General features: G+C 64.6%; 53 protein-coding genes and 1 pseudogene (2 of these 54 running past the window's edge). 30 read left to right on the top strand and 24 right to left on the bottom strand.

The genetic code is table 11. The features are described 5' to 3' along the window. The 4 genes from LDZ21_RS19235 to LDZ21_RS19220 form a co-directional block, all read right to left on the bottom strand. Positions 1-190 carry the start of a 2Fe-2S iron-sulfur cluster-binding protein gene (locus LDZ21_RS19235; protein ID WP_244795358.1) on the bottom strand. 1,862 nt of this gene lie to the left of the window's left edge, so the window shows 190 of its 2,052 coding nt (coding positions 1-190); its start codon is at positions 188-190; the stop codon falls past the left edge of the window. 24 nt (positions 191-214) lie between these two features. After that, positions 215-835 (bottom strand): glutathione S-transferase family protein, encoded by a 621-nt coding sequence (locus tag LDZ21_RS19230; protein WP_244795357.1) that lies wholly within the window; start codon positions 833-835, stop codon positions 215-217. Between the two features lie 128 nt (positions 836-963). Then, the gene (locus LDZ21_RS19225) at positions 964-1,230 is read right to left on the bottom strand and encodes a hypothetical protein (protein ID WP_244795907.1); all 267 of its coding nucleotides are present in this window, start codon (positions 1,228-1,230) and stop codon (positions 964-966) included. A gap of 67 nt (positions 1,231-1,297) precedes the next feature. Beyond that, entirely contained in the window at positions 1,298-1,480 is a 183-nt protein-coding gene (locus tag LDZ21_RS19220) for a DUF1289 domain-containing protein (protein WP_035962875.1), read from the bottom strand. A gap of 166 nt (positions 1,481-1,646) precedes the next feature. On the opposite strand from LDZ21_RS19220, the gene LDZ21_RS19215 reads away from it, so the two are divergent. Then, positions 1,647-3,659 carry an AI-2E family transporter gene (locus LDZ21_RS19215; protein WP_244795355.1) on the top strand — a complete coding sequence of 671 codons (2,013 nt, stop codon included), beginning with the start codon at positions 1,647-1,649 and terminating at the stop codon, positions 3,657-3,659. An 85-nt stretch (positions 3,660-3,744) separates the two neighbouring features. Here LDZ21_RS19215 and LDZ21_RS19210 read toward each other — a convergent pair whose 3' ends face one another. The 4 genes from LDZ21_RS19210 to LDZ21_RS19195 all read right to left on the bottom strand — a co-directional run bounded on the left by LDZ21_RS19210 (position 3,745) and on the right by LDZ21_RS19195 (position 8,224). Beyond that, positions 3,745-3,978: a hypothetical protein gene (locus tag LDZ21_RS19210; RefSeq protein WP_040050611.1), complete on the bottom strand. Its 234-nt coding sequence runs from the start codon at positions 3,976-3,978 to the stop codon at positions 3,745-3,747. Between the two features lie 63 nt (positions 3,979-4,041). Continuing rightward, a complete protein-coding gene (locus LDZ21_RS19205) occupies positions 4,042-5,619 on the bottom strand; it encodes a methyl-accepting chemotaxis protein (protein ID WP_244795353.1) in 1,578 nt (525 codons plus the stop codon). 386 nt (positions 5,620-6,005) lie between these two features. Continuing rightward, positions 6,006-6,797, bottom strand: a complete 792-nt coding sequence (locus LDZ21_RS19200) for a 3-hydroxybutyrate dehydrogenase (RefSeq protein WP_244795351.1) — start codon at positions 6,795-6,797, stop codon at positions 6,006-6,008. Between the two features lie 26 nt (positions 6,798-6,823). After that, the gene (locus LDZ21_RS19195; protein ID WP_244795349.1) at positions 6,824-8,224 is read right to left on the bottom strand and encodes a GntP family permease; all 1,401 of its coding nucleotides are present in this window, start codon (positions 8,222-8,224) and stop codon (positions 6,824-6,826) included. A gap of 267 nt (positions 8,225-8,491) precedes the next feature. On the opposite strand from LDZ21_RS19195, the pseudogene LDZ21_RS19190 reads away from it, so the two are divergent. Beyond that, positions 8,492-9,933 (top strand): annotated as a pseudogene (locus tag LDZ21_RS19190) (sigma-54 interaction domain-containing protein). Positions 9,934-10,036: 103 nt separating this feature from the next. Then, entirely contained in the window at positions 10,037-10,291 is a 255-nt protein-coding gene (locus LDZ21_RS19185) for a hypothetical protein (protein ID WP_244795345.1), read from the top strand. 30 nt (positions 10,292-10,321) lie between these two features. Here LDZ21_RS19185 and LDZ21_RS19180 read toward each other — a convergent pair whose 3' ends face one another. Continuing rightward, positions 10,322-10,891, bottom strand: a complete 570-nt coding sequence (locus tag LDZ21_RS19180) for a lipocalin family protein (RefSeq protein ID WP_244795344.1) — start codon at positions 10,889-10,891, stop codon at positions 10,322-10,324. Positions 10,892-11,325: 434 nt separating this feature from the next. On the opposite strand from LDZ21_RS19180, the gene LDZ21_RS19175 reads away from it, so the two are divergent. The 3 genes from LDZ21_RS19175 to LDZ21_RS19165 all read left to right on the top strand — a co-directional run bounded on the left by LDZ21_RS19175 (position 11,326) and on the right by LDZ21_RS19165 (position 13,427). Next, positions 11,326-12,288 carry an AEC family transporter gene (locus LDZ21_RS19175; protein ID WP_244795342.1) on the top strand — a complete coding sequence of 321 codons (963 nt, stop codon included), beginning with the start codon at positions 11,326-11,328 and terminating at the stop codon, positions 12,286-12,288. Between the two features lie 128 nt (positions 12,289-12,416). Further along, the gene (locus LDZ21_RS19170; protein WP_244795340.1) at positions 12,417-12,554 is read left to right on the top strand and encodes a hypothetical protein; all 138 of its coding nucleotides are present in this window, start codon (positions 12,417-12,419) and stop codon (positions 12,552-12,554) included. Positions 12,555-12,872: 318 nt separating this feature from the next. Further along, a complete protein-coding gene (locus tag LDZ21_RS19165) occupies positions 12,873-13,427 on the top strand; it encodes an NADPH-dependent FMN reductase (protein ID WP_035962884.1) in 555 nt (184 codons plus the stop codon). Positions 13,428-13,483: 56 nt separating this feature from the next. Here the strand turns inward: LDZ21_RS19165 and LDZ21_RS19160 are convergent, their stop codons facing one another. Continuing rightward, the gene (locus tag LDZ21_RS19160; RefSeq protein WP_244795338.1) at positions 13,484-14,917 is read right to left on the bottom strand and encodes a general stress protein; all 1,434 of its coding nucleotides are present in this window, start codon (positions 14,915-14,917) and stop codon (positions 13,484-13,486) included. Positions 14,918-15,083: 166 nt separating this feature from the next. Then, positions 15,084-17,333, bottom strand: a complete 2,250-nt coding sequence (locus LDZ21_RS19155; protein ID WP_244795337.1) for a hybrid sensor histidine kinase/response regulator family protein — start codon at positions 17,331-17,333, stop codon at positions 15,084-15,086. A gap of 614 nt (positions 17,334-17,947) precedes the next feature. On the opposite strand from LDZ21_RS19155, the gene LDZ21_RS19150 reads away from it, so the two are divergent. The 8 genes from LDZ21_RS19150 (at position 17,948) to LDZ21_RS19115 (ending at position 24,884) form a co-directional block, all read left to right on the top strand. Continuing rightward, a complete protein-coding gene (locus LDZ21_RS19150; protein ID WP_035962887.1) occupies positions 17,948-18,316 on the top strand; it encodes a response regulator in 369 nt (122 codons plus the stop codon). Beyond that, positions 18,309-18,932, top strand: coding sequence for a chemotaxis protein CheC (locus LDZ21_RS19145; protein ID WP_244795335.1), 624 nt, complete (start codon positions 18,309-18,311; stop codon positions 18,930-18,932). The genes LDZ21_RS19150 and LDZ21_RS19145 overlap by 8 nt, the downstream gene beginning before the upstream one ends. Before the next feature lie 11 nt (positions 18,933-18,943). Beyond that, positions 18,944-19,885, top strand: a complete 942-nt coding sequence (locus tag LDZ21_RS19140) for a sensor domain-containing diguanylate cyclase (RefSeq protein WP_244795333.1) — start codon at positions 18,944-18,946, stop codon at positions 19,883-19,885. Positions 19,886-20,131: 246 nt separating this feature from the next. Further along, positions 20,132-20,980 carry a presqualene diphosphate synthase HpnD gene (gene hpnD, locus LDZ21_RS19135; RefSeq protein WP_035962893.1) on the top strand — a complete coding sequence of 283 codons (849 nt, stop codon included), beginning with the start codon at positions 20,132-20,134 and terminating at the stop codon, positions 20,978-20,980. Between the two features lie 17 nt (positions 20,981-20,997). Beyond that, the gene (locus LDZ21_RS19130) at positions 20,998-21,621 is read left to right on the top strand and encodes an FAD-dependent oxidoreductase (RefSeq protein ID WP_244795331.1); all 624 of its coding nucleotides are present in this window, start codon (positions 20,998-21,000) and stop codon (positions 21,619-21,621) included. Next, the gene (shc, locus tag LDZ21_RS19125; protein WP_244795329.1) at positions 21,621-23,600 is read left to right on the top strand and encodes a squalene--hopene cyclase; all 1,980 of its coding nucleotides are present in this window, start codon (positions 21,621-21,623) and stop codon (positions 23,598-23,600) included. Before LDZ21_RS19130 ends, shc begins: the two co-directional genes overlap by 1 nt. Positions 23,601-23,653: 53 nt before the next feature. Then, a complete protein-coding gene (locus LDZ21_RS19120) occupies positions 23,654-24,310 on the top strand; it encodes a phosphorylase (protein ID WP_244795906.1) in 657 nt (218 codons plus the stop codon). Positions 24,311-24,413: 103 nt separating this feature from the next. Beyond that, positions 24,414-24,884, top strand: coding sequence for an acyl-CoA thioesterase (locus tag LDZ21_RS19115; RefSeq protein WP_035962896.1), 471 nt, complete (start codon positions 24,414-24,416; stop codon positions 24,882-24,884). Between the two features lie 43 nt (positions 24,885-24,927). Here the strand turns inward: LDZ21_RS19115 and LDZ21_RS19110 are convergent, their stop codons facing one another. Both LDZ21_RS19110 and hpnN read right to left on the bottom strand, forming a co-directional pair. Then, the gene (locus LDZ21_RS19110; RefSeq protein ID WP_404980760.1) at positions 24,928-25,923 is read right to left on the bottom strand and encodes an MlaA family lipoprotein; all 996 of its coding nucleotides are present in this window, start codon (positions 25,921-25,923) and stop codon (positions 24,928-24,930) included. Continuing rightward, on the bottom strand, positions 25,920-28,580 hold the full coding sequence (hpnN, locus tag LDZ21_RS19105) for a hopanoid transporter HpnN (RefSeq protein ID WP_244795327.1): 2,661 nt from the start codon (positions 28,578-28,580) through the stop codon (positions 25,920-25,922). The genes LDZ21_RS19110 and hpnN overlap by 4 nt, the downstream gene beginning before the upstream one ends. 249 nt (positions 28,581-28,829) lie before the next feature. On the opposite strand from hpnN, the gene LDZ21_RS19100 reads away from it, so the two are divergent. Next, the gene (locus LDZ21_RS19100; RefSeq protein WP_244795325.1) at positions 28,830-29,447 is read left to right on the top strand and encodes an MlaC/ttg2D family ABC transporter substrate-binding protein; all 618 of its coding nucleotides are present in this window, start codon (positions 28,830-28,832) and stop codon (positions 29,445-29,447) included. A gap of 23 nt (positions 29,448-29,470) precedes the next feature. On the opposite strand, the gene LDZ21_RS19095 is transcribed toward LDZ21_RS19100, so the two are convergent. Both LDZ21_RS19095 and LDZ21_RS19090 read right to left on the bottom strand, forming a co-directional pair. Then, entirely contained in the window at positions 29,471-30,109 is a 639-nt protein-coding gene (locus LDZ21_RS19095; RefSeq protein WP_244795323.1) for a response regulator, read from the bottom strand. Then, positions 30,099-31,526 carry a cache domain-containing protein gene (locus LDZ21_RS19090; RefSeq protein WP_244795321.1) on the bottom strand — a complete coding sequence of 476 codons (1,428 nt, stop codon included), beginning with the start codon at positions 31,524-31,526 and terminating at the stop codon, positions 30,099-30,101. The genes LDZ21_RS19095 and LDZ21_RS19090 overlap by 11 nt, the downstream gene beginning before the upstream one ends. Before the next feature lie 163 nt (positions 31,527-31,689). Between LDZ21_RS19090 and LDZ21_RS19085 the strand changes: the two genes are divergently transcribed. From LDZ21_RS19085 to LDZ21_RS19070, 4 genes are all read left to right on the top strand, one after another. Further along, positions 31,690-33,774 carry a carbon starvation CstA family protein gene (locus LDZ21_RS19085; protein WP_035962903.1) on the top strand — a complete coding sequence of 695 codons (2,085 nt, stop codon included), beginning with the start codon at positions 31,690-31,692 and terminating at the stop codon, positions 33,772-33,774. Positions 33,775-33,798: 24 nt separating this feature from the next. Next, a complete protein-coding gene (locus LDZ21_RS19080; RefSeq protein ID WP_035962904.1) occupies positions 33,799-33,993 on the top strand; it encodes a YbdD/YjiX family protein in 195 nt (64 codons plus the stop codon). Positions 33,994-34,116: 123 nt separating this feature from the next. Beyond that, the gene (locus LDZ21_RS19075; RefSeq protein ID WP_404981064.1) at positions 34,117-34,356 is read left to right on the top strand and encodes a type II toxin-antitoxin system Phd/YefM family antitoxin; all 240 of its coding nucleotides are present in this window, start codon (positions 34,117-34,119) and stop codon (positions 34,354-34,356) included. Further along, positions 34,353-34,748, top strand: a complete 396-nt coding sequence (locus LDZ21_RS19070) for a type II toxin-antitoxin system VapC family toxin (protein ID WP_244795318.1) — start codon at positions 34,353-34,355, stop codon at positions 34,746-34,748. The genes LDZ21_RS19075 and LDZ21_RS19070 overlap by 4 nt, the downstream gene beginning before the upstream one ends. A gap of 70 nt (positions 34,749-34,818) precedes the next feature. On the opposite strand, the gene hpnH is transcribed toward LDZ21_RS19070, so the two are convergent. Next, the gene (gene hpnH / locus LDZ21_RS19065) at positions 34,819-35,976 is read right to left on the bottom strand and encodes an adenosyl-hopene transferase HpnH (RefSeq protein ID WP_244795316.1); all 1,158 of its coding nucleotides are present in this window, start codon (positions 35,974-35,976) and stop codon (positions 34,819-34,821) included. Between the two features lie 14 nt (positions 35,977-35,990). Then, the gene (gene ispH, locus LDZ21_RS19060) at positions 35,991-36,962 is read right to left on the bottom strand and encodes a 4-hydroxy-3-methylbut-2-enyl diphosphate reductase (protein WP_244795314.1); all 972 of its coding nucleotides are present in this window, start codon (positions 36,960-36,962) and stop codon (positions 35,991-35,993) included. Positions 36,963-37,383: 421 nt separating this feature from the next. Here ispH and LDZ21_RS19055 point away from each other — a divergent pair, with 421 nt between their 5' ends. Next, positions 37,384-38,586 carry a glycosyltransferase gene (locus LDZ21_RS19055; RefSeq protein WP_244795313.1) on the top strand — a complete coding sequence of 401 codons (1,203 nt, stop codon included), beginning with the start codon at positions 37,384-37,386 and terminating at the stop codon, positions 38,584-38,586. Between the two features lie 15 nt (positions 38,587-38,601). Here the strand turns inward: LDZ21_RS19055 and LDZ21_RS19050 are convergent, their stop codons facing one another. The 3 genes from LDZ21_RS19050 to hpnA all read right to left on the bottom strand — a co-directional run bounded on the left by LDZ21_RS19050 (position 38,602) and on the right by hpnA (position 42,876). Next, entirely contained in the window at positions 38,602-39,183 is a 582-nt protein-coding gene (locus tag LDZ21_RS19050) for a hypothetical protein (RefSeq protein ID WP_244795312.1), read from the bottom strand. Positions 39,184-39,424: 241 nt separating this feature from the next. Further along, positions 39,425-41,671, bottom strand: coding sequence for an NADP-dependent isocitrate dehydrogenase (locus tag LDZ21_RS19045; RefSeq protein ID WP_244795310.1), 2,247 nt, complete (start codon positions 41,669-41,671; stop codon positions 39,425-39,427). Positions 41,672-41,865: 194 nt separating this feature from the next. Further along, positions 41,866-42,876: a hopanoid-associated sugar epimerase gene (gene hpnA, locus LDZ21_RS19040; RefSeq protein WP_244795309.1), complete on the bottom strand. Its 1,011-nt coding sequence runs from the start codon at positions 42,874-42,876 to the stop codon at positions 41,866-41,868. A gap of 168 nt (positions 42,877-43,044) precedes the next feature. On the opposite strand from hpnA, the gene LDZ21_RS19035 reads away from it, so the two are divergent. From LDZ21_RS19035 to LDZ21_RS19015, 5 genes are all read left to right on the top strand, one after another. After that, positions 43,045-46,197: a hybrid sensor histidine kinase/response regulator gene (locus LDZ21_RS19035; RefSeq protein ID WP_244795307.1), complete on the top strand. Its 3,153-nt coding sequence runs from the start codon at positions 43,045-43,047 to the stop codon at positions 46,195-46,197. Positions 46,198-46,224: 27 nt separating this feature from the next. Beyond that, positions 46,225-47,061, top strand: coding sequence for a CheR family methyltransferase (locus tag LDZ21_RS19030; protein ID WP_035962916.1), 837 nt, complete (start codon positions 46,225-46,227; stop codon positions 47,059-47,061). A gap of 2 nt (positions 47,062-47,063) precedes the next feature. Continuing rightward, a complete protein-coding gene (locus LDZ21_RS19025; RefSeq protein WP_244795306.1) occupies positions 47,064-47,660 on the top strand; it encodes a chemotaxis protein CheB in 597 nt (198 codons plus the stop codon). Between the two features lie 41 nt (positions 47,661-47,701). Beyond that, positions 47,702-48,841, top strand: a complete 1,140-nt coding sequence (locus tag LDZ21_RS19020; protein WP_244795304.1) for a hybrid sensor histidine kinase/response regulator — start codon at positions 47,702-47,704, stop codon at positions 48,839-48,841. A gap of 69 nt (positions 48,842-48,910) precedes the next feature. Beyond that, positions 48,911-49,207 (top strand): acylphosphatase, encoded by a 297-nt coding sequence (locus LDZ21_RS19015; protein ID WP_244795303.1) that lies wholly within the window; start codon positions 48,911-48,913, stop codon positions 49,205-49,207. Positions 49,208-49,210: 3 nt separating this feature from the next. On the opposite strand, the gene egtD is transcribed toward LDZ21_RS19015, so the two are convergent. Then, positions 49,211-50,179 (bottom strand): L-histidine N(alpha)-methyltransferase, encoded by a 969-nt coding sequence (gene egtD, locus LDZ21_RS19010; RefSeq protein WP_244795302.1) that lies wholly within the window; start codon positions 50,177-50,179, stop codon positions 49,211-49,213. Between the two features lie 197 nt (positions 50,180-50,376). On the opposite strand from egtD, the gene rarD reads away from it, so the two are divergent. After that, positions 50,377-51,354 (top strand): EamA family transporter RarD, encoded by a 978-nt coding sequence (rarD, locus tag LDZ21_RS19005; protein ID WP_244795301.1) that lies wholly within the window; start codon positions 50,377-50,379, stop codon positions 51,352-51,354. A gap of 135 nt (positions 51,355-51,489) precedes the next feature. Here the strand turns inward: rarD and LDZ21_RS19000 are convergent, their stop codons facing one another. Beyond that, complete coding sequence (locus tag LDZ21_RS19000; protein WP_244795299.1) at positions 51,490-51,963, bottom strand: hypothetical protein; 474 nt, start codon at positions 51,961-51,963, stop codon at positions 51,490-51,492. Positions 51,964-52,321: 358 nt separating this feature from the next. Here LDZ21_RS19000 and LDZ21_RS18995 point away from each other — a divergent pair, with 358 nt between their 5' ends. Both LDZ21_RS18995 and LDZ21_RS18990 read left to right on the top strand, forming a co-directional pair. Beyond that, positions 52,322-52,687 carry a hypothetical protein gene (locus LDZ21_RS18995; RefSeq protein WP_244795297.1) on the top strand — a complete coding sequence of 122 codons (366 nt, stop codon included), beginning with the start codon at positions 52,322-52,324 and terminating at the stop codon, positions 52,685-52,687. A 94-nt stretch (positions 52,688-52,781) separates the two neighbouring features. Further along, entirely contained in the window at positions 52,782-53,201 is a 420-nt protein-coding gene (locus LDZ21_RS18990) for a hypothetical protein (RefSeq protein ID WP_244795296.1), read from the top strand. Positions 53,202-53,317: 116 nt separating this feature from the next. Here LDZ21_RS18990 and LDZ21_RS18985 read toward each other — a convergent pair whose 3' ends face one another. Together LDZ21_RS18985 and LDZ21_RS18980 are read right to left on the bottom strand one after the other, a co-directional pair. After that, positions 53,318-53,761, bottom strand: a complete 444-nt coding sequence (locus tag LDZ21_RS18985; RefSeq protein ID WP_404981066.1) for a transglycosylase SLT domain-containing protein — start codon at positions 53,759-53,761, stop codon at positions 53,318-53,320. 246 nt (positions 53,762-54,007) lie between these two features. Next, positions 54,008-55,417, bottom strand: coding sequence for an MFS transporter (locus tag LDZ21_RS18980; protein ID WP_244795294.1), 1,410 nt, complete (start codon positions 55,415-55,417; stop codon positions 54,008-54,010). A 163-nt stretch (positions 55,418-55,580) separates the two neighbouring features. Between LDZ21_RS18980 and LDZ21_RS18975 the strand changes: the two genes are divergently transcribed. Continuing rightward, positions 55,581-55,901, top strand: coding sequence for a hypothetical protein (locus tag LDZ21_RS18975; protein WP_244795293.1), 321 nt, complete (start codon positions 55,581-55,583; stop codon positions 55,899-55,901). A 70-nt stretch (positions 55,902-55,971) separates the two neighbouring features. Beyond that, a protein-coding gene (locus LDZ21_RS18970; protein WP_244795292.1) for a J domain-containing protein crosses the window boundary here: on the top strand, positions 55,972-56,208 show its 5' portion. 324 nt of this gene lie beyond the right edge of the window; only the first 237 of its 561 coding nucleotides appear in the window; it begins with the start codon at positions 55,972-55,974; the stop codon falls past the right edge of the window.

Genomic DNA, 56,208 nt, shown 5'->3' with positions numbered 1-56,208 from the left:
CGTGGTCATCGACCGTGCCGGCGACGACGAACGGCAATTGCGCGAAAAACTGCCGATGCTGCTCCGGCATGTAGTCGCGCACGACGCGCTGGCCGAGCGCGCGCATGCGGTCGTAGGCGCCCGCGGCCTTTTGCAGCGCGATCTCGCCGCGATGCCAGGGCGTCGCCGGGATCGAAGACGGTGTGGACATGATCTTGAGCTCCGGGCGCGGGTGTCAGGCGGCGAGACCGGCGGCCGTCTTCTGAAACGGCACGAAGCCGGGCAACGCTTCCATGCGCCGCAGCCACGCATTCACGTTGCGATAGCCGGACAGATCGACATTGCCTTCCGGCGCGCTCGAGATATAGCTGTAAAGCGCGACATCCGCGATGGTTGGATGCGCAGCGCCGATATCCGCGATCCACTCGCGATCCTGCAACTCGCCATCGATCACCTTGAGCACGGCATGCGCGCGGCCGATCACTTCGTTCGCGTCGAATTTGCTGCCGAACACGGTGATGAGCCGCGCCGCAGCGGGGCCGAACGCAATTTGCCCTGCCGCGACCGACAGCCAGCGCTGCACGGCGGCGGCGCCTTCGGGCGTGTCGGGGAGCCATTGCGTTGCGCCGGCGCGCTTGGCGAGATAGACGAGGATCGCGTTCGAATCGGCGATGGTGCGATCGCCGTCGACGAGCACCGGCACCTGACCAAAGCGATTAATGAGCAAAAACTCGGGCGACTTGTGCGCGCCCGCCGCGAGGTCGACCTGCTCCTCGTCATGCTCGATGTTCAACAGATGCAGAAAGAGGCGCGCGCGATGCGAATGCCCCGACAGCGGATGGTGATAGAGCTTCATGGCAATACCCCGGATACGGCCGGGAGACGTCCCGGCCTCTGGGAAGCAGTATCGGTTCTTGCCGTTTCGAGGTGAATACCAGCGAAATTCAAATGACTGTTCTCGTTGCGAGAACAGTGGCGTCGCGTTCAGTCGCCGCGCGGCGGCACGTTCGACTTGTCGCCCGCGAGCGGCGAACCATATCCGCCGCTGTTCGCGTTGTTCGGCAAGCCGTTGGACAACTGGGCGCGCGGATCGGCCGGATTCAGATTGAGCTCGCCGGCTTGCGCGTTGCCGTGCGTCGGATACTCGCTGCCAAGCGGAGCGCCGGGCATGAGACGCGTGCTGTTGTGCGGCGCGTTCATGTCCGTTTCGGGGCTCGGATGCAACTGCGCATGAGCGGGAGAGGCGGCCATGATCGACACGCCGCATAGAAAAGCCATTGCTCGCATCATCGACTCCTTCGAAGTCTTTCCCCGATGCCTATTTCTTGTGCTTCTTCAGCTTTGCCTTGCGCGCGGCACGATCGTCGATGATCCGCACGCGATGCTTGTCCTTCATTTTCTTCCATTTCCTGCACTCTTCCTTCGTGCGCAGGCAGCCGATGCAGAAGCCGGTCTTCTCATCGAACTTGCAGATGCTGATGCACGGTGAATCGACGCCCATACTTGTCTTGCCTCGGCTTTAACGAAGGACAACCACTTTCCCATGCGGATGCAAGCGCATCCAACTGATTGTGTCGATGACCGCGATAGATGCGGCACGCTCCCGGATAAACTCATCGGCACGAGCCTTGCTTCCACGCTTGACTACTTCGAAGAGCGCAATCGCCATGCCCCAGCTTCCCGGTCCGCGCCGGCATCCCGCCAAAGTCCTGCCGCCCGACGCGCCGGGCCTGCGCGCTCTGGCGTCGCTGCTGACGGGCGTCGTCGTCATATGCGCGCTTTACTTCGGGCGCGCGGTGATGATCCCGATCATCCTCGCCATCCTGTTGAGCTTTCTGCTTGCGCCGTTCGTCGATTTTCTGCGCCGGCTGCGCTTCGGGCAGGTGCCGTCGGTGATCGTCGCGGTCGTCGTCGCGTTGTCGGTGCTGACGGCGGTGGGGGCGCTGATCGGTGCGCAGGTTGCGCAACTCGCGGGTGATCTGCCGAAGTATCAGGTGGCCGTCGAACGCAAGGTCGACAACATCCAGCGCCTGACCGTGGGCCGCGCCGACGAGTTTCTCGGGCGCGCGTCGCGTGCGCTGAAGCGCGTGTCGCCCGCACGCGAGCAGGAGCCGCGCACCGACGAGAACAATCCGGCCGCGTCCCCGATCGACCAGCCGATGCCGGTCGAAGTTCACGAGCCGACGCCGACGCCGCTCGAACTCGCACAGCGTTTTCTGTCGCCGGTGATCAGCCCGCTGGAGACGACCGGCATCGTGCTCGTGGTCGCGGTGTTCATCCTGTTGCAGCGAGAGGATTTGCGCGACCGCCTGATTCGTCTTTTCGGCTCGCGCGACCTGCACCGCGCGACCACCGCGATGGACGAAGCCGCGCGCCGCCTCTCGCGTTATTTCCTCGCGCAACTGGGCATCAACGTGGGCGTCGGGATCGTCATTTCGATCGGGCTCGCGATCATCGGCGTGCCGGGCGCGCTGCTGTTCGGCGTAATGACGACGCTGCTGCGCTTCGTGCCTTACGTCGGCACGTGGATCGCCGCGATCGTCGCGGTGGTGTTCGCGGCGGCCGTCGGCCCCGGCTGGACGATGCTGATCTGGACCGTCGTGCTGTTCGCCATCACCGACATCACGGCGGGGCAAATCGTCGAGCCGCTGTTGTACGGGCATAGCACGGGGCTTTCGCCGTTCGCGGTGATCGTCGCGGCGATTTTCTGGAGCTGGATCTGGGGGCCGATCGGCCTCGTGCTGTCGACGCCGCTCACGCTCTGTCTCGTGATTCTCGGGCGTCACGTCGATCGGCTCGAATTTCTCGACGTTCTGTTCGGCGATCGACCCGCGCTCACGCCCGCTGAGAACTTCTATCAGCGGCTATTGGCAAACGATCCCGACGAGGCGCTCGTGCAGGCCGAATCGCTGCTGAAGGAGCGTTCGCTGATCGCCTATTACGACGAAGTCGCGCTCGAAGGGCTGCGCCTCGCCCACAACGACGTGCAGCGCGGCGTGGTGACGGCGGACCAGTTGAAGCGCATCAACGAATCGGCGCTCGACATCATCGAGGGGCTGGAGGACACGGAGGATACCGTGCCGTCCGGGCTGCGCAAGGAGGAGCCGCCCGCGAGCCCGATGTCGTCGGACGAGGCCGTGAAGATCACCTCCGAAACACCGCCCGAGCGCTTCGATGCGGCTGCGGAAGGACACACCGCGTCGGTGCTGTGCATCGCGGGTAGAAGCGAACTGGACGATCTCGCCGCGACCATCGCCGTGCAGCTGTTTCGCAAGCATGGGCTGGGCGCGGATCTGGCGGGCTACGAGGGATTCTCGCGTGGCCGCTTCGGCGAAGTGGACTTGTCCGGCGTGACGATCATCTGCGTCGTATCTTTCGATGCCGCCGAATCGCCGCCGTATCTGCGCAATCTTTTGCGCCGGCTGCATCAGCGCGCGCCGTCGGCGGAACTGATCGTCGGGCTAGTGTTTCCGGAGAGTCCGCTGCAAGGCGAAGTGCTCGTGCGAACCAGTTCGGCGGCGGTGTCGTTCAAGGAACTGGTCGATGCGTGCGTGGCCGCCGCGCGTCGGCAATCCACGGACGCGGTGTCGTGGACGGCGCCGGGCGCGTTGCCCGCCGAGCCCGCCGAGCCCGCGCAGAGTAACGTGCGGGCGGATGTCGCGGCGTTGCCCAATGCGTGAGCGGGAACGCTGACGCCCGTAACCGCCGTGACGGCCGTAGCTGGCGACGCGCCGCATTTGCGCGGGAAAGCGGGCGGTGACCCGCTCAGCGATTCCCGTCGAACAGATCGTTGAGCATGGTGTCGAACGCCGCTTGCGCGTCTTCGAGTTCCTGCAGCGCGGCGTCGAATGTTTGCAGCGCCATCTGCGATGGCCGGCCGTCGCCTTCGGGCGGAAACTGCTTCTGCAATCCGAGGAACGCGGTCTGCACCTGCTTCGTCGCATTGACGATACGTTCCATCGCTCGCGCTTCTTCCACGCGATTGTTCTCAGCGGTCATCGGGCACTCCTCGTTGGCAATGTCCTGATAGTACCAAGAGTGCCCGTTGCCGCGCCCGCGTGGCTACGCCGTGGTCCGCTCGCGCGCCGGCTCGACGGTGAAGAGACGCACCGCTTCGTCGAGCACGACGGCGCGTTCAGCGAGACGCTTCGCCGTGGCCGCAGCCTGCTCGACGAGCGCGGCGTTCTGCTGCGTCGAATCGTCCAGATGGGCGACTGCCTGATTCACCTGCGCGATGCCGTCGGCCTGTTCGCCGCTCGCCTTCGCGACTTCCATGATGATCGCCGATACGCGGTTGACCGCTTCGTCGATTGCGCGCATCTGGCTCGTCGTGCGCGACACGAGGTTCGTGCCTTCCGCGATCTGCGCGACGCTCGTCGCCACCACGTTCTCGATTTCCTTCGCCGATGCCGCGCATCGCTGGGCGAGCCCACGCACTTCGGTCGCGACGACCGCGAACGAGCGGCCCGCCTCGCCTGCGCGCGCCGCTTCGACGGCCGCGTTGAGCGCGAGGATGTTGGTCTGGAACGCGATGCCGTCGATCACATCGGTGATGTCCGCGATACGACGCGAGGCCGCGGTGATCCGCTCCATCGTCTGCTCGACCTGGCTCGCGATGCGCCCGCCGTCGTCCGCCGCGGCTTGCGCTTCCTTGACGACTTCGAGGGCGCGCACGGTGGCGTCCGCGTTGCCCTGAACGGTCGTGGTGAGCTGGTCCATCGTCGCGGCTGTCTGTTCGAGCGAAGCCGCCTGCAACTCGGTGCGACGAGAGAGATCCGTGTTGCCGCTGGAGATTTCGCGCGCGGCGTCGAGCACGCCGCCGATCTGGCCGCGCACGTCGAACACGATGGCGGCGAGATTCGCCTTGAGCTGGCCGAGCGCGCGCTGCACTTCGCCGAGATCGTCGTGGCGCGCGTCGGGGATGTCGGCGGTGAGGTCGCCGGCGGCCATGCGTGCGGCAAAGCCGGACATCGTGCGGACGGGGGTATCGAGTTGACGCGAGAGTGCGAGCCATCCCGCGATGCTGACCGCCGCGCCCGCGCCGAACGCGATCCAGAACGGCATCGGCGGAGCGCCGCGCCAGGCGGCCAGCGCCGCGATCAGCGTGACGGCCGGCATGGCGGCGAAGCCCATCGCGACGCGCGCGCTGACCGGCATGCGGGCGATGGCGGCGAGCTTGCCCGCGATGCCGCGTCGCACGAGCGCGCCGGCCACGAGCCGATGCTGCGAATTGCCGTTGCGCATGGTCGCGTAGAGGGCTTCGGCTTCGTTGATTTCAGCGCGGCTCGGCTTGACGCGCACGCTGAGGTAGCCGACGGCCTTGCCGTGCTCCATCACAGGCGTGACGTTGGCGCGGACCCAGTAGTGATCGCCGTTCTGGCGGCGATTCTTGACGAGCGCGGTCCAGGAGCGGCCGGCGCGGATGGTCGACCAGAGATCGGCGAACGCTTCGCGCGGCATGTCCGGATGGCGGATGGTGTTGTGCGGCTGGCCGATGAGTTCATCGCGCGAATAGCCCGAGACCGATACGAAGGCCGGGTTGCAGTACTGGATGTTGCCGGAGAGATCGGTCGCGGAGACGAGCATCTCCGAGGCGGGGTAGTCGAATTCGTGCTGGGTGACGGGCTGGTTGTTGCGCATGATGTCCTTTTGCTTTTTTGATATCGCGCGGTGACGCGCTTTCGCATTTCATGGACATAACGGCAGATTTCCCTACAAAGTTTAGGGGAATGCGGCGGAATGACTCAGGGTTCACGGTGCTGCTTGCGTATCGCCTGTTTTCTCTTTGCTGGCGCGCTGGAGGGAGGGGCCGACGTTCTCCATTCGAACTGGTATTGAGTTCGGCACGTTTGCGCTGTGGTGAATTCTATTCGCCTCGGTCTATTAGGCTGCCCCGCTCCGGGGAGGGGCCAGCAAATAGACCGATACGAATACAGGCTCAGCGACACATAAGACAACCGAAAGCAACCCGCAGGAAGCTTGCGCGGCAACATGCAAACAAACGCCGCGCGCCCCCAAGCGCAAAATCACTGTGCGCTCCACCCTCCATCGATCTGCAACGCAGAACCGCGCATCTCGCTCGCCGCATCGGAACACAGAAACACGGTCATATCGCCAATCTGCTCCGGCGTCACGAACTGCGCCGACGGCTGCTTCTCCCCGAGCAACTTCGCCCGCGCCGCATCCGCCGAAAGCGATTCCCGCGCTGCCAGATCATCAATCTGCTTCTGCACGAGGGGCGTCAGCACGAATCCCGGACAGATCGCATTGACCGTGACGCCAGTGCGCGCATTCTCCAGCGCCGCCACCTTCGTGAGTCCGAGAATGCCGTGCTTCGCCGCGACATACGCCGACTTGCCCGCCGATCCCACCAGTCCATGCACCGACGCAATGTTGATTACGCGTCCCCAGTTGCGCGCACGCATCGCGGGAAGCGCGACACGCATCGTATGGAACGCCGAACTCAGGTTGATTGCGATGATCGCGTCCCAGCGATCCACCGGAAACTCGTCGATCGTCGCGACATGCTGGATGCCCGCGTTGTTCACGAGCACGTCGACCGCGCCGAAGCGCTCGTTGGCGAAGGCGACCATCGCTTCGATTTCGTCAGGCTTCGTCATGTCGGCGGGATGGTGAACCGCCTGCGCGCCAGTCGCTTCGATTTGCGCGAGCGCGCCGCTCACGTCGCCGAAGCCGTTCAGCACGAGATTCGCGCCCGCGTGCGCGAGCGCCGTCGCAATGCCTAAGCCGATGCCGCTCGTCGAGCCGGTCACGAGCGCCGTCTTGCCGGCAAGCGTTTTAGATGCGGATTGAGTCATGAGCGCTTATCCTTTTATTTGGGTTATCAGACGATGCCGGTCGCGTAATACACGCCGATCACGAAGAACACAGCCAGCGTCTTGATGATCGTCACGGCGAAGATATCGCGATAAGACTCGCGATGCGTCAGCCCCGTCACCGCAAGCAGCGTGATCACCGCGCCGTTGTGCGGCAGCGTGTCCATGCCGCCGCTCGCCATCGCGACCACGCGGTGCAGCACTTCCAGCGGAATATGCGCCGCTTCCGCGCCCTTGATGAACACATCCGACATCGCCGCCAGCGCGATACTCATCCCGCCCGACGCCGATCCCGTGATACCCGCGAGCGAACTCACCGAAATCGCCGCATTGACGAGCGGATTCGGAATGCTCTTGAGGGCATCCGATACCACGAGGAAGCCCGGCAACGCCGCGATCACGCCGCCAAAGCCATACTCCGACGCAGTGTTCATCGCGGCGAGCAGCGCGCCCGCGACCGCCGCACGCGTGCCCGGCGCAAAGCGTTCCTTCACGCGCGGAAACGCCGTCACCAGCACGAGCAGAATGCCCAGCAGCAGCGCGCCTTCGACAGCCCAGATCGCGATGACCGGCTTGATGGCCGTCGTCACCGGCGTATGCACGCCCGGCAGCGCTTCAGGCGTCACGGTATAGCTCGCGCCGTACCACAGCGGAATCCAGCGCGTAAGCGCGAAGTTCGCGACGCCGACGAGCACCAGCGGCGCAATCGCCAGCAGCGGATTCGGCAGATTCGTCGACTCGACGCGCTCCGGCTCGTTCACGAGCGAGGTGCCATAGCCTTCGCCCTTGGCCATCGTCGAGCGGCGGCGCCATTCGAGAAAGCTCAGGCCCACGACGATGATGAACGCCGAACCGATTACGCCCAGCCACGGCGCGGCCCAGCCGGTCGTCTTGAAGAAGGTCGTCGGGATGATGTTCTGAATTTGCGGCGTGCCGGGGAGCGAATCCATCGTGAAGGAGAACGCGCCGAGCGCGATTGCGCCGGGCATCAGCCGCTTCGGGATATTGCTTTGCCGATACATCTCCGCCGCGAACGGATAGACCGCGAACACGACGACGAACAGCGACACGCCGCCGTAGGTGAGCAGCGCGCACACCGCGACGATCACCGCATTTACCCGCGACTTGCCGATGTAGCGAATTGCGGCCGCGACGATCGACTCGGAGAATCCCGACAGTTCGATCACCTTGCCGAACACCGCGCCGAGCAGGAACACGGGGAAGTAGAGCTTCACAAAGCCGACCATCTTCTCCATGAAGATGCCCGAGAACACCGGCGCGACGGCGGCGGGATCGGTGAGGAGGACGGCCGCGAGGGCGGCGATCGGCGCGAAAAGGATGACGCTGTATCCGCGATAAGCGGCCAGCATCAGAAACGCCAGGGCGGCGAGTACGATGAGGAACGACATTGAGTCTCCATAATGTTTGTTCTTTGCAATGTTTCCGGTGCGCCTTGTGACGGCGCTTTCGGCGGGGGGAAACTTGCAGATTCCGTGCCAACGTCCGCAGGGACTGGCTATGCGGGTATCGGCAGGCGCTTGAAGCGTCTCCGAAGGGCGAAAATGTCTACGAATCGAGACGACGTGCAGCGCCAAAGCCCGCCAACCCGCACTGCATACCGTCTCCAAAATGAGATACGCTGTCGCCAATACGAGAAAAAACGGAGACATGCGCTCATGCGCAACGACTGGATCAACGTGCCACGGACTATAGCGACGTCATGCGGCGCGCAATGGAATCGCTATTCAAGACCTTCGAAAATCTGAGCGAAGGCACTTTCATCGTCGATGCGGACTCCCGCGTCGTCTGGATCAACAAGCGGTATGCGGCGCGCTTCGGGTTCTCCGATCCGACGGACGCCATCGGCCTCGATTGCGAAGCCGTCATTCCGAACAGCCTCATGCGCGAAGTCGTCGCGACTGGCAAGCCGATTCTGCTCGACGTGCTCGAAACGGATCGCGAGCCGCTCGTCGTCACCCGGCTGCCGCTCAAGGACGATCAGGGCGCGACGGTCGGTGCGATCGGCTTCGCGCTCTTCGATGAGATGAAGGCGCTGACGCCGCTTTTCGCGCACTACTCGCGCGTTCAGCAGGAATTGATCGCGACTCGCCAGTCGCTCGCGCAGGCGCGGCGCGCGAAATACACGTTCGCAAGCTTCGTCGGCACGAGTCCGGCGAGTCTCGAAGTGAAGCGGCAGGCGCGGCGCGCGGCGCTCGTCGATTCGCCCGTGCTGCTGCTCGGCGAAACCGGCACGGGCAAGGAACTGCTCGCGCACGCGATCCACGGCGCATCGACGCGCGCCGCCAAGCCGCTCGTCACCGTGAACGTCGCGGCGATCCCGGACACGCTGCTGGAAGTCGAATTCTTCGGTGCGGCGCCGGGCGCGTACACCGGCGCGGAACGCAAGGGGCGCGTCGGCAAGTTCGAACTGGCGGACGGCGGCACGCTCTTTCTCGACGAAATCGGCGACATGCCGCTGCCCTTGCAGGGCAAGCTGCTGCGCGTGCTTCAGGACAAGGAATTCGAGCCGCTCGGGTCGAATCGCATTGTGCGCGCGGATGTGCGGATCATCGCGGCGACCTCGGCGGATTTGCCCGCGCTGGTCGCGGCGGGGCGGTTCCGCGCGGATTTGTTCTATCGCCTGAACGTGCTGACGATCCACGCGCCGCCTTTGCGCGAGCGTCTTGGCGACATCGAGGCGCTCGCTTACGCGATCCTCGAGGAGCTGTCGGGCGAAGCGCGCACCGGTCACATGAGCCAGTTCGTGCTGCACGACGACGCGCTGCGCCTGCTCACGGCCTGCGCATGGCCCGGCAACGTCCGCGAATTGCGCAATACGCTCGAGCGCGCGCTGATGCTGTCGGAAAGCGAGCATATCGATGCGCGGGCGCTCGCGCCTTTCATCGATTCAAAGCCCGCGCCGCTGCCCGCGCCCGATGACGGCGCGCCGCCCGCGCCGCCGATGCCCTACGCCGAAGCGATGAACGACTTCGAGCGGCGCTTCCTCTCAGATGCGTTGCGCGCAAGCGGCGGGCGTGTCGCGGATGCGGCGCAGCGCATCGGCATCGGGCGTGCGACGCTGTACAAGAAGATCGCGGCGCTCGGCATTGCGGTGTGACATCGGCGGCGCGCACGATCGAATGGATGCGAAAGCATCGCGTGGCATACTCGCGCAATCCATCGGGAACCAAGAATAACGACCGGAAAACAAGGGGTGCGGGATGAAGATCGGCAAAAGAATCGGCTCAATCGCGCTGCTCGCGGCGGGTGTGTCGGCGCTCGGCGGGTGCAGCAGTTCACCGCCGCTTTTTTCTGCCGATGGCCGGCCCACGCAACTCGTCACGTGCCCGGCCTATGGCGGCTGGCGTCTTTGCACGGATAACGCGAAGGTCGCGTGCCCGGGCGGTTACGACGTGCTCGAGCAGTCCAGCGAAAATAATCAGAACGCGCTGCTGCTGGCGTGCAAGGCCAACTGACGCGGGACGCTCGATGAACGGCGGCGCGCTTCAGTCGTGCTGCGTTTCCCGCAGCATCGTGACGTCGTAGCCCAGTGCGCTTGCGCGCGCGAGCAGGGTGCGGCGCAACTCCGCCGAAGGACGCGCCTCGCGCGTGAGAACCCAAAGGTAACGGCCCGTTGGCTCGCCGACGATCGACCACGTGTAGTCGTCGGCGTGATCGAGAATCCAGTAATCGCCGACATAGAACGGACCGAAGAACGACACCTTCAGCTTCGTACCGTTCGAGCCGGTCACGACTTTCGCGCGTCCTTCCGCTGCGCGATATTTCCCTGACAGTCCGCCCTCGCGGCACGCATTGACGACGGAGATCAGTCCGTCCTCACGACGCGCGTAGTTCGCGGTGACGGCCTCGCAGTTGCGCTCGAAGCGGTTCTCGTAACGCGCGAATTCGAACCAGTGGCCGAGATAGCGATCGAGATCGACCGCCTTCGACGGTTCCGGCACGTTGTCGTTACCGCTTCGCGTGGCGCCCTGCACTGCACACGCGGCCAGTGCGCCGATCCCCGCGATCACGACCAGCGCCGCTGCGCCGTACGTCCAAGGTTTTCTGAATTTCATTGCGGTTTGCGGATGAATGGGACATCGGAGGGAGCAAGGTCCGTTCCGGAACTCCTGAAAACCCTCACCTTTGCAGGGGCGAGGCGTCGCCTGAAACCGGATCGCGGTTCGTAACCCCTTGGTCTGCAAACATTTTTTTTCTGGGATGCACTTCGAGTCTGCGCGAACTGTGCGACTCCCGAATGTTCTCACCGCAAACCGGAACGACCAGTCGGCAGCGGTGCGGCGTCACTTCCGGCGAGACCGCGTGCACTTCAGCAAAGCCTTAAGTATCAGCGGCTTGCATTCCCTCTCGCGCCGCAGCGAGCCGGCAGAACGATCCATCCGTGAGCCACGCCGTGCGGACCGTCTCACCGTCGCGCGACTCCCGAACTCTCTCACCTTTGCGATCGCGGGTATGCTTTGGCTCCTTCCGCGTTCCGCAAACGCCTCACATGTCATCGCTGGTTTCCGGGCTGCCCGCGCTGCTCGCTCCGCTTTTCTCGATCATCCTGCCGGTTTTCGGCCTCGTCTTCGCCGGCTTTGCATGCCGCAGGCTCGACAAGCTCGGACCGGCCGCGGCATCGGAATTGAACCGGTTCGTCGTTTTTCTCGCCTTGCCCGCGCTGCTCTTCGACACGATGGCGAAAACGCCGCTCGCCATGCTCGATCAGCCCGCGTTCATTGCGGTGTTCGGGATCGGATCGGCGGCCGTGTTCGCGTTGACGCTCGGCGTGCGGCTGATGCAATCGCGGCCCCTCGCCGACGCCAGCATCGACGGGCTCAACGCGGCCTATCCGAACACGGGCTTCGTCGGCTTGCCGCTTTGCCTGCTGGCGTTCGGCAAGGAGAGCCTCGCGCCGGCCGTCATCGCGACGATCTTGACGGTGTGCGTGCTGTTCGGCGTGGCGATCGTCCTGATCGAACTGGGCTTGCAAACGCAGCGGCACATCGGCGCGACGCTGTGGCGCGTCGCGAAATCGCTCTGCAAGAATCCGTTGTTGATCGCACCGGTCGCGGGCGCGTTGTTCAACGCGTCGGGACTGGCCGTGCCGCAGGGCGGCGAGGCGCTCATCAAGCTGCTGGGCGGAGCGGCGAGTCCCTGCGCGCTGGTCGCGCTCGGGCTGTTTCTCGGCGGCAAGAGCGAAGCGCACAACGTCAGGACGACGGGCGTGCTCGTCGCCTTGAAGCTGATTGCGCAGCCGCTTCTGACCTGGTGGCTCGCCGTTCACGTGTTCAATCTGCCGGGGCTGTGGGCGAAGACGGCGGTGATACTGAGCGCGCTGCCGACCGGCACCGGCCCGTTCATGCTCGCGGAGTTTTATCGGCGAGATGGCAGCGTGACATCGGGCACGATACTGTTTTCGACCGTGCTGTCGCTCGTCACCGTCACGCTGTGTCTTGCGGTCATGCTCTGAGCGCGCGCCGATTATTACGTTGACGACAAGAATTACTTCAGGGGAATGCGCTTTTTCAGCAGCCGCCTCATGGATAAAGTTCGCTCATCGATCATGTCCGATCGGCAAACGAACTCCGGAGATGTCTCATGAAGCGCATTCTTTCTATCCTGGCTGCGTCCATCGCTCTTTTCACTGCCGCCGGCGCGGCGCAGGCAGCGGACGCGCAGCAGGCTTCGTCCTGCCAGGGGCCGGCGTCGCAATGTAATGTGTTTTTCGGGCAGTAAAGCCAGCGTTATGGCGGACAGGAGGCAATCTCCTAAGCAACAACGCCTCGCATTGTTTCATCCATGAATCGAAACCCGCCGTCCTGCCATCCAACTCCCCCAGTTATCCACAGAATCTGTGGATAAACTTGGGGATAGCTGAGCGCAAACCGTGTAGTGACGCGGCACGAACTGGACTGCGCGATTCATCACAAAAATTGGTTCAATCGCCACGCTGCGCCCACGCGTGACGGTTCCCCTTCGATCCGAATATGATGTGTCCTCGCGACCGGCGGAAGCCCGCCGGCTCACTCACTCTCATCGACGGGGGATCAGGTCATGGCCTACAAGATCGCGGTGGTCGTAGGAAGCCTGCGACGCGATTCGTTCAACAGACAACTCGCGCATGCACTCGAAACGCTCGCACCGGACGACTTCACGTTCGAGCACGTCGATATCGGCAGCCTGCCGCTCTACAGCCAGGAATACGACAGCGACTTTCCGGAGTCCGCGCGCACGCTCAAGCAAAAAATCTCGGAAGCCGATGGCCTGCTGTTCGTCACGCCCGAGTACAACCGCTCCATTCCGGGCGTCCTGAAAAACGCCCTCGACTGGGGCTCACGCCCGTGGGGACACAGCGCATGGGGCGGCAAGCCGGGCGCCGTCATCGGCACGTCGCCGGGGGCGATCGGCACGGCCATCGCACAGTCGCATCTGCGGGGCGTCTGCGCGTATCTCGATATCGCGTTGCTCGGCCAGCCGGAGATGTACATCAAGCACGACGAGAAGCGCATCGACGCGAACGGGAACATCGTCAGCGAAGATACGCGCAAGTATCTGCAGGGCTTCATGGACAAGTACGCCGCGTGGGTGCGCGACCACGCCGCCGCCTGACGCAATGAAAACGGCCCGCGCGAGCGGGCCGTGTGGTCAGGAAGTGATCACGCGCATCAGACGTGATGTTGCCCCGTCACGCGATCCCAGCCGTGACGGACCGCCGCCTTGAATCGATCCCACGTATCGCCTTCCGGATGCCGCGTCGCCCAGTCGCGGCGCATTTCATACTCCATCTGATCGTCCCATGCGCGGCTGCGGAAGCGATCGTCGTTGCCGAGCGTCGCGCCGTAGCGATACGCGCCCTGATAGTCCTCGTACGGCTCGCCGGTCGCGGCATACTTCGCGTCGTAATCGGCGCGGAAGTCTTCCTCGTACTCCATGTATTCGTTCGGCGTCGTGCGCGGCCCGAGCGGCACGGCCGCCTGCGACGCCGCCGACGTGCCGATGGGATCGCCAGACGCGCCCATCGCCGGCATCGACTGCGATTGCGCCTGATTCTGCATGTTCAACTGCTGCGGCTTCGCGGGCTCGTCGAGCGGGCTGAGCGGCTCGATGGTATCGATCGAACGCCAGTCCGTGTCCGGATCGACACGCACGCCGGGCAGCGGATCGCGGCTACTCGCACCGGGCAACTCGCCCGCGTCCGCGCCCACTTCGGCACCCGACGCCAGCGGATCGGCGGGCGTCCCGGCAAGCGGATCGATGCCCGTGGTCGCCAGCGGATCGCGTCCGGTCACCGGATCGCGGCCTGCCAGCGGGTCGCTGGCGGTGCGGACAGTCGTCTTCGTTTCGACCTGCTCGTACTGGACGCTCGACGGCTCCGCCCTGTCGCGCTGCGGCCGCGCGCCGGGCATCAGCGCATCGTCGGCGGGATCGCTCACGTAATCGCGCGAAGTGAGCGTCGCGGGATCGGTGCGGGCGGGAACATCGACGCGCGGCGCGCCGACGGGATCGACCAGCGGATCTGAAAGCGGCGCGACGGCCGGATCGCCGACATCCGCACGCGGATAGGCCCGCGCGCGCGGCGCGGTGTCGACACGCGGCTCGTTCACCGGCGCCTTGCCCGGCACGCCGCTGCCCAGTCCGAGACCGAGTTCGTCGAGGATCGAGTGATCGCGGCTGTCGCTTGCGGCGGGCGTCGTGCTTGCGCCATGCGAGAGCGTCGACCAGCTCGCCGCGCGTTCGTCGATGTCGATCGCGCCGCGATCCGACAGCGTCACGCGGGCGATTTCGGCCTGCTCATGGCTGACCGTATCGACGGCGACGAGCACCGCGCCGCGCCGCACGGCTTCTGAATAATGCGCGACTTCGGGCGGATGATCGCGCCCGCCGAAGAGCATGCTGAAGAAGCGCTCGATGTTGGCGAGCACGCCCGGCTCCGAGTGCGTCTGGGCGTCGGGCATGTCGGACGGCACCGCGGCGTCGTCGCGTTTCGGGTTCGCCTGCAACTCGATGTCGGTGCGCGCGAAGCCCGCGCTGATCAGCGCCGAGCGCGCATCTTCGGCCTGGTCGTAGGTATCGAATACTCCGATGACGGTGTGTCGCATGGTCGCCTCCTCGCTTCTCGCGGTGTTCCGGGGATCGGCAACGGTCGGTTGCCGCACGTGCGTGTGATGACGCAACTGCCGTGCCGGATCGCGAGGCGTGGTGCGCACGGCGCTGCGCTCGACGCGCGACGCCGCTGCTTTTACAAGGCCGGCTGCAAAACTGCGATCAGCGATCGACGGGGCGCGCGGCCTGTCCTTCGCGGATGCCGCGCAAAAGCGAATCGAGCAGGGCGATATCGAAGGGTTTCGACAGCACGCGCGCGTCGACCTGCCGTGCGCGGTCGAGTTCTTCCGCATAACCGGTGACGAGAATCACGGGGACGCGCGGCTCGAAGCGCTGCATGCGCTCCGCAAGGTCGATGCCGTTCAGTTGTCCCGGCATATGGATGTCGGACAGGATCACGTCGAACGGAAAGCCCGACGGCGAAGCGGCGTCGCGCGACGATTCGAGCAGCGTCATCGCGGTATCGGCGTTGAAGACGTAGGTGACCTGGTGGCCCATCATCGTCAAAAGCGCCTCGGTGCCTGCCGCGACTTCCTCGTTGTCTTCGACCAGCAGCACGCGCAGGCCATCCGCTTCCGGGACGGTCGCGGCGGCCGGGTCCGCGCTGCTCTCGGCTGTGCCGGCCGCGGCTGTGCGCGGCAAGTAGAGGCGCACGGCCGTGCCCGCGCCGACCGCGCTGTCGATGGTCGCCAGGCCGCCCGCCCGCTCGCAGAACGCGAAGACCTGCGGCAGGCCGAGGCCGGTGCCCATGCCTTTTGGCTTCGTCGTGAAAAGCGGCTCGAACGCGCGCCCGAGCACCTCCGGACGCATGCCGACGCCGGTGTCCTGCAGCGTGATCTGCACGAACTCGCCGGTCAGCGGAAAGCCGTCTTCGTGACGGAAGCGCACGTTGTCCGCGCGCACGGTGAAGGCGCCGCCGTTGGGCATCGCGTCGCGTGCATTGACCGCGACGTTGATGAGCGCGAGCTCGAGTTCGGCGGGATCGACCCGGATCGTCCCGACATCCGGCGATACTTCGACGTTCAGCGCGACCTTCGCGCCGAGCGACGCGCGCAGCAGCTCGCGCACCGCCGACACCCACTGACCGAACGCGATGACCTCGCTTCTCAACGGCTGCTTGCGGGCGACGCCGAGCAACTGGCGCGTCAAGGACTGACCGCTCTTCAGCGCGCGTTCCATCGCGGACAGTTCGCGGTCGAGGCCGACCGGGCCTCGCCGCCGCGCGATCTGCACATTGGTGGAGACGATCATCAGCAGGTTGTTGAAGTCGTGCGCGACGCTGCCGACCAGATTGCCGAGCGCTTCCATCTTGCGCGCCTGCCGGTATGCGGATTCGATCGAGCGGCGCATCGACGCTTCCGCCTGCCAGCGCTCCCACGCTTCCTCTTCGATCGCGAGCCGCCGCAGCGACTGCCCGATCACGCCCCACAGCACGACGCACGGCGCGAGTATCGACAGCGCGAGCACGCTCAGGTGCCGATACCACTGCTCCCAGATCGTCGAGATCGGATAGCCGCTCGACACATAGACCGGATACGCGCCGACTCGCCGGAACGCGACGATTTTCAGTTCGTTATCGAAGCCCGACACCATCTTGACGACGCCGCTGCGCGCGCCCGCCTTGTAGGCGGCCCGCAGCGGCGAGTTCGCGGTGAGCGCCGTGGGGGTCGATGGCCGGTCGGGAAACCACGCGAGCACTTCGCCGTCCGCGCGGGCGAGGCCGAGCGAGATGGTCGCACGGTCGCCGAGCAATTCGCGGTAGAACGCGTTGAAGTAGGGCGGCCGCAGCGCGATCGTCACCATTCCCCGGAAGCGGCCGTCGGTCGCGCGGCGCGCAATCGCCGTATTGAACACGCGCTCCTTCACGACGCTTCCGAGCATGACCCGCGAAATCTGCTCGGCGTCCCTGCTGTCGCGCAGGCCTTTGAAGTCCTCGCGATCGCCGACGGACACATCGGGCGTGGGCCAGCCGCGACTCGTCGCGAGCAGTTTGCCATCGGGCCCGAAAACGGATGCCGCGGCGACCTGGGGATAGCTGCCGATCATCTCCGCCAGCCGCTCGTGGATGATGACGTCCTGCTGATGGATCGCGTTGGCTTCGAGATCGTCGAGCAGATCGACGATGCGCTCGTTCAACGTCACGTTGAGATCGAAGACTTTGAGCGCGTGCTCTTCCGCCACGCGCGCATTGCGGGCGACGAGTTCCGATGCGCTGGCTTCGCGGGCGCGATAGTCGGAAATCGCGGTGATCGCCACGTACACGCACGGAAGCACGACGGCCGCGATGAGCAGCGCATAGAGCGTCAGGCGTTGCGCCGCGAAGTTTCGCTCGGGAACGACCGGAAAAGGCGGCTCTTCCTGCCTGTGCCCCGAGGCGAGCTCGGTGTCGGGTTCCTCACGTTGCAGCGTCATATTTGGCAGCGAAGTGGAAAACTTTACTTGTGAGGCGTGTCGTTCTTTCCTTGCGGCGGCGACGAAGGACGGCCGCACGGGGGTAAAGGTCGATTGCATGCACGAACCGTACCGACGCAGAGACCGCCGCAGCAGGAGACCGAACGGGCGTGCGTGCAGCGAGTTAGCGAGTTTATCGGAAGCGCAAACGTACACAGAAGGATGGAATACGACGGCGCTGAGATTCGCAAGTTAGGAAGTTCTTAAAAGCGGCGATTTTTAGCGGATTACACCCGACTTGGCGGCTGGTTGAGTTGCTTCCCTATCGTCTTAAGCCGACAATGGAATCCTCTGATTTATACGCCAGAAGAGCGTCTTGCCGAGATGACTCGATGCGCGAGGGTTTTAGAGACTCCGCGCCACGGACGATGGCGGGACAGGCCGGTTGCGCACCTGCACGAAGCAAATGACAGACGACGCGTGATTCCTTGCGCGGCGCGCGGCGCCGGGCCGTCTGGTTGGCGATGAAACCGCGCAACCCTAAAGATCATTGCGGCGGCGCCGTAAATACATGCGAGAGCATGCCGTGTCTGTCATGACGGCTCTCGGCCCGAAGCTCATTGACCCGACCGACCATGCCTTTGCCGATTGTCATTGCCGATGATTCCCTGCTCGCCCGCAAGGTGCTGACGCGCGCGCTGCCCGAGGACTGGAACGTCGACATTTCCTACGCGACGAACGGGCGCGAGGCGCTCGAGTTGTATCGCGCAGGCCGCGCCTCTGTGATGTTCCTCGACCTGACGATGCCCGACATGACCGGCTATCAGGTGCTCGACGCCCTGCAGCACGAGGATTTGAACACGTTCGTGATCGTCGTTTCCGCCGATGTCCAGCCGATGGCTCAGGAACGCGTACGGGCGCTCGGCGCGATCGCCTTCCTGCCGAAGCCCGTGACGCCCGAAGCGCTGCGTCCCGTTTTGAAGGAGTACGGACTCCATGGTTGACCCCGCCCTCAACGAAGACCAGCGCGACGCGCTGCAGGAAGTCGCCAACATGGCGATGGGCCAGGCCGCGACGCGCCTGTCGAAGCTGCTCGGCACGTTCATCGAGTTGTCGGTGCCGCGCGTGCGCGTCGTCGGCGTGGCGCAGGCGTCGGAGGCGTTGCGCGAGATGACCGGCATCACCGATGCCGTCACCGCTGTGCGTCAGGGCTTCCGCTCGGATATCAAGGGCGAGGCGATCGTGTTGTGCAAGAGCGGCAGCGTGGATCAGCTTTGCGCGCTCGTCGACGATCCGTACACCAAGTCCACCTACGAGACGACCACGCGCACCGAACTTATCTTCGACGTGGCGACGGTGCTGATGGGTGCATGTGTGTCGTGCATTCTCGAACAGCTTGGACGTGCGCCGATCTTTTCGCCGCCGGGCATGCTGGGCCTGGAGCTCGCGCTCGACGATGTTTTTCAGCCGGCGATGCTCGCGTGGAAAACGGCGCTTTTGCTCGAAGTGAACTTCGCGCTGGAAGATCACAGCTTCCGCGCGCATCTCGTGATGCTGATGGCGGAAGACGCGATCCAGCACTTGCGTGACGCGCTCGATGCGCTGTTGTCGAGTCTCTGAGCGGCATCGTCATGGAAGAACTGCGGCATGTGCTGAGCGAACTGGTGATCGAGCGCGTGGGCTTTGGCATCTTCGTGCTCGATCGCGATCTGAACGTGCTGATGTGGAATCGCTTCATGGCGGATCACAGCGGCAAGACGGCCGAGCAGGTCACCGGCAAGTCCATTTTTTCGAGCTTCCCGGAGCTGCCGCGCGTGTGGCTGACGCGCAAGGTCGAAAGCGTGTTTCAGCTTGGCAGTTTCGCGTTCAGTTCGTGGGAGCAGCGGCCGTATCTCTTCAAGTTCGACCATGACCGGCCGATCACGGGCGGCGTCGATTTCATGCAGCAGGACTGCACGTTCATGCCGCTCGCGCAGGACGGCGAAGTGCGCGCGGTGTGTGTGACCATTTCCGATGCGACGCACGCGAGCATGATGCAGCGCGCCCGCGACGAGGCGGTGGCGAAGCTGCAGGAATTCGCGGATCGCGACGGGTTGACGGGCATTGCAAACCGGCGCTATTTCGATCTGCGTCTGCGCGACGAGTTCTCTCGCTGGCAGCGGTATGACGGTGATTTGTCGATGCTGCTGTTCGATCTGGATCACTTCAAGCGGATCAATGACGAGCTGGGGCATCTCGTGGGCGACACGGTGCTGCGGGTGATGGCGGAGCGCGTCGCCGCAGCGGTGCGGGTGCAGGATGTGTTCGGGCGCTTCGGCGGCGAGGAGTTCGCGCTGCTCCTGCCCTGTACCAGTTTCGACGATGCAATGATCGTCGCTGAGAAAGTGCGTTGTGCTATTTGCGAGACGCCTATCGATGTGCAGGGGGCGCGGGTGCCCGTCACCGCTAGCGTCGGGGCGGCTTGCGCGAAGCGCGGGGTGACTACGTCGTATGAGGCGCTCATCAATGAGGCTGATGCCGCTTTGTATGCGGCCAAGCGGCAGGGGAGGAATCGGGCGATCGGATTTCGGTGAGTTTTCTTATCGTTGGAACTTGTTTTAGCGTCGGTCTATTAGCTCGCGCCTCTTCGGGGCGGGGTTCACGTTCCAAACCCTGCCAAGCAGCACGTCACCCCCCACGAACAATTGCTATACTCTTTGCCGCTTCCGGCGCAGCCATCCTTGGGTGCCAGCCGGCCCACGCCAGCTGTCCCCGTCGGCTCTGCGCGAACCTTCGAAACCTTAAATCTTGCCCTTGGGGGCGCCACAGCGGAGTCCGTCTTGGCCGTTTCCAACATCATCGCCGACGAATCCACCACCGACGCCGCAAAGGCATCGTCGGGAAGTTCGTTCTATCTCGCGATGCGCATTCTCCCGGCTGCCCAGCGAGACGCGATGTACCAGATCTACGCCTTCTGCCGCGCCGTCGACGACATCGCCGACGAAGGCTCGCTGCCGCGACGGGAACGCGCGCTCGCACTCGAACGCTGGCGCGAAGACATCGACGCCTGCTATCGCGGCGCGCCCCCACGCTCGCTCGAACCGCTCACGCGCCATATCCACGCGTTTCAACTCTCGCGCGACGACTTTCAGGCCGTCATCGACGGCATGGCGATGGACGCCGCCTGCGACATCGTCGCGCCCGACGAAGCCACGCTCGACCTCTATTGCGATCGCGTCGCAAGCGCAGTCGGGCGGCTATCGGTGAGAATCTTCGGGATGCACGAGGACGCCGGCCGGCGTCTCGCGCATCACCTGGGCCGCGCGCTGCAACTGACCAACATCCTGCGCGATATCGACGAAGACGCCGCCATCGGCCGGGTCTATCTCCCGCGCGAACTGCTCGCGCGCGAAGGCATCTCCACGAGCGATCCCGCCACCATCGTCGGCGATGCGCGCCTGCCGCGCGTCTGCGCCGTGCTCGCCGAACGCGCGAAAGGCCACTACGCGCAGTCCGACATCATCATGGCCGCCTCGCCGCGCCACGAAGTGCGCGCGCCGCGCATCATGTCGGCGGCGTACCGGACCGTGCTCGACGCCAATCTCAAACGCGGCTTCGACCTGCCGCGCACGCGCGTGCGCACGCCGCGTGCGCGTCTGCTGTGGATCGTGGCGCGCAACCTCCTCTAATGTCCGGTCCGGTCTTCTTGGCCGGCGCCGGCCTCGCGTCCGCAGTCCTGGCGCAACGGCGCGGCGCGTGCGTCGCGGCGGTCGACTTATCCGGCACGGATTCAAAGGAACAGGTAAGCTCCCTCGCTTTCGACGACGCGGACGAGTCCGTATCGGTCGAGCCGGGCGATGAAGCCGTGCTCGCCATGACGCCGGCTGTCGCGGCGATCGTGACCGTGCAGTTCGCGGTCGATGTGCCGATCGCCTTCGCCGGCTCCGCGCGGCTGACGTTCTTCGTGAACGGCGCGTCGCACTGGCTCCAGGCGAGCGATGGCCGGATCACCGCCAGCATCGCCGATGCAGATCGCCGGCTCACGACGCCGCACGAAGCCATCGCGGCCAGCGTCTGGCGCGAGGCCGCGAAGGCGATGCGCCTGCCGGAAGCGCCGATGCCGCCGTGGCAAGTCGCCGTCGAAGAGCAGGCGACGCTCGCCGCCGTGCCGTCGCAGAAAGGCTTGCGGGCCGCGACGCGCACGCGCTGGCCCAACTTCACGCTCGCGGGCGACCGGACGGCGACCGGCCTGCTCGCGACGATCGAAGGCGCTGTCCGCTCAGGCCAACAGGCCGCGGATGTGCTGATGAACCCATCGATGGAACGCTGATGAACGATTTATCCCTGTCGGCCGTGGGCGCGCCGGTATCGAACGCCGCGCTGGACCACGCCGTCACCGAAGCCACCGATGCGCTGCTCGCAGCGCAACATCCCGACGGATATTGGCTGTATGAACTCGAGGCCGACGCCACGATTCCGGCGGAATACGTGCTGCTCGTCCACTATCTCGGCGAAACCGCTGACATCGCGCTGGAAGCGAAGATCGGCCGCTACCTGCGGCGCATCCAGCTCGACGACGGCGGCTGGCCGCTCTTCACCGACGGCGCGATGGACGTGTCCGCGTCCGTGAAGGCGTACTTCGCGTTGAAGATGATCGGCGATTCCCCCGACGCCGAACACATGCAGCGCGCCCGCCGCGCGATTCTTGCCGCCGGCGGCGCGGAGAAGGCCAACGTCTTCACGCGCATCCTGCTTGCGCTGTTCGGCGTGGTGTCCTGGCGCGCGGTGCCGATGATGCCCGTGGAAATCATGCGCCTGCCGGTGTGGTTCCCGTTCCACTTGTCGAAGGTGTCGTACTGGGCGCGCACGGTCATCGTGCCGCTGCTCGTGCTCAACGCGAAGCGCCCGAAGGCGCGCAACCCGCGCGGCGTGCGGATCGACGAAGTTTTTCGCGATTCGCCCGTCAACACCGGCATGCCGCACCGCGCCGGGCATCAGAGCCGTGGCTGGTTCGCGTTCTTTCGCGTGGTCGATTCCATCCTGCGCGCCACCGACGGCGCCTTCCCGAAGGCGGGCCGCGAACGTGCGATTGCGGAAGCCGTGCGTTTCGTCGACGAGCGTCTCAACGGCGAAGACGGCCTCGGCGCGATTTTCCCGGCGATGGCCAATTCCGTGATGATGTACGACGTGCTCGGCTATCCGCCCGAGCATCCGCACCGCGCCATCGCGCGCAAGTCGATCGACAAGCTGCTCGTCATCGACGAATCCGGGGACGGCGAAGCGTACTGCCAGCCGTGCCTCTCGCCGGTGTGGGATACGTCCCTTGCCTCGCACGCGCTGCTCGAAACCGGCATGCCGAAGGCGCGGGCGGCGGTGGCGCGCGGTCTCGAATGGCTGCGGCCGCTGCAGATTCTCGACGTGCGCGGCGACTGGTTCCTGCGCCGCCCGAACGTGCGGCCCGGCGGCTGGGCGTTCCAGTTCGCCAATCCGCATTACCCGGATGTCGACGACACCGCCGTCGTCGCGATGGCGATGGAGCGCGCCGATCGCGAGAACGGCACGGCGATGTACGGCGAGGCGATCTCGCGGGCGCGCGAATGGGTCGTCGGCATGCAAAGCAGTGACGGCGGCTGGGGCGCGTTCGAGCCGGAAAACACGCAGTTCTATCTGAACAACATTCCGTTCTCGGATCACGGCGCGTTGCTCGATCCGCCAACCGTCGATGTCTCCGCCCGCTGCCTTTCGATGCTCGCGCAGCTCGGCGAGACGCCCTCCAACAGCGAGCCCGCGCGCCGCGCGTTGGAATACGTCGTGCGGGATCAGGAGCGCGACGGTAGCTGGTACGGGCGTTGGGGCATGAACTACATCTACGGCACGTGGTCGGCGCTGTGCGCGCTGAACGCAGCCGGCGTCGCGCCGACGGATGCCCGCGTCAAGCGCGGTGCGGAGTGGCTCATCGGCATCCAGAACGCCGACGGCGGCTGGGGCGAGGACGGCGACAGCTACAAGCTCGACTATCGGGGCTACGAGCAGGCGTCGAGCACCGCTTCGCAGACGGCGTGGGCGCTGCTCGGGCTGATGGCGGCGGGGCTCGTCGAGCATCCGGCGGTCGCGCGGGGCATCGCCTATCTCGTGCGGACGCAGACCAAAGACGGCCTGTGGGACGAAGCCCGCTTCACGGCAACGGGCTTTCCGCGCGTCTTCTACCTGCGATACCACGGCTATCGCAAGTTCTTCCCGCTTTGGGCGCTCGCGCGCTATCGCAACCTGACGCGCGAAGGTCAGACGCGCGTCACGGTGGGCATGTGAACACGCCGCGCGGGCGACGGGCGGACGGCGTGCCCGTCGTCGCGGTGACGGGCATGGCGTTCGAGGCCAGGATCGTGCGCGGAAGCGGCGTCGATGTCGTGTTCGCGGCGCGGTCGGACTGGCTGGAGCGCGCGTTGTCGGATGCGGTGGCGCAGGGGTGCTCGGGCATCATCAGTTTCGGAACGGCGGGCGGGCTCGCGCCGGATCTGGAGCCGGGCGCGCTCATCGTCGCGCAAAGCGTCTGCGGGCCTTTCGGCACGCTGCGGACGGATGACGCGTGGAGCGCGCGCATCGTCGAGGCGTTCGCCGGCACGCCGCTCGCGCGCATCACGCGGCGCGGCCCGATGGCGGGCGTCACCGAGCCGGTCAAAAGCGAGGCCGACAAACGCTCGCTGCATTCGTCGACGGGCGCGCTCGCCGTCGATATGGAATCGCATATCGCCGGTGCCATCGCGACGGCGCGCGGGCTGCCGTTCGCGGTATGCCGCGCGGTCGTCGATCCGGCATGGCGCACGCTGCCGCCCGCTGCGACCGCGGGCTTGCGCGACGATGGCACCACGGCCATCGGCCCGATTCTTCGCGAACTTGCGCGCCAGCCGTCGCAGTTGGGCGCGATGCTCAAGCTCGCGGGCGATGCGCGCGCCGCCCGCACGACGCTCGTGCTGGCGCGGCAGGCAATGGAAACAGCGGGGGCGCTTTCCTTCGCCTAGAGCCTTGCATTCTGCGGGTTAACCCTCACTTCAGTATAATCAGGGAAAACCCTAGGTGATGACGCGGTGGATGCGTCGCCACGGGAACGCGAGGACAACGCAAATGAATTTTCACACTCGGAAGTGGGTCAAGCCGGAAGACCTGAACCCAAACGGCACGCTGTTCGGCGGCAGCCTGCTGCGCTGGATCGACGAAGAAGCGGCCATTTACGCCATCTCGCAACTGGGCAACCAGCGTGTCGTCACGAAGTTCATGTCGGAAATCAACTTCGTCAGTTCGGCGCGTCAGGGCGACATCATCGAACTGGGCATTACTGCGACGCACTTCGGCCGTACGTCGATCACGCTGCGCGCGGAAGTCCGCAACAAGATCACGCGCAAGAGCATTCTGACCGTCGAGAAGATGGTTTTCGTCAATCTGAACGAGCAGGGCGAGCCGGAGCCGCATGGCCGCACGCAGATTCTTTATGCCGATGAACTGTTCGAAGCCTATCGACGCGATCAGCGCGCAGTGGAAGCGCCAACCGTTTCCAGCGACGACCTGACTCGCGAAGAAGTCGCGGAAGCGCATTGAGAATAAAAAACGGGCGCCTGAGCGCCCGTTTCACCGACAAGACCTACTTGCTCTCGGCCGGATCCTCGTATTTCGGCAAACCCTGGCCTTCGCTGGAACTGGGCGATGGCGCTCCTTTACTCGTGGCCGGAGCCTGCGTCGAACTTTCTCCCGCGCCCGGCGCGGGCGACTTCGGCCCGATGCCGCCGGCCGGCGACGCCGCCGCGCCCGGATCGACATAAGTCGGCAAGCCTTGCTCGCTGCTGCCGCCGCCCGTCGCGCCCGGCGCACTCGCGCCCTCCGGCGCGCTGACGCCCTCGTCGCCGTAGTCGGGCAGTGTCGCGGACGAACCGCCGCCCGTCAGCAGGTACTGGCGGCGCTGCGTATAGGCGTCGCGCACGAACGCGTACTTGTCGAGCGCAGCCTGCGAAAGCAGGTCGGTCGCGCCGAGCAGATCGGCCCGCGCACTCACGAAGTTCACGCCGTACAGCGGCCAGCGAATCTCCGAACCGGCATAGCTCACCGGATTCACGCGCCAGTCGACGAGCCACGTCGTCGAATCGCGTACCGAACTCGGCCCGAGCAGCGGCAACACGAGATACGGCCCCGACGGCATGCCGTAGTGCCCGAGCGTCAGTCCGAAGTCCTGATGATGCTTCGGCAGCCCCGCCGGCGATGCAATGTCGATCAACCCGCCGATCCCGAACACCGAGTTCATCGCGATACGCATCAAGTCCTGCGTCGCATCGGTGATCTTGAGTTGAAGCAGGTTGTTCGCGAAGTTGCTGAAATCGCCCAGATTCGAGAAGAAGTTGCTGACTGCCGTGCGGAACGGACTCGGCGTCCAGTCGACGTAAAACTGCGCGACGGGCCGCGCGACGTAGGTGTCGAGCCCGTCGTTGATCTTGAAGATGGTGCGGTTCATCGGTTCCAGCGGATCGCGCGGATTGCGATCGGGGCCGGTTGCACATCCCGTCATCACAAGCGCGCCCGCGATGACAGCGCCCGTCGTCACCTTGCGCAGCGCGGCAGCGGCAGGCGCCGCTGAGGCCATTCTCATTCTTCAATTCCTCTTAGATTGTCGTGTCGCTGGCTTGCGCGCAGCTTTGCCCGCTCCGCCGCGCGCACCTTGCGCGGCTTGCCCATCAGCACCGGCTGAAAGACCACCGCGCCAATCAGCGTGCAGAAGAGCGACAGCGCGAGCAGCCGTCCCATGCTGGACGTGCCGGGGTGATGCGAGAACCAGAGACTGCCGAACGCGGTGGCGGTGGTCGCCGCGCTGAACATCACGGCGTGCGTGAGGCTCGATTGCAGCAGGCGCGTCTGCCCCGACCGCCACGCCATCACGAAGTAAATCTTGAACGCGACGCCGACGCCCAGCATCAACGGCAACGCGATGATGTTCGCAAAGTTGAGCGGCATGCGGAACACGACGCACAACTCCAGCGTCACGACGGCCGAGACGAGCAACGGTACCAAAGTTCGCAAAACATCGCCGAAACGGCGAAGGGCGAGCCACAGCAGCACGGTGATCGCGATGAGCGAATAGAGCGCGGCGTGCTCGAACGCCTCGATGATCACCTCCGCCGAATGACGCACGGAGATCGGCCCGCCGATCGCGTTCGGTTCCGCCTTGACGACGGCGTCGGCGAAACGGGCGAGCAGCGTGTCGTCATTCCGGTCGACGCCGGGCGGGGCCTTCGGCGACACGTTGACGAGCGCCTGCCCGTTGGCCGTGACCCAGTTCTCGACCATCGAAGGCGGCAGCGTCTCGCGGGTGATCTCCGTCGGCTGCAGCAGCGCGCGCAGTTGCGCGAGCGCGAGACGCAGCGGCTCGGCCATCGCCTGCTCGGCGCGATCGCGGGCGGCGGCATCGGCCTGGGCGAGCCTGGCAAGCGTCTGCGACAAGTGCTTCGCTTCGGCGGCGCCCGCGCCGGGATGCTCGTCGGCGGCAAGCGATAACTGGTTCGACACGCGCTTCAAGGTCGCGACGCGCACCGCGTCCGTCACGGGCGACGCGACCGGCTGATCGAGCGCCGGCAGCAGTTGGTCGGCGGCGGCCTTGATCATTGCGAGCTTCTTCGGCTGATCGGCCGGAATCAGCGACGACAGCGTCGTCGCGCGCTCGACCTCCGGCAGCGTTTCGAGCTTCGCCGCGATGCGATCGGCGTCCGCGAGCGAAGGCGCGAGCACGGCGACATCGTTGACTGCGGCTTCGGGCGAATCTGCGAGCGAGATGAGCGTCGCCATCGATTCGGTATGCGGGTCCTTCAAATGCAGCGGATTGAAGTCGAAGCGCAGGTACGCGAGCAGCGGCAGCGCGCCGACCACGATGACGAGCGTGCCGATCAGCACCGGCTTGCGATGCCGGTCGAGGAATTCATCGACGGGAGCGAGCAGCGGAAAGCCCGGCGCCCTGGCTTCGCCCGGCGGCGCGAAGACCTTGATCAGCGCGGGCAGCAGCGTCATGTTGGTCAGATACGCGACGAACATGCCGACGCCCGCAATCAGCCCGAGTTCCGACACGCCGCGATACGCAGTCGGCAGGAACGAGAAGAAGCTCGCAGCGGTGGCGGCGGCGGCGAGCGTGAGCGGCACCGCGACGTGCCGCGCCGTCTCGGCAAGCGACACATCGAGCCGCTTGTGCCGGTGGCGTTCCTCGCGATACTTCACGCCGAACTGAATTCCGAAGTCCACGCCCAGGCCGACGAACAGCACCATGAACGCGACCGAGATCATGTTGAGCGCGTGAACCATCATGAGGCCGAGCGCGGCGGTGATCGACAAGCCGACGAACAGCGTGATGAACACGGCAAGAATCATGCGCTTCGAGCGCAGCGCGACCCACAGGATCATGAGCACGACGAGGAAAGTCAGCACGCCGTTGAGCACCGCGCCATCCTGCACGGAGGCGAATTCCTCGTCCGCGAGCGGCTGCGCGCCAGTGAGATGCAGCGTCGCGCCGTACTTCTTGTCGATGCCGATTCGCGCGGCCACCGCACGGATTTCATCGGACGTGCCCGCTGCGGCCTTCAGCGCGTTGAAGTCGAGTTCCGGCACCACGGTGACGAACGCACGTCCTGGCCCGCTGTTTTTCGACGAATCGGCGAGATCGCGCCATGAGAACGCGGCCGGCTGACCGGCGAGCACGCGGTCGAGCACGTCGGCGCTGTGGCCGAGCAGACCGGCCATCTGGCCGAGATTGACCTGACCGAGCATCAGCGGCACATTGAGCGTCGTGTTCAGCGTCTGCGCAAGGCCGGTGAGCGTCGGGTCGTGAGCGAGCGTATTGATGAGCGGCCGCGCCTGCACGAGCTGCTTCGTGACTTCCTCGACCTTGTTCGTGGGCAGATACAACAAGCCGTTGTGCTCGAAGAACGCGCCGCCCTCCGGCTCCGAAACCTGCTTGAAACGCGCCGGTTCTTTTGCGAGCGCAGCGGCGAGTTCGCTTGCGGCGGCATCGGCGAATTCGCGGGCCGGGGCTTCGACGACGATCAGCAGCGTGGCGCCGCGCTGCGGAAACGCGGTCTCGATCGCCTTGCTGCGCGCGGCCCACTCGGGCTCGGTTTCGATTAGCTGGCTGACATCGGTGCTGATGCGAAAGTGGTGAACGACATAAATCGTGCTCAGAACGCCGAGCAGTATCGAAACGGCGATAATCCACGCCGGCCGGCGGATCGCGAGGGTGACAAAGCGAGTGATGTTGGACGTCAGCATGAGACGCTACCTGGTGTGTCCTGTTATTTTCGGGCGCCGCATGGAGCGGGCCGCGTGATACGCGCTGCCGGGCTGGTGCGCCGCTTCTTGTTTCGGCGACCGAACCGCGAGTCCAACGACGACGATTGATGCCGCGCAAGTATACCGGTCGGGGCGGCGGTGAACTGTCGGCCTGCCGGTGTGTCGATATACTGGCTCGACGCCCTCGTAAATCCGCGCCAACAAACACTGAAATTAGAGAACGGTGCCATGAAACGCTATCTGTCTGTCTGCTTCGCTTTTCTCGTCGCTGTCCTGTCGTTTTCGAACGCGGCGGTTGCACAATCGAACCCTGACGCCGTCGTGAAAAGCGCCGTCGAAGGCACCGTCAACGCAATGAAGGCCGACCCGCAAGCGCGCGGCGGCGACATGGCGAAGATCACCCAGCTCGTGGAAACGCGCTTTCTGCCCGCCACGGATTTCCAGCGCACCACGCGCATCGCATTGGGCAAGGCGTGGGCCACCGCCACGCCCGAACAGCAAAAACAGCTTTACGACCAGTTCCAGACGCTGCTCGTCAGGACCTACGCGGCCTCGCTTGCCCAGTTGCGCGATCAGGACGTGAAGTTCCGCTTCGATCCCCCGACCATCGACGCCGGCGCGAAAGACGCGGTCGTCGAATCGCATGTCGTTTCGACGGGCGGCGACAATCCCGTGCGGTATCGCTTGGGCAAAACCGCGCAGGGCTGGAAAATCTACGACATCGACATGATGGGAGCGTGGCTCATTCAGGTCTACCAGCAGCAGTTCGCCGGCCAGCTTCAGAAGGGCGGCGTGGACGGGCTGATCAAGTATCTGTCGGAGCACAACGCCCGTTCGGCGGGGTGATGTAATGCCGCGCGTCAGGTGAGTCAGGTGCGCCGGTGCTCGACCGCGTACTTGATGAGTTCGGCCTGGCCGTCAATCGACAGCTTGCGCTTCAGGTTCAGCCGATGCGTCTCCACCGTACGCACCGATAACCCGTGCTGCTGTGCGATCTGCTTGCTCGACAGGCCCTGCGCGAGCGCGTCGAGCACTTCGCATTCGCGGGGCGTCAGGCGGTCGAGCGGCGTTTGCATCGCCTGAGCCTGAATCATGCGCGCCGCGAGTCCGGCCGAGAAGAACGTCTTGCCCGCGAGCACGGCGTCGATCGCCTGAATGATTTCGGCGGCGGGGGAATCCTTCAGCACATAGCCGCTCGCGCCGGCCCGCACCGCCTGTGTCACGTATTCGACGTTGTCGTGCATCGACAGCATCAGCACGCGGATCGCCGGAAAGCGTTCGTGAAAGCACGCGGCCAGTTCGATTCCGCTCATGCCCGCCATCCCCACGTCCATCAGAACGAGATCGGGCCGGCTTGCTTCGTCGGCGGCGAGCGCGAGCGCCTCGTCGCCGTTGCCCGCTTCGCCGGTCACGAGAACGTGCGATACGGCTTCGAGCCGTGCGCGCAGGCCGTCGCGCACGAGCGGATGATCGTCGACGATGACGATACGGGCGGGTTCAGAGTTCATCGGAAAGTCCTGACAGAATGGGGGCGGCGAGCGGCAGCGGGACGGTCGCCGCGATCGCCGTGCGGCCGAGTTGCGACTGGATGGCGAGGGTGCCGCCGAGCGCGTCCAGCCGCTCGCGCATGTTGCGCAGGCCGAGGCCGCTCGCCGGGCCGTCAAGTGCGGGTTCGGCGTCGAAGCCGCGGCCGTTGTCGCTGACGACGAGGCGCACGGCGTTCGGCGCGATATCGAGCGCGACGCTCGCGCGGCTCGCATGCGCGTGACGCGCGATGTTCGTCAGCGCTTCCTGCGCGATGCGGAAGAGCACCGTATTGACCGGATCGGGCAGCGCCGGGCGCGGCGCAAGGCTGGCTTTGCCGCGCGTCGTCGACTCGAAGCGCACTTCGATGCCATTCTGCCCGTCGAGTTCGCGGGCGAGCTGTTCAAGCGCGGCGGCAAGGCCGAGGTCGTCGAGCATAGCGGGACGCAGCGCGTGCGAGATGCGGCGCACTTCGCGCAGCGTGCCTGACAGCCGCCCGAGTCCGGTGGCGAGCGCGGCTTCCGCAGCCGGTTCGCGCGCCTGTCCCCGTTCGAAGCGCGTCAGCGCCGATTCGAGCAGCAGTTTCACGGAAACGAGCATCTGGCTGATGCCGTCATGCAGTTCGCGCGACAGCCTCGCGCGTTCCTGCTCTTGCGACTCCACGACGCGCCGCGCGAGGCGCTTCAGCTTCGCGTCCGCGCTGCGATGCTCGCTGATGTTCAGCACCGCGCCGCACAGCGCGATCGCCCCGAGCGCCGCCAGCGCGATGCCGCCGATCCACATGACCGTCCGGTCGATGTTTGCGGCCGCCTGCGCATCGATCCGCCCGAGCGTCGCTTCCACGTCCTCCAGATAAATGCCGGTGCCGATCATCCAGCCCCAGCGTTCGAGCGGCACGACGTAGCCGAGCTTCGGCGCAAGCTGTCCGGTGGACGGCCGCCGCCACACGTAACGCACGTAGCCGCCGCCCTTCGATGCCTCGCGGATCAGCGTCTGGATGGTGAGCGCGCCGGACGGATCGCGCATCGTCCAGAGATCGCGGCCGACGAGATCGGGCTGGCGCGGGTGCATCAGCGAGGTGCCCTGCATCGTGTAGACGAAAAAGTAGCCGTCCGGCCCGAAATCCAGCCGATGCAGCGCGTCGAGTGCGAGGCGGCGGCGTTCTTCGTCGGTGAGCGAGCCGGCGGCGGGGGCGTCGTAGTAAGGCGCGACGGCGCTGCGCGCGAGTTCGACATAGTGCCGCAGCTCGATTTCCTTGCTCGACATGTATGCCGACTGCAGCGTCGCGTGCTGCGCGTGTGCAAGCGTCGTCGCTTGATGACGCACGCCATACTCGATGCCGCCAATCGCCATCACGAATGGCACGATCGCCAGCAGGAAAATCTTCGCTTTGAGGTTCATGAAGCTGGAACGCTGGGTGCTTCTACGTAATCTTACGTAGGCGGCATACGTAGTTGTCCGGTTGTAAGCGCCCGGACGAAGGCGAATACTACACGCCCGAAGCGTCCGACGGCTCATGCCGCGCGCGCGGACATCGAAGGGCAACTAAAAGACAGGAGACACCATGAATCGGGCTTCCGGATTCCTGGTCTGGATCGCGCTCGCGCTGCTGGGCGCGTTCGCATTCGGCACCATCGCGCTCGCGCACGGCGAGCGAATCAGCGCACTATGGATCGTGATCGCGGCGGTCTGCGTTTATCTCATCGCGTACCGTTTCTACTCGCGCTTCATTGCGGGCACCGTCCTGAAACTCGACGGCTTGCGCATGACGCCCGCCGTGCGTCACAACGACGGCCTCGACTACGTCCCGACCAACAAATACGTGTTGTTTGGCCACCATTTCGCGGCGATTGCTGGCGCTGGTCCGCTCGTCGGTCCCGTGCTGGCCGCGCAGATGGGCTACACGCCCGGCATGCTGTGGATTCTCGCGGGTGTGGTGTTCGCGGGCGCGGTGCAGGATTTCATCATCCTGTTCATCTCGACGCGCCGCGACGGCCGCTCGCTCGGCGATCTCATCAAGATGGAACTGGGCACGGTGCCCGGCGTGATCGCGCTGTTCGGCGCGTTCCTCATCATGGTGATCATTCTCGCGGTGCTGGCGCTGATCGTCGTCAAGGCGCTGACGGGCTCGCCGTGGGGCACGTTCACCGTGGCGGCAACCATCCCGATCGCGATCTTCATGGGCGTCTACACGCGCTTCCTGCGGCCGGGGCGCATCGGCGAAGTGTCGATCATCGGCTTCGTCGGGCTGATGCTGGCTATCGTCTACGGCCAGCATGTCGCCGAATCGGCGACGCTCGCGCCGCTTTTCACGTTCACGGGCGTGCAGCTCACGTGGATTCTGATCGGCTACGGCTTCGTGGCGTCGGTGCTGCCGGTGTGGCTGCTGCTCGCGCCGCGCGACTATCTCTCGACGTTCCTCAAGATCGGCACGATTCTCGGCCTCGCGATCGGCATTCTGATCGTCGCGCCGGAACTGAAGATGCCTGCGCTGACGAAGTTCGTCGATGGCAGCGGCCCGGTCTGGGCGGGCAACCTGTTCCCATTCCTCTTCATCACGATCGCGTGCGGCGCGGTGTCGGGCTTCCACGCGCTGATTTCGTCGGGCACGACGCCCAAGATGATCGACAACGAAGTCAACATGCGCCTGATCGGCTATGGCGCGATGCTGATGGAATCGTTCGTCGCGATCATGGCGCTGGTCGCGGCATGCGTGATCGAGCCGGGCGTCTACTTCGCGATGAACAGCCCGGCCGCGGTGCTCGGCACGACGCCTGAAGCGGTCGCGCAGACGGTCACTTCGTGGGGCTTCGCGCTCACGCCCGACATGCTGACGTCGACGGCGAAGGCGGTCGGCGAGACGACCATCGTCGCGCGTGCGGGCGGTGCGCCCACGCTGGCTGTCGGCATGGCGCAGATTCTCCATCAGGTGATCGGCGGCCCGGCGATGATGGCTTTCTGGTATCACTTCGCGATTCTCTTCGAGGCGCTGTTCATCCTGACCGCCGTCGATGCAGGCACGCGCGCCGGCCGCTTCATGCTGCAGGATTTGCTGGGCACGTTCCATCCGGCGTTGCGCCGCACGGAGTCGCTCCCGGCGAATCTCATCGCGACCGGGCTGTGCGTCGCGGCGTGGGGCTACTTCCTGTATCAGGGCGTGGTCGATCCGTTCGGCGGCATCAATACGCTGTGGCCGCTTTTCGGCATCTCGAACCAGATGCTCGCGGGTATCGCGCTGATGCTTGGCACGGTGGTGCTGTTCAAGATGAAGCGCGAGCGTTTCGCGTGGGTCACGGTCGTGCCGACGGTGTGGCTGCTGATCTGCACGCTGACGGCCGGCTGGCAGAAGATTTTCGATGCGAATCCGAAGGTCGGCTTCCTCGCGCATGCAGCGAAGCTGCGCGATGCCGCCGACGCGGGCAAGGTGATGGCGCCGGCGAAGTCGCTGGCGGAGATGCAGCGCATCATCGTCAACGACTACATCGATGCGGCGCTCGCCGGGCTGTTCATCTTCGTGGTGCTGAGCATTGCGGTGTATGGTGTGTTGTCGGTGCTCCGTGCGCGTCGCGAGGCGCGTCCGACGGTGCGCGAGACCCCGTTCGAGCCCATGCCGACGGGCGGCGCGGCGGCCGTGCGCTCGGGCCACTGATACTGCGAGGCACAGGAGGCGGCAATGTTCAGCGATCTTCGGCAAGCGGGACGATACTTGGGCCAGGCGATGCGCCTGATGGTCGGCATGCCCGACTACGACGCGTACGTCACGCATATGCAGAACACGCATCCGGACCAGCCGGTGATGACGTATGCGGAGTTCTTCCGCGAGCGTCAGGAAGCGCGGTATGGGTCGGGGGCGGGGAAGTGTTGTTGATCTAACTTGCCTGGCAATTCTGAGAAGCGCGACGGTGATGAGCCGGCGCGCTTTTCTTTTTGCGTTCGGCCTAGCCCATCCGGACGAGGGTAAAATGACTAGTTGCTGGTGACCAGGAGCGTTATTATGGCTGTCAAGCGAGTTTCGAAATCGGAGTTCAAGGCCAAAGCGCTCGAATTTTTCCGGCTCGTGGAATCGACAGGAGAACATATGATCGTGACGGACCATGGAAAACCGGTGCTCGAGATTCGGCGGTACGAGAATGCGGCGCCGACACCGCTGGAGGAACTGCGTGGGAGCGTGCTGTTTTACGAGGATCCTCTCGCACCGGTCGCGCTGGAGGATTGGGTGCTGCTTCCATGATCGTGCTGGATACGCACGCGCTCGTGTGGTGGATCGGAGGAAAAGGACTGAGCAAGCCGGCGCGAGCCGCGATTGACCGGGAAGCGAAGGAGCACGGCGAAATCGTCGTCTCGACGATGACAGCATGGGAAATCATGCTGCTCATCAAGAAGGGACGTCTCCGTCTGGCCACGGATGTCGGCCGCTGGCTGGATAAGGTGAGCAGCATCGAAGGCGTGCAATTCGCGCCCATTGATCGTCACATCGCCCTGGCATCGGCTGATCTTCCGGGCAACTTCCATCAGGACCCGGCGGACCGGATGATCGTCGCAACGGCGCGCTCCTTATCGGCTCCCCTGGTGACGAAGGACGAGCAGATTCGAAGCTATGAGCACGTCAAGACGATCTGGTAGCCGCCACTAGAAAGGGCGGATGCCCGCACAAGCCATCCGCCCTTCGCCCATCTTCAAACCGAAGCAAGCCTCAATGCGCAGCCGCCGCCTGCTTCGCACCCTTGCCGTTCTTCTGCGCGCGGCCGATCTCCTCCAGCTTGATCTCGACGTGCTTCGAGAACACGTACTCAGCCGGGCGTTGCTTGTCGATCGGCAGTTCCTTCGCGTATGCGCCTTCGGTGCGCGGCCCGCGCAGCGATACACGCAGCGCCTTCAGCGGATGCGCAACAGTGTCCATCACCGCGGTCGCCTCGAAGCCACTATGCACCATGCAGTCCGCGCACTTCTCGTAGTTACCGGTGCCGTACTTGTCCCAGTCGGTCGTTTCCATCAGCTCCGTGAAGGTCTTCGCGTAGCCTTCGCCGAGCAGATAGCAGGGACGCTGCCAGCCGAACACCGTGCGCGCCGGGTTGCCCCACGGCGTGCATTGATACGTCTGGTTGCCCGCGAGGAAGTCGAGGAACATGGCCGACTGGCTGAACGACCAGTTCTTGCCGTTGTTGCCGCGCTTGAAAATTTCGCGGAACAGCGTCTTCGTCTTGTCGCGGTTCAGGAAGTGTTGCTGGTCCGGCGCGCGCTCGTAAGCGTAGCCCGGCGACACGGTGATGCCATCCACGCCCATTGGCCCAAGCGTATCGAAGAAATTCGCGACGCGCTCCGGGTTCGCATCGTTGAACAGCGTGCAGTTGATGTTCACGCGGAACCCGCGGCGCTTCGCCTCGCGAATCGCTTTCGTCGCCTTGTCGTACACGCCGTCCTGTGACACGGAATGGTCGTGCATCGCCTGATCGCCGTCGAGGTGGACGGACCAGACGAAGTACGGGCTCGGCTGATAGTCGTCCATCTTCTTTTCCATCAGCAGCGCGTTGGTGCAGAGATACACGAACTTCTTGCGCTCGATGATGCCCTTCACGATCTGCGGCATTTCCTTGTGCAGCAACGGCTCGCCACCGGCGATCGACACCACCGGCGCGCCGCACTCGTCGACCGCGCCGAGGCATTCTTCGAGCGATAGCCGCTGGTTCAGGATCGGGTCCGGATAGTCGATCTTGCCGCAGCCGTTACACGCCAGGTTGCAGCGGAACAGCGGCTCGAGCATCAGCGCGAGCGGATAGCGCTTGTTGCGCGTCAGGTGCTGCTTGAAGATATAGGCGCCTACGCGGGCCTTTTGAAGCATCGGAATAGACACTGACGTCCTCTCCTTTATTCTTCGCGAATCGCCGTCGCCGTCGTTGCCGACAATGCGGCAAGCGGCTGCAATAGCTTCGCGGGGAGTTTGAATTCGACCTTTTCCTCGCGGCCGTTCATCGTCGTAACTTCGACGTGGCCGATCGCGCGCAGGGCTTGGATCACATGTTCGACCATTTCTTCAGGCGCCGAAGCGCCGGCCGTGATGCCGACTGTCTGCGCATGCGCAAACCATTCGGCCTTGACCTCGGAACCGTCCGCGACGAGATAGCTCGCCACGCCGCTCTCGGCGCCGATTTCGCGCAGGCGGTTCGAATTGGAACTGTTGGTGGCGCCGACCACGAGCAGCACGTCCACTTGCGTCGACAGCTCGCGCACAGCGGCTTGCCGGTTCTGCGTGGCGTAGCAGATGTCCCGCGTGTCGGGGCCGACGATATCGGTGAAGCGGCGCTGCAGGGCATCGATGATGCCGCGCGTGTCGTCCACGGAGAGCGTCGTCTGCGTGACGTAGGCGACGGGGGTATCGGCGGGCAGCGCCATGTCTTGCACTTCGGCTTCGCTCTGTACGAGCACGACCTTGGCCGGAATCTGGCCGATCGTGCCTTCCACTTCGGGATGTCCCGCATGGCCGATCAGAATCAGCGTGCGGCCCTGCGACACGTATTGCCGCCCCTGCACGTGCACCTTGGTGACGAGCGGGCAGGTGGCGTCGAGCACGTCGAGGCCGCGGGCGTCGGCATCGTGCTCGACGCTTTGCGCGACGCCGTGCGCGCTGAAAATTGCGACTGCGCCGTGCGGCACTTCGTCGAGTTCCTCGACGAAACGCGCGCCCTTGCCTCGCAGGTTATCGACGACGTGCCTGTTATGTACGATCTCGTGACGCACGTACACGGGCGCGCCGTGCCGTTCGAGCGCCCGATCGACGATTTCGATCGCACGGACCACGCCCGCACAAAAGCCGCGGGGTTGAGCAAGGATGATACGCATATTCGAACGAACTCCGACTGGCGCGGGTTTCGGGTAATCGGGCGGGCCGCTTGTGCTCTCGCTATCGGGACGCTTCACGCAACCCGCGCGTGACGGCCCGGAAAGCAACCGGAATCTAACGTCCGGTAAGTTTGTCTGCTCGCCGAAGTTGACCGCGTATTCTAACGCGTTCCCTTTTTTAACGCTTGCAGCCGCGCGCCTTTGCAAGACGTTGTAGCCCGAGTGAAATACGGCGATCGGCGGAAGTCATTACACTAGCGGACGCCCGGAAGCCGCGCATGCAGGTTCATCCGCTTTCTTTCCGAACGACGGTCCGCGAAGCGCATCGCCCGTTCATGCAACTGCATTCGCCCGCGCGATGCCGCCGGGCTTGTCGCCCTCACTCGTCACAACTGTCGCAACTCGCCGCCCAAGTCTGTTCATGCTACTGATCGCCTGGTTGTCCCTGCTCATCTGGATCGTGCTGCTCTTTGCTCGCGGCGGCTTCTGGCGCGCGCAACCCGCGCCCGCGTTGTCGCCGTCGACCGTTCACGCGGTCGGCAACGCCGAGATCGCGCGACGCGGTGCGTGGCCCGCGCTGGTCGCCGTCGTGCCGGCGCGCAACGAGGCGGATGTCATCGGCCGCGCGGTCGGCTCGCTGCTCAAACAGGACTATGCGGGTGCGTTCCACGTGATCGTCGTCGACGATCACAGTACCGACGGCACCGCGGCCGCCGCGTTCGGCGCCGCCCGCGATCTGGGCCTGGAAGACCGCCTGACCGTGCTGACCGGCAAGCCGCTGCCGCCGGGTTGGTCGGGCAAGGTCTGGGCGCAGTCGCAGGGCATCGAGGCAATCGACAAGCTCGGCCTGCCCGCCGAGTTCCTGCTGCTCACCGACGCCGACATCTACCATCCGGCCGATGCCGCCACGCAACTCGTCGCGCGCACGATTCTGGAAGATCGCGATCTGGTCTCGCTGATGGTCCGCCTGCGTTGCGATTCGCTGTGGGAAAAGGCGCTGATTCCCGCGTTCGTTTTCTTCTTCGCGAAGCTGTATCCGTTCGCGTGGGTCAACGACACCCGAAAAATGACGGCGGGCGCGGCAGGCGGATGCATGCTCGTGCGCCGTTCGGCGCTCGGGGAGGCGGGCGGTATCGAATCGATTCGCCGCGAATTGATCGACGATTGCAGTCTCGCGCAGCGCATCAAGCATCGCGCCGGCAAGGCCGATGCGCGCCCGATCCGTCTCGATCTCGCGCAGAGCAGCGAATCGCTGCGCCCTTATGACGACTGGCGCGAAATCTGGAACATGATCGCTCGCACGGCGTTCACGCAGTTGCGCTACTCGCCGCTGCTGCTGGCGGGCACGGTGCTCGGGATGGCGGTGATTTATCTCGCGCCGCCGGTGCTGTCGCTGGCGTGGGGCGTGCGCGCATGGCCCGCATGCGCGGCGTGGGCGATGATGTGCATTGCCTATGGACCGATGCTGCGCTACTACCGGCGATCGTTGCTGTGGGCGCCGCTGCTGCCGCTCGTCGCGCTGTTCTACGTATCGGCGACGATCGGCTCGGCTGTGCGTTACTGGAGCGGCAAGGGCGGCCAGTGGAAGGCCCGCGTTCAGGCGCCGACGCAGGAAAATCCGTGAACGATGCGGGCCGGCTCAGCGCCTGGTCAGCATCGCATATAGCTCGACGACCATATCCGGCGAGAAGGTGAACGGCACCCAGCCGTGACCCGTGTGACGCATCAGAAGCAGGCGGTCGCCATTGGCCTGCTTTTGCACCGCCATCACCGGATTCTTCGTCGCTGCGAAGCGCCAGCCGGGCGCGACGCCCATCGGCTGCTCCGCCGACATCGACGCCCGCACGTTCGACAACTCCTGAATTAGTTCCGACACGCCCTCCGGATTCAACAACACGGTCTGGCCGCCGATGCTCATCTGAATCGCATCGCGGTCGGGCCGCGACACGGTGAGCGTGGGCGGCGTGCCGGGCTGCGCCTCTGCCGCTGGCTCTGCCATTGCCAATGCTTCGGCGTCGTTCGCTGTATTCAGCGCCCGGGGCTCGGCCGGAACGCCGACCTGCTCGCCATCGTGGGCGTGGAAGGGCAGCGGCGCGGGGGCATCGTTCGTGGTTTCGTCGGTTGATACGACAGCAGGCGCAACGGCAGCGGGATGGGCGGCGGCCCGGAGGAGCGCATCGAGGCTCGACTCCAGCGCGCCGAGCTGGTCATGTAGGTTCATGCGTGTGTATGTCTTGCGAAGCTGGCAGCGGAGGCAACGATTTTAACCGCTCGCTTGCGCGCGAGCCGGCACACGTTGTAACCAAGTGCATGAGAAACGCGATGCAGACGACGCGAATGCGTCTGCGTACTGCCGGAACAACGAGGAGGGAAAAGCGCGGCGGCGCCGATCCAGATCAACGAAACGAATGGAACGGCGCCGCGCGGCAGGCGCGAGCCGGACGGCCCGCGCCGATACAGCGTTACTTCGCCTGCGCTTGCGACAGCACGGCGTTGAAGGTCTTGCTCGGACGCATCACCGCTTCGAGCTTCGCATCTTCCGGCTTGTAGTAGCCGCCGATGTCCGCTTCGCTGCCCTGCACGACGGTCAGTTCCTCGACGATCCTCTGCTCGTTCTCGGCAAGGCCCTTCGCGAGCGGCGCGAAGAACTCGGCGATTTCGCGGTCTTCCGACTGCCCCGCGAGTTCCTGCGCCCAGTACATCGCGAGATAGAACTGGCTGCCGCGGTTATCGAGCTGGCCGGCCTTCGGCGACGGGCCCTTGTTGTTGTCGAGCAGCTTGCCGGTGGCGGCATCGAGCGCCTTCGCGACGAGCTTGGCTTTCGCGTTGTTGCTCTTGATGCCGAGTTCTTCCAGCGATACCGCCAGCGCGAGGAATTCGCCGAGCGAGTCCCAGCGCAGGTGGTTTTCCTGCACGAGCTGCTGCACGTGCTTCGGCGCCGAGCCGCCCGCGCCGGTTTCGTACAGGCCGCCGCCCGCCATCAGCGGAACGATGGACAGCATCTTCGCGCTCGTGCCGAGTTCCATGATCGGGAACAGGTCGGTCAGGTAGTCGCGCAGGATGTTGCCGGTGACCGAGATGGTGTCGAGACCGCGAATCACGCGTTCGAGCGTGTAACGCATTGCGCGGACTTGCGACATGATCTGGATGTCGAGCCCTTTGGTGTCGTGATCCTTCAGGTACGTTTCGACCTTCTTGATGAGCTCGTTCTCGTGCGGACGATACGGGTCGAGCCAGAACACCGCCGGCATGCCCGAGTTGCGCACGCGCGTGACAGCGAGCTTGACCCAGTCGCGGATCGGCGCGTCTTTCACCAGGCACATGCGCCAGATGTCGCCTTGCTCCACTTGCTGCGTGAGCGATTCGATCACTTCGTTCGTCGCGTTGTCGACGATGCGCGCTGTGCCGTCCTGCGGAATCTCGAAGGTCTTGTCGTGCGAGCCGTATTCTTCGGCCTTCTGCGCCATCAGGCCGACGTTCGGCACCGTGCCCATGGTGCGCGGATCGAATGCGCCGTTGGTCTTGCAGAAGTTGATGATTTCCTGATAGATGCGCGCGAACGTGCTTTCCGGAATCAGGCACTTCGTGTCTTGCGGGCGGCCGTCGGCGCCCCACATCTTGCCGCCGGCGCGGATCATCGCGGGCATGGAGGCATCGACGATGACGTCGTTCGGTGCGTGCAGGTTCGAGATGCCCTTGGCGGAATCCACCATCGCCAGCGCCGGGCGATGTTCGTGACACGCGTGCATGTCGCGGATGACTTCATCGCGCTGGGAATCCGGCAGCGCTTCGATCTTCGAGTACAGATCGACGAGGCCGTTGTTCACATTCACGCCGAGTTCTTCGAAGAGCTTCGCGTGCTTGGCGAACGCTTCCTTGTAGAACACCTTGACGGCGTGGCCGAACACGATGGGGTGCGACACCTTCATCATGGTGGCCTTCACGTGCAGCGACAGCATGACGCCGGTCTTGCGCGCGTCTTCCATCTGGTCTTCGTAGAACGCGACGAGCGCCTTCTTGCTCATGAACATGCTGTCGACGATCTCGCCGTCCTGCAGCTTGACCTTCGGCTTCAGCACGATGGTCTCGCCGCTCTTCGTGACGAGTTCCATGCGCACTTCGCGCGCGCGGTCGTTCGTGATGGACTTTTCGCCGTGATAGAAGTCGCCATGCTTCATGTGCGCGACGTGCGTGCGCGAAGCCATGCTCCATTCGCCCATGCTGTGCGGATGCTTCTTCGCGTAGTTCTTGACGGCGAGCGGCGCGCGGCGGTCCGAATTGCCTTCGCGCAGGACCGGATTCACCGCGCTGCCGAGGCACTTCGAGTAGCGCTGGGCGATGGCCTTTTCTTCGTCGTTCTTCGGCTCTTCAGGATAGTTGGGCACCTTGTAGCCCTTGCCCTGCAGTTCCTTGATGGCGGCGACGAGCTGCGGCACCGACGCGCTGATGTTCGGCAGCTTGATGATGTTGGTGTCGGGCAACTGCGTGAGGCGGCCCAGTTCGGCGAGGTTGTCCGGAACGCGCTGCTCTTCGCTCAGAAACTCGGGAAATTCGCCGAGGATGCGGCCCGCGAGCGAGATGTCGCTGGTCGCGACGTTGACGCCGGCCTGCGTCGTGAAGGTGCGGATGATCGGCAGAAAGGCGCTGGTGGCGAGCAGCGGAGCTTCGTCGGTCAGGGTGTAGATGATGGTGGGTTGCTGGTTACTCATCGCTAGTCTCGACATCCAGAAACGGGTTGAAAGAAAACCGCCGGTCGGCTACACCCCGGCATCAATCCGCTATTTTGCCTTATTTCAGGCGCCAAGCGTGTGAAAGGACGTGCGGCGTCGGGTGGAAAACGGTGCTTTTTCCTTAGCAATCAGTGACTTAATATTTTTTAAGTCTTATAGAAGAGTTGGCCTTTTCATGCCCCCAAATACCCGTTCCCCCGAAACCACTCCAGCGCATCCCGCAAGCCTTCCCGGTACGGCCTCGCCCGATACCCCAGTTCGCGCTCTGCTTTCGCCGACGTGAAGTACATCTTGTTCTTCGACATCTTCAGCCCGTCGACGGTGACGAACGGCTCCTTGCCGCTGACCTTCGCATACAGTTCCGCGCCGATCGCGAGCGGATAGAGCGGCCCGCGCGGCAGGCGGATCGTCGGCGGCTTGCGGCCCACGAAGCCCGCGATATCCGCGAGCATCTGCTGCAAGGGCAGGTTCTCGCCGCCGAGAATGTATCGCTCGCCGATGACGCCGCGCTCCAGCGCGAGCAAGTGGCCATGCGCGACATCGTCGACATGCACGAGGTTGAGGCCCGTATCCACGAACGCGGGAATCTTGCCCGTCGCCGCTTCCACGATGATGCGCCCGGTCGGCGTCGGCCGCACGTCGCGCGGGCCGATCGGCGTCGACGGATTGACGATCACGGCGGGCAGGCCATCGTTCGCCACCATGCGCTCGACCGCGCGCTCGGCCAGCACCTTGCTGCGCTTGTACGCGCCGATCGTGCTCGCGGCATCCGAGGGCTTCGTTTCGTCGACGATCGCGCCCGAGCTCGTCACCTTGAGCGTCGCGACGCTGCTCGTGTACACGATCCGCTCGACGCCCGCCGCGAGCGCCGCGCGCATCGTGGCTTCCGTGCCTTGCAGGTTCGCGCGCTCGATTTCGCCCGGATCGGGCGCCCAGATGCGATAGTCGGCGGCGACGTGGAACAGATAGCGCACGCCTCGAAGCGCCGCGCGCATCGACGCTTCGTCGCGCATGTCGCCGACGACGATTTCCGCATCGAGCGATTCCACGTTCTTGCGCGGACTCGTCGCGCGCACCAGCACGCGCAGGTCGAAACCGCGTTCGATGGCGAGCCGCGCAACTGCGGAGCCGACGAAGCCAGAAGCGCCGGTGACGAGCACGCGTGAGCCGGAAAAATCAGTCATTGTTACCTCTTCGATGCGCGTGACGCGCGGCTTTCGGAACTAGTTCCGCGCGACAATCGCCGTTTTAATCGCCCGCTCAAGCCCATGTGACAAGGCGTTGCGGCTCGTGCTAAGGTCCGTGCCTGCTGCGGGGCGCGCGGCCCCGAAAAACGTCACTACCGGTCAACGATGCCTCAAGACAATCGCAACCACGCTCTGTGGATCTATATCGCCATCACGCTTTCGCTCGCGGCCGTGTTCGCCGTCGACGTTCTCACGCCGATGCGCTCCGCGATCTGGGTGTTCTATGTCCTGCCCGTCGTGCTCTGCATGTGGGTGGACCGCCCCGGCGTGCCGCTCGTCACGGCAGGCGTCGCGTCCGTGCTGATGATTCTCGGCTACATGTTCGCCACAGGCGACGCGCCCACCTCGCACGAAGTGCTCCAGATCAATCGCGCGATGGGCATCTTCGTGCTGCTCGTGCTGGCCGTGGTGGCGCATCTATATATCAAATCGCGGCTTGCCATACAACGCACCGCCTGGCTCCAGCAGGGCATCATGCAGATGAGCCTGCAGTTGCGCGGAGAGCAGTCCCCGGCTTCGATCGGCGTCAGCATCCTGCGTTCGCTAGTCCCGTATGTGAACGCGAAGGTCGGCGTCGTTTATTTGCTCGAAGGCGACTCGCTGCAACGCATCGCGGCCTGGGCGCTTCCCGATGAGGACGGCGCGCCCCGCCGGATTGCACTGGGCGAAGGGCTCGTCGGCCAGGCCGTGCAGGACAAGCGCCTGCTCGCACTCGGCGACGCCTCCGCGCATTATCTCAAGGCCGGCTCGGCGCTCGGCTCGGCGGCGGCATCGCGCGTGGTCATTGCGCCGCTTTTCGCCGATGGCGACGTCGCGGGCGCGCTCGAAATCGGTTTCGTCGGCAACGAAGGGCGTTTCGACGATGCCCGCACGCTGCTCGAGATGGCGTCCGAAGCGATGGGCATGGCCATGCGATCGGCGCGGTATCGCACGCGGCTCGTCGAATTGCTCGAGGAAACGCAGCGGCAAAGCGAAGAGCTTCAGGTGCAGCAGGAAGAACTGCGTGTCTCGAACGAGGAACTGGAAGAGCGCGGCCGCGCGCTGCAGGATTCGCAGGCGCGGCTCGAGCAGCAGCAGGCGGAACTCGAACAGACCAACGTGCAACTCGAAGAACATGCGCAGCATCTCGAGCGACAGAAGACCGAACTGCTGCACGCGCAGCAGGAACTGACCGCGAATGCGCTCGAAATGGAGCGCGCAAGCCAGTACAAGTCGGAGTTCCTCGCGAACATGTCGCACGAGTTGCGCACGCCGCTCAATAGCTCGCTGATCCTCGCGAAGCTGCTGGAGGACAACCGGCAGGGCAATCTCACCGAAGAACAGGTGCGCTACGCCGCGACGATTCATTCGTCCAACAGCGATCTGCTTTCGCTCATCAACGACATCCTCGATCTGTCGAAGGTGGAAGCCGGCCAGATGGACGTGCAGTTCGCCCCGGCCGCCGTCGAATCGCTGCTGCGGGCGCTGCGGCAATCGTTCACGCCGGTTGCGGAAACGAAGGGGCTGTCGTTCATCACGGAAGTGGCCGACGACGTCCCGCAGTACTTCGTCACCGACAGCCAGCGGCTCTTGCAAGTGCTGCGCAATCTGCTCGCGAACGCCTTCAAGTTCACCGAGCGCGGCAGCGTGACGGTCGCGGTGCAGCGCGCCGGCGACGACGCGGTGCGCTTCGAGGTGCGCGATACGGGCATCGGCATTCCGCGCGACAAACAGGACCTGATCTTCCAGGCGTTCCAGCAGGCAGACGGCACCACGAGCCGCAAATACGGCGGCAGCGGTCTGGGGCTGTCGATTTCGCGCGAGTTCACGCGTCTTTTGGGCGGCTCGGTCGGCGTATCGAGCGAAGTGGGCCGTGGCAGCATATTCTCGGTGAAGCTGCCGATCGCCGCGCGGGAAGGCACCGTGACCGCGAAGCTGGATACGATTGGCCACATGAGCGAGCCGGAACCCGCCGCGGTGAAGCCGCCGCCGCCGCCCGCGCCGATTTCCGCGCCCGCGCAGCCGCCATCGCAGCCCGACCTGCAAGCGCCGAAGCCCGAGCACCTGGGCATCGCCGATGATCGCGCGAACCGGCAGCGGCCGGACCGCGTGATTCTCGTCATCGAGGACGATCGGCGCTTCGCGGGCATCCTCTACGATCTCGCGCACGAACTGGACTTCGACTGCGTGCATGCCGCCAACGCGACGCAAGGCGTCGAACTGGCGCGCTCCCTGCAGCCGAACGGCATTCTGCTCGATGTCGGCTTGCCGGATCAGTCGGGTCTCACGGTGCTCGAATGGCTGAAGCACGATCCGCTCACGCGCCACATCCCGATCCATATCGTCTCCGCGACCGATCACGCCGACGTCGCGCTGCACCTCGGCGCAATCGGCTACACGCTCAAGCCGAGCGCGCGGGACGAACTGGCGCAGGCCATCCGCAAGCTCGAAGCGCGGTCGTCGCAAGGCATGCGGCGCGTGCTCGTGGTCGAGGACGATCTCGTGTTGCGCCAGAGCATTCACGCGTTGCTGGCGAGCGAGACGGTCGGCATCGTCGAAGCGGGGTCGATCGCACAGGCCGTCGAAGAATTGCAGCGCGCAAACTTCGATTGCGTCGTCATGGACCTGGCGCTGCCGGATGGCTCGGGCTATGAACTGCTCGAGAAAGTATCGACGAGCAGCGAGTTTGCGTCGCCGCCGGTGATCGTCTACACGGGGCGTCAGATTTCGCAGGAAGAAGAACAGCGCCTGCGCCGTTATTCCAAATCGATCATCATCAAGGGCGCGAAATCGCCGGAACGCCTGCTCGACGAAGTGACGCTTTTCCTTCATAGCGTCGAAAGCGCGTTGCCGCCGGAACAGCAGCGCATGTTGCGCGCGGCGCGTCAGCGCGACGACGTGTTCGAAGGCCGCACCATCCTGCTCGCCGAAGACGACGTGCGCAACATCTTCGCGTTGTCGCGCGTGATCGAGCCGCTCGGCGCGAAGCTCGAAATCGCGCGCAACGGACGCGAGGCGCTCGAAGCGCTGGCCCGTCACGACGACATCGATCTCGTGCTGATGGACGTGATGATGCCCGAGATGGACGGCCTCACCGCGATGACCGAGATTCGCAAGCGGCCGGAACATGCACGCCTGCCGATCATCGCGCTGACCGCGAAGGCGATGCAGAGCGATCGCGAAAAATGTCTCGAGGCGGGTGCGGACGATTACATATCGAAGCCCATCGATGTAGATAAGCTCGTTTCTTTGTGCCGCGTATGGTTGCGGCAGCGATGACTCAACGACGACGCAGCGACCGACGCAATGAACGACAGCAAGCACGATGAAGAAGCCACGTTCGACATCGAACTGAAGCTGATTCTCGAAGCCATCTATCTGAGGTATCAGCACGACTTCCGGCATTACGCGGTAAGTTCGCTACGGCGCAGGCTCGCGCAGGCGGTGCACGATCTCGAATGCACGACGCTTTCGCAACTGCAGGAGCGCATACTTCGCGAGCCGGCGCTGTTCGCGCGGCTTTTTCAGTACCTGACGGTGCAGGTCAGCGAGATGTTTCGCGATCCCTCGTATTTCCGGGCGATCCGCGAGCAGGTGGTGCCCATCCTGCAGACGTATCCGTCGATCAAGGTGTGGGTCGCGGGCTGCAGCAGCGGCGAGGAACTGTGGTCGCTCGCGGTGCTGTTCGCGGAGGAAAAGATCGCGGACCGCACCGTGTTCTACGCAACCGACATCAACGCCGAAGCGCTGCGTCAGGCCGAAAGCGGCATCTATCCGGTGGAACGGCTGGCGGGCTTCAGCCAGAACTATCTCGCGGCGGGAGGCAAACGTTCGCTTTCCGACTACTATCACGCGGCTTACGGCGCGGCGAAGTTCTCGCAGACGCTCAAGTCGCGTGTGGTGTTCGCGGACCATAGCCTCGCGACCGACAGCGTGTTTCTCGAAGCGCATCTCGTGTCGTGCCGCAATGTGCTGATCTATTTCGATCGCGCACTGCAGGATCGTGCGCTCGGTCTGTTCAGCGATTCGCTCGTGAGGCGCGGCTTTCTCGGGCTCGGCAGCAAGGAGAGCCTGCGTTTCTCGAAGCACGCCGATAGCTTCGCGGACTTCAATCCGCGCGAGCGGCTCTATCAAAAGGTATAGCGATGAGCACCATCGACGCCATCGTGATCGGCGCTTCGGCGGGCGGCGTCGAAGCACTCAATCTGCTGCTGCCCGCGCTGCCGCGTGAATTCGCGCTGCCCGTGCTGATCGTCGTGCACGTGCGGCAGGGACAGCCGAGCTTGTTGCCGGGACTGTTCGCCGAGCGGTGCAGCATCCCGGTGCAGGAGCCGTTCGACAAGGACGTGATCGCGCCCGGCGTGATCTACTTCGCGCCGCCCGGCTATCACATGATGGTCGAGGCCGAAGACGGCGCGTCGCCCGCGATTGCGCTTTCCGTCGATCCGCCGGTGCGCTTCTCGCGTCCTTCGGTGGACGTGCTGTTCGAATCGGCGGCGCATGCCTACGGCGAGCGGCTGCTCGGCATCGTGCTGTCGGGTGCGAACGACGACGGCGGGCGCGGCGCACGCGCCATTCGCGATGCGGGCGGCGCATGCTGGGCGCAGGACCCGGACACAGCATCGGCGCCTTCGATGCCGCAGGCGGCGATCGCACAAGGCCCGGCCAGCGAGGTGCTCGCGCTCGACGACATGGCGGCGCGCCTCGCCACGCATACACGCACACGCCGGATGCAAAGATGAACGCTATGAACGAAGGCATGGCCCAAGCAAGGAGTCACCAGATGACGCAACCCATCCACGTGCTGATCGTCGATGACATCCGCAACAACATCACGGCGCTCGAAGCATCGCTCGCGCGGCCGGATCTGTCGGTGCTGAAGGCCGAGTCGGGTCCGGCCGCGCTCGAACTGCTGCTCAAGCACGAAGTCGCGCTCGCCATTCTCGATGTCAACATGCCCGGCATGGATGGCTTCGAGCTTGCCGAACTGATGCGCGGCAGCCCCCGCACGGCGCACGTGCCGATCATCTTCCTCACCGCGACGGCGCAGGACGTGAGCCGCACGTTTCGCGGCTACGAAGCGGGCGCGGTGGACTTCCTCTACAAGCCGTTCGATTCGCGCATCCTCAATTCAAAGGTCGATGTGTTCATCCAGATGGAGCGGCAAAAGCAGCAGCTCGCGACGCAACTCGCGACCATGCAGCAATTGCTCGACGCGAACGAAATGCTGATGGCCGTGCTGGGCCACGATCTGCGCACGCCGCTGTCGGCGGTGATCGCATCGGCGGAATACCTGTCGCGCTTCGTGAAGGACGAGAACGTCGCGAATATCGGCACGCGCATCAAGTCGAGCGGCATGCGCATGGTTCGCATGGTCGACCAGTTGCTCAATCTCGCGCGTCTGCGTGGCGGGCGCGTGACGTTGCAGCCGCGCGCCGTCGAACTGGCGACGCTCGCCAAGAATATCGTCGAGGAATACGAGGCGCGCGTCGGCAAGGGACGCATCTTCGTGCTGCGTCAAGGCGATACCCTCCTGCAAGGCGATGGCGATCTGCTTTCGCAGGTGTTTTCGAATCTGATCGGCAATGCGCTGCAACACGGGCTCGAAGGGTCGTCGATACAAGTGCGGCTCGAAGGCGGCGCGAACGACGTGAAGATTATCGTGCAGAACGCCGGCGAGATTCCGGCGGAAATCCTGCCAGGCATCTTCGCGCCTTATCGTTCGGGGCGGCGTCAGAACGAATCGAGCGGTCTGGGGCTTGGTCTTTACATCACGCGCGAGATCGCGGAAATGCACGGCGGCGAGGTGAAGGTGCGCTCTTCCGCAGAAGCGGGCACGGCATTCGAAGTGACGCTGCCGCGCATCGTGCGTCCGCTTGCGGGCGATCACGCGGATCTGGCACAACCGTTCAGGCTGAGTTGAGCCGGCTCATACGCGCAGTCCCGGTCGTGTCTACAATGCGGCCATGTGAGGACATGGAAGGAATGCACGATGCCGGGCCCGGATCTGGATACGAGAATCGAAACTTATTATGTGCGTGTGAAAGGCGTGGTGCAGGGCGTCGGCTTTCGTCATCACACGGTCAGACGCGCGCACGCGCTCGGCGTGCGCGGCTGGGTCGCCAATCTCGATGACGGCTCGGTCGAAGCCGTCATACAGGGCGCGGCCAATCAGGTCGACCTGATGCTCGAATGGCTGCGCCGCGGCCCGCCGCATGCACGCATCACGGACTTCTTCAGCGAAGAGCGTTACGTCGAGAAGCGCTATGAACGCTTCGAACAGCACTGACGCTCAACGCGCCACCAGCAGGCTTTCCGCGAACTGCCATTCTTCATCGCGCCACTGATGCGTGCATTCGAAGCCCGCATCAACGGCGATCGGGGCGACTTCCTCAGCCGCATACTTGTGGCTGCTTTCCGACCAGATCGTTTCGCCCTGTTCGAAGTCGACGTGCAGATCCGCGTCGCGCACACGCACCGATAACGGACGCTTCGCGCGCAGATGCATTTCGATGCTGCGCGCATCGGGATTGAAGCGCGCGAGATGCTCGAAGGCATCGAGCGGAAAATCGCCGCCCAGCTCGCGATTGATCCGCGCAAGCAGATTCAGGTTGAACGCGGCCGTCACGCCGATGGGATCGTCGTAGGCCGCGATCAGCGTCGGCAGCGGCTTGATGAGATCGGTGCCGAGCAGAAGCGCGTCGCCGGGTTCGAGCATGCCGCGGATCGAGCGGAGAAACTTCGTCGCGGCAAGACGCGCGAAATTGCCGATCGTGCTGCCAAGAAACAGCACGAGCAAGTGCTCGCCCTTGTTCCGCTTCGCGCTCACTTCGGCGAGGCCGGCGAGGTAATCGCGTTCGTAACCGACGATCGACACACGTTCGATATCCCCAAGCTCCCGATGACACAACTGCAACGCCGTGCGCGATATCTCGATCGGGTAATACGCAGTGGGCTGCTTCTTGCACAGCGCTTCCAGAATGCGCCGCGTCTTGCGTCCGCTGCCGCTGCCGAGTTCCGCGACCTTCACGTTGGCGGGCAGCGCATTTACGATATCCGCCGCATGCGCCTTAAGCACGCGTTCCTCGGCGCGCGTGACGCCATATTCCGGCAAGGCGGTGATGACTTCGAACAGGGCGGAGCCGACTTCGTCATACAGATACATCGACGGAAGCTCTTTCTGCGGCCGCCTTGAAAGACCGGCGTGGACGGCTTCTGCAAAGGCGCTGGAAAAACGGGGCGACAAGGCGGGCTGAGTCATGACGTCTCCATCGTTGCGGCTTTTTCTTCGCGTGCCCCGCTCGGAATGAGGCACAGCGCTCGGATGCTGCTGATGCAATGACGCTTTCGGGAGGTATCGATTGGCGGTGAAGCAAAAAACACGCTAGACGCGGGTCACGCCGATGCTGCGTTTAGAATGCCGCTCAACGCATTCTGGCGCTGACGCGCGAAATCTCGATGAATCAGCATGTCATGGGCCGCGGCATTGCATTGTCCGTCGCCGCTTCCACGTTGTTCGCGCTCATGTCCGCTTATACGAAGTGGCTCGCCCCGCTCGATGGCCTCGACATCTTCGCGTGGCGCATGGTCTGGACGTTGCCCGGCGCGCTGCTGCTGGTGGCCGTTCGCAATCGATGGCCGCAATTATGCGCGCTCGTTGCGAAGCTTGCCGGAAACGTGCGCCTGCTTGCTGGATTCGCCGTTTCCGCTACGCTGCTCGGCTTGCAGCTGTGGATCTTTCTCTGGGCGCCGCTGCATGGCCGCGCGCTCGAAGTGTCGCTCGGCTACTTCCTGCTTCCGCTCGTGATGGTGCTGATCGGGCGCTTCCATTACCACGAGCGGCTCGATGCGCTGCAATGGGCGGGGGTCGCGGCAGCGGCGATCGGCGTAGCGCATGAGTTGATCGTCACGCAGGCGTTTGCCTGGCCGACGCTCGTCGTCATGCTGGGCTATCCGCCGTATTTCGTGTTGCGGCGTCGCCTCGACGCCGATCCGCTCGTCGCGTTCGCCGTCGAAATCATGTTGATCGCGCCATGTGCGCTGGTCACGCTGGCTGCACGCGGTTCCTTTGCCGTGGTCGCCGGTGCGCCGCTTCTTTCGATGGTGCTGCTGCCCGGTCTCGGCGCACTCAGCACGATTGCGCTCGCATCGTATCTTCGTGCGAGCCGCTATTTGCCGCTCGCACTGTTCGGCATACTCGGTTACGTCGAACCTGTGTTGCTGGTCGGCGTAGCGGTGCTATTGCTCGGCGAGCCGTTTTCGGCGGACAAGCTCGGCACGTATGGTCCGATCTGGCTGGCGGTTGCGCTGACCGCCGTGCATAGCGCACGGCTTCTGATGCATGAACGCGCGCAGCGTCGCGCAGCGCCGATGAGCGAGCATCATGCGAGCGCGGAGCATGAGGTCGGCGCGGCGGAGATCGAACGTATTGAGTGAAACCAGTAAATCAATGCGATAAAAAAGCGAGCCCGAAGGCTCGCTCGATGTGTCAACGCACGGGACCGAAGGAATCGACAACTCGACGGCCCGCGTGCGCAATGCGATGATCGGTTGAATGCGCGCCGGCTTCCCTTACTTCTTCGCGGCGTCGACCTTCGCATCGGCGGCCGCCTTGTTTGCGTCGCTTTGCGCCTCGACTTTTTCCTTGTCGGCCTTGGCTTGCGCCACGTTGGCATCCTTCGCTGCGTCGTGCTTCTTGTCATCGGCCTTGGCCTGTGCAGCGTGCTTCTTCTGGTTGGCTTTCGCCTGTGCCTTCGTGGCGTCACCGCGCGCGTCGGAGGCTTGCTCCGCCGTGGTCGCCCGCGCTACCTTCGCGGCTTCCTTGTTGGCGTCGGCTTGCGCCGATGCCTTGTCTTCGTTCGCCGATGCCTGCGCCTTGGCGGCATCGTGTTGAGCTTCGGCCTTCTTCTTGTTGGCCGTGGCCTGCGCCTCGGTCTTCTCGTGATTGGCCTTCACTTGCGCCTTGTCAGCGTCGGTTGTGGCGGTCTGCGCGAATACGGTGGTGACGAGCAGCGTGGATGCGAGAGCAGCGACGATTTTCTTCATGATTGTTCGACTCCTTGAGATCCTGCGTTATTCAACGACGCATGCCAATGCGCGGCATGTGACGATGAAAACGCGAAGCCGTCGTCGATCGTTGACCGCTGTTTGGTGACAAACGGTAACCAGCCGCTAGCAAATGAAACAGCCGTCGTGCATGGGCAAAGCCGTTGCAAAGTTCAAGAACACAAGTGTTACCAGCGCGCGAATTCTTCCCGGTTTGTAACGGCCGTCATTTAGTTCGGCATCCGAATCATCATTTGTAAGCGTTGAAATGCACCGTTACCAACTGCATCAGTTATTTCCTTAGCGCCTGCTTAAGATGCTTCTCACAAACCCGGACAACGGGATCAGGAGAAACACCATGAAGCGCGGAGCACTTGTCTTGTTGATGATCGGTAGTCTGTCGATGGCGGGCCAGGCCTCGGCGCACGGGCGCGGCGGCGGGTACGGTGGCGGACATGGCGGCGGTCACGGCGGCGACGGCGGCGCGATCATCGGCGCGTTGATCGGCGGCGCTGTGCTGGGCGCGCTCGTGACATCGGTCGCCAATGCGCAGCCGTCGTACGCACAGCCGGCCTATGCAGAACCGGCCGACGCTCAACCTGCGTACGCTCAACCGGTCTATGCCCAACCCGCGTATGCGCAACCGGCTCCGCCCGCAGGCTACTGCTATGACGGTTATCGGCGGGCCTATGTCCCATGTGCGCCCGCAGGCTACGGTTATTGATGCCTGTTCGAACGCGGCACGGTGCTTGCGCCAGCAAGGAGCGGTTGCGGCAAACGATACGCGCAGCCGGCACGCTAACTTTGGGAGATTCGCAATGAAAGCAATCACGATGAAACTGGTGGCCTCCGCGCTCGTCCTCGGCCTGTCGGGCGGCGTCTATGCGCAAGCGGGCGGCGGTGGCGGCGGTGCGGGCGGTGGAGGCAGCGCGGGCGGCGGTGGCGGGGCGGGTGCGGCAGGCGTCGGGGGCGGCATGGGCGCGGGCGGCAACGGATCGGCGGGTGCGGGCACGGGCGCGGCAGGCAAGGGCGGCGGCGTCGGCATGGGCGGCAGCGGGATGGGCGGAACGAGCGACGGCACGACTGGCACCGGGACCGGCGCGAAGAGCGGCATGGGCAACAACGGCGTGAACAACGGCATGGGCCAGGGCTCCATGCAACGCAGCGGTCCGGGCAGCACGGGCAGCGCAAGCCCGGGCGGCATGTCGAACGGCAGCGGCCAGCAACAGGGCTATTGACGCGTCGTGTCGATGATCAATGAGTGCCAAGCGGGTGCGATCGTCGCGAGCCTGAACGGGCTAGGCGGCATCCGCCACGCGGCGGCGCGCCGGGAGAACAACTAGGAGATGATGGGTTACTGAGCAGGCGCGGTGACCGGCTCAAACGTTTTCGCGCGGAGGCTGACCTTTTGCGCGTAGGCGCTCGATCCGCCGTAGTTCTTCAGCGCGGCATCGACATCGCCTTTTGCGGACTTCAGATAGCCATGCAAAATCGCCGAGCCGACTTCGATGTTGGCTTCCGGCTCCGTCAGATCGACATCGCGCACGAGTTTCTTGTGCGCCGACGGCACGACCTGCATCAGCCCCGTGGCGTTGTTCGCGCCCCTCGCCGTTTCCTTGAAACGCGATTCAATCGAGATGATGGCGAGCAAAAGCGCCGGGGGAAGCGAATACTTCGAAGCCGACCACATGACCGCCGTCGCGATGGCCTGCGCCTTTTCGCGCGCGATGCCGAATCGGCGTGTGATGGTTTCGGAGACTTTGTTATGCGCTTCTTCGCTTCGCGTGTCCTGCTGCACGGCATTTTGCGCCACGACATCGGAGGCGGCGGGCGCGCTTTCCTGCGCGAAGGCGGCCTGGGTGCAAGTCAGCAAGAGGGCGATCAGAAGGGATGTGCGGCGCATCGGACTCGGTGAGAAACAGCGGAGCCGCATTATAGCCCGACAAATTCCCGTTGCAGATCATGGACTTGTCCTAGATCTGAGGAATAGTTTCGTAAGGTAGAAGAAGTTACTTCCTCGAAAAGGCGCGCCTAGGTCCAGCGCCTAGGTCCGCCCGGCGCGCTTGGCCGACGGAGCCGAAATCCCTTCCCCGGCGTCGTGCGACAGGCGCGCGAACATCGGTAATGACGCCAGCACAAGAAGCGCCGTCGCGATGAATCCGCACGCGAGCTGCCACCGCTCTGTCTGCGTGCTGCCCGATACGAGCATCGTCGCCTCGATCGTCCCGGCGGCGACCGTGACGCCGAACGCCTTCATCAACTGCTGCGCAGTTCCTTGAAACGAGGTCGCCGCGGCGAGGCGTGCTTTCGGCACGTCGGCGAAGGCGAGCGCGCCCATCGTCGCGAAACTGAGCGAACGGCCCAGGCCGCCGACCAGCAGCAACAGAAAGATGGCGCTCGCGGGCCATGCTTGCGACATCGTCGAGCAAACGACGAGCACCGCCGCGAAAGAGACGCTGCCGGCGCAGAGCACCGTACGGACGGAGAATCGGCGCAGCGCGAGCGCGGTCATCGGCCTCATGCAGAACGAGCCCAGTGCGCTTGCGAACGTGATGAGCCCGCTCGCCGATGCGCTGTAGCCGAAGCCCGCCTGCAACGTCAGCGGCACGAGAAACGGCAGCGCGCCCGCGCCCGCCCGGAACAGGCTGCCCGCGATGGTGGCCGCGTGAAACGTCGGGATCGACAGCAACGAGAAATCGATGGCCGGATTGGGCGTCTTCCGGCAATGCAGTATCGTCGCCCGGAAAAGCAGCAAGCCGGCCGCGACGCAGATCCACGGCACACCCGCAGGCAACACGTCGCGCCCGGCGCTCTCGATGCCAATCATGAACAAACTGAGCGATGCGCCCGACAACAGCATGCCGCGCAGATCGGGCGCCGTGCGGCTTTCCGGCGGCGATGGCGGCAATAGCCGCCAGGTGAGCCACAAGCCGATGACGCCGACCGGGACATTGACCCAGAAGATGCTGCGCCACGAGAGCGTATCCGTGAGAAAGCCGCCGAGCGGCGGGCCGAGCAACGGGCCCACGAGCGCGGGCATCGTCAGCCACGTGGTCGCTTGCAGCAGTTCCTCGCGCCTGACGCCGCGAAAGAGAATGAGCCGGCCGACGGGCACCATCATCGCGCCGCCGAGACCTTGCACGACGCGCGCGGCAAGCAGCTGCGGCAGATTCATCGCGGCGGCGCACGCGATCGACGCTAATGTAAACGTCGCGATCGCCCACATGAATACCCGCCGTGCGCCGAAGCGGTCGGCCACCCATCCGCTGGCCGGAATGAACACCGTCAATGCGACGAGATACGCGGTGATGGCGCTGCTCAGATGAACGGGATCGACATGAAGATCGCGGGCCATGGTAGGAATGGCGGTCGCGACGATGGTCCCGTCCATGTTTTGCATAAAGAGCGCACTGGCGACGACAGCCGCCGTGATGCGAAAGTTGCCGCCCTTCACGATGCGTGGCCCGCGAATGCGCTCGAACGCAGCGGCCCGGCAGTTCCGGTGCGGGTTCCGATTCGATTGACGTGCATGTGCGCCAGTCTACTCGATGCCTCGGACTGCCGTCGGCGCGCTATGCTGGATGCATCCTCCTCGACGATGACGCAGCCCTTACGTCATGCCATTCGCTTTTCGCGGACGCCCTGAACTCGCCGGCCTCGACCGCAGCGCAAGACGCGAGGTGCGGCGGCTCGCATGGCACTTTGCGCAGCGCCACTGGAGCCTGCATGCGCCGGCGTTCGCCTGGCTCGTCTTCGTGCTCCTGCATACGCGCTATGGCGTCGTCGCGGGGCGTAGCGAATATCTCGTGGTGACGCTCGGCTTCTTCGTCGTCGCGGTGATCGTGATCCGCCTGCACATCGCGCTTTATCTGCGGCCCACACGCGCCATTTTCGATCTGATCGGCGCATCAGGCATTCGCGCCATCACGCGGCGCTAGACACAAAAGGCCCGTTTTAACGTGCTAGGATGCCTGTGCCCTTTCCTTCAACGAACGCTAAAGAACGCTGATGGCAACGTTATACGAAACGCTGGGCGTCGATGAGCACGCCACCGAGGAAGAGATCAAGCGGGCGTATCGCAAGGCCGCGATGCGTTGCCATCCTGACCGCAACGTCGGCAACGAAGAGGCCGCCCATGCGAAGTTTCACGAGATAAAAGAGGCTTACGCCATTTTGTCGGATCCCGCGCAACGCGAGGTCTACGACCGTATCTTCGCGGAAGAAATGGAGCGCCGTGAAGCGCAG

The sequence above is a fragment of the Caballeronia grimmiae genome (genome assembly GCF_022879615.1).
Taxonomy (GTDB): Bacteria; Pseudomonadota; Gammaproteobacteria; order Burkholderiales; family Burkholderiaceae; genus Caballeronia; species Caballeronia grimmiae.
This window is presented reverse-complemented; position numbering and strand designations above follow the sequence as displayed.

Excerpts from the sequence above, each read along its gene's own strand:
- LDZ21_RS19230 (WP_244795357.1), bottom strand. The coding sequence starts at position 835 with ATGAAGCTCTATCACCATCCGCTGTCGGGGCATTCGCATCGCGCGCGC.
- LDZ21_RS19225 (WP_244795907.1), bottom strand. The coding sequence starts at position 1,230 with ATGGCCGCCTCTCCCGCTCATGCGCAGTTGCATCCGAGCCCCGAAACG.
- LDZ21_RS19220 (WP_035962875.1), bottom strand. The coding sequence starts at position 1,480 with ATGGGCGTCGATTCACCGTGCATCAGCATCTGCAAGTTCGATGAGAAG.
- LDZ21_RS19215 (WP_244795355.1), top strand. The coding sequence starts at position 1,647 with ATGCCCCAGCTTCCCGGTCCGCGCCGGCATCCCGCCAAAGTCCTGCCG.
- LDZ21_RS19210 (WP_040050611.1), bottom strand. The coding sequence starts at position 3,978 with ATGACCGCTGAGAACAATCGCGTGGAAGAAGCGCGAGCGATGGAACGT.
- LDZ21_RS19205 (WP_244795353.1), bottom strand. The coding sequence starts at position 5,619 with ATGCGCAACAACCAGCCCGTCACCCAGCACGAATTCGACTACCCCGCC.
- LDZ21_RS19200 (WP_244795351.1), bottom strand. The coding sequence starts at position 6,797 with ATGACTCAATCCGCATCTAAAACGCTTGCCGGCAAGACGGCGCTCGTG.
- LDZ21_RS19195 (WP_244795349.1), bottom strand. The coding sequence starts at position 8,224 with ATGTCGTTCCTCATCGTACTCGCCGCCCTGGCGTTTCTGATGCTGGCC.
- LDZ21_RS19185 (WP_244795345.1), top strand. The coding sequence starts at position 10,037 with ATGAAGATCGGCAAAAGAATCGGCTCAATCGCGCTGCTCGCGGCGGGT.
- LDZ21_RS19180 (WP_244795344.1), bottom strand. The coding sequence starts at position 10,891 with ATGAAATTCAGAAAACCTTGGACGTACGGCGCAGCGGCGCTGGTCGTG.
- LDZ21_RS19175 (WP_244795342.1), top strand. The coding sequence starts at position 11,326 with ATGTCATCGCTGGTTTCCGGGCTGCCCGCGCTGCTCGCTCCGCTTTTC.
- LDZ21_RS19170 (WP_244795340.1), top strand. The coding sequence starts at position 12,417 with ATGAAGCGCATTCTTTCTATCCTGGCTGCGTCCATCGCTCTTTTCACT.
- LDZ21_RS19165 (WP_035962884.1), top strand. The coding sequence starts at position 12,873 with ATGGCCTACAAGATCGCGGTGGTCGTAGGAAGCCTGCGACGCGATTCG.
- LDZ21_RS19160 (WP_244795338.1), bottom strand. The coding sequence starts at position 14,917 with ATGCGACACACCGTCATCGGAGTATTCGATACCTACGACCAGGCCGAA.
- LDZ21_RS19155 (WP_244795337.1), bottom strand. The coding sequence starts at position 17,333 with ATGACGCTGCAACGTGAGGAACCCGACACCGAGCTCGCCTCGGGGCAC.
- LDZ21_RS19150 (WP_035962887.1), top strand. The coding sequence starts at position 17,948 with ATGCCTTTGCCGATTGTCATTGCCGATGATTCCCTGCTCGCCCGCAAG.
- LDZ21_RS19145 (WP_244795335.1), top strand. The coding sequence starts at position 18,309 with ATGGTTGACCCCGCCCTCAACGAAGACCAGCGCGACGCGCTGCAGGAA.
- LDZ21_RS19140 (WP_244795333.1), top strand. The coding sequence starts at position 18,944 with ATGGAAGAACTGCGGCATGTGCTGAGCGAACTGGTGATCGAGCGCGTG.
- shc (WP_244795329.1), top strand. The coding sequence starts at position 21,621 with ATGAACGATTTATCCCTGTCGGCCGTGGGCGCGCCGGTATCGAACGCC.
- LDZ21_RS19120 (WP_244795906.1), top strand. The coding sequence starts at position 23,654 with ATGGCGTTCGAGGCCAGGATCGTGCGCGGAAGCGGCGTCGATGTCGTG.
- LDZ21_RS19115 (WP_035962896.1), top strand. The coding sequence starts at position 24,414 with ATGAATTTTCACACTCGGAAGTGGGTCAAGCCGGAAGACCTGAACCCA.
- LDZ21_RS19110 (WP_404980760.1), bottom strand. The coding sequence starts at position 25,923 with ATGAGAATGGCCTCAGCGGCGCCTGCCGCTGCCGCGCTGCGCAAGGTG.
- hpnN (WP_244795327.1), bottom strand. The coding sequence starts at position 28,580 with ATGCTGACGTCCAACATCACTCGCTTTGTCACCCTCGCGATCCGCCGG.
- LDZ21_RS19100 (WP_244795325.1), top strand. The coding sequence starts at position 28,830 with ATGAAACGCTATCTGTCTGTCTGCTTCGCTTTTCTCGTCGCTGTCCTG.
- LDZ21_RS19095 (WP_244795323.1), bottom strand. The coding sequence starts at position 30,109 with ATGAACTCTGAACCCGCCCGTATCGTCATCGTCGACGATCATCCGCTC.
- LDZ21_RS19090 (WP_244795321.1), bottom strand. The coding sequence starts at position 31,526 with ATGAACCTCAAAGCGAAGATTTTCCTGCTGGCGATCGTGCCATTCGTG.
- LDZ21_RS19085 (WP_035962903.1), top strand. The coding sequence starts at position 31,690 with ATGAATCGGGCTTCCGGATTCCTGGTCTGGATCGCGCTCGCGCTGCTG.
- LDZ21_RS19080 (WP_035962904.1), top strand. The coding sequence starts at position 33,799 with ATGTTCAGCGATCTTCGGCAAGCGGGACGATACTTGGGCCAGGCGATG.
- LDZ21_RS19070 (WP_244795318.1), top strand. The coding sequence starts at position 34,353 with ATGATCGTGCTGGATACGCACGCGCTCGTGTGGTGGATCGGAGGAAAA.
- ispH (WP_244795314.1), bottom strand. The coding sequence starts at position 36,962 with ATGCGTATCATCCTTGCTCAACCCCGCGGCTTTTGTGCGGGCGTGGTC.
- LDZ21_RS19055 (WP_244795313.1), top strand. The coding sequence starts at position 37,384 with ATGCTACTGATCGCCTGGTTGTCCCTGCTCATCTGGATCGTGCTGCTC.
- LDZ21_RS19050 (WP_244795312.1), bottom strand. The coding sequence starts at position 39,183 with ATGAACCTACATGACCAGCTCGGCGCGCTGGAGTCGAGCCTCGATGCG.
- LDZ21_RS19045 (WP_244795310.1), bottom strand. The coding sequence starts at position 41,671 with ATGAGTAACCAGCAACCCACCATCATCTACACCCTGACCGACGAAGCT.
- hpnA (WP_244795309.1), bottom strand. The coding sequence starts at position 42,876 with ATGACTGATTTTTCCGGCTCACGCGTGCTCGTCACCGGCGCTTCTGGC.
- LDZ21_RS19035 (WP_244795307.1), top strand. The coding sequence starts at position 43,045 with ATGCCTCAAGACAATCGCAACCACGCTCTGTGGATCTATATCGCCATC.
- LDZ21_RS19030 (WP_035962916.1), top strand. The coding sequence starts at position 46,225 with ATGAACGACAGCAAGCACGATGAAGAAGCCACGTTCGACATCGAACTG.
- LDZ21_RS19025 (WP_244795306.1), top strand. The coding sequence starts at position 47,064 with ATGAGCACCATCGACGCCATCGTGATCGGCGCTTCGGCGGGCGGCGTC.
- LDZ21_RS19020 (WP_244795304.1), top strand. The coding sequence starts at position 47,702 with ATGACGCAACCCATCCACGTGCTGATCGTCGATGACATCCGCAACAAC.
- LDZ21_RS19015 (WP_244795303.1), top strand. The coding sequence starts at position 48,911 with ATGCCGGGCCCGGATCTGGATACGAGAATCGAAACTTATTATGTGCGT.
- egtD (WP_244795302.1), bottom strand. The coding sequence starts at position 50,179 with ATGACTCAGCCCGCCTTGTCGCCCCGTTTTTCCAGCGCCTTTGCAGAA.
- rarD (WP_244795301.1), top strand. The coding sequence starts at position 50,377 with ATGAATCAGCATGTCATGGGCCGCGGCATTGCATTGTCCGTCGCCGCT.
- LDZ21_RS19000 (WP_244795299.1), bottom strand. The coding sequence starts at position 51,963 with ATGAAGAAAATCGTCGCTGCTCTCGCATCCACGCTGCTCGTCACCACC.
- LDZ21_RS18995 (WP_244795297.1), top strand. The coding sequence starts at position 52,322 with ATGAAGCGCGGAGCACTTGTCTTGTTGATGATCGGTAGTCTGTCGATG.
- LDZ21_RS18990 (WP_244795296.1), top strand. The coding sequence starts at position 52,782 with ATGAAAGCAATCACGATGAAACTGGTGGCCTCCGCGCTCGTCCTCGGC.
- LDZ21_RS18975 (WP_244795293.1), top strand. The coding sequence starts at position 55,581 with ATGCCATTCGCTTTTCGCGGACGCCCTGAACTCGCCGGCCTCGACCGC.